The organism is Streptomyces sp. NPDC052042, assembly GCF_044548345.1.
Taxonomy (GTDB): domain Bacteria; phylum Actinomycetota; class Actinomycetes; order Streptomycetales; family Streptomycetaceae; genus Streptomyces.
On sequence record NZ_JBIUBU010000005.1, the window covers coordinates 1 to 57,671 of the forward strand.

Below are 57,671 nucleotides of genomic sequence, written 5' to 3' on the forward strand. Positions count from 1 at the left end.
TACTGCAGGGGGGACCCTGTGGGAGAGTAGGTCGCCGCCGAACAGTTTTTGTGGGAGGGCCCCGCACCCTTGGTGGTGCGGGGCCCTTCTGCGTTCACGGCCGGTTCGGGAGCCCGGCCGACTCGGTCAGCCCTGCTACAGGCCGGCCGTACCGCTCTCGGGGAACCAAAGCCGCAGCACGGCCGGAGTGCACGGCGGCAGTGGCGGGAAGGAAGGACGACGTCGGACCTGTGGTCTGCCCGTCCGTCCCGGTGCTCCGGATAGGAACCCGCTGGGTAAGAAAGCGTCAGAGTCTGCTGTGGCCCGTGGTTCTGAGCACCGCTGAGTTCAGGGTATGATTACATCGTTGCCACAGCGCAGCAGGCCCCAATAGCTCAGTCGGTAGAGCGTCTCCATGGTAAGGAGAAGGTCTGCGGTTCGATTCCGCATTGGGGCTCAGCAAGAGGAAAGGCCCTCACCCATCGGTGAGGGCCTTTCACGTATCTGCCGTCGTAGGGCGCGAACGCCCCCGGACCGGGGGCCACCCGCTCATGAGGCGTGGTCAGGTCATGGGTGGCTCGGGGACGCGCATGGCCAGGATGGCCATGTCATCGGAGGCCGGCTCGGCGGCGAAACGTTCGACCGCTCGCAGGATGCGTGCGGCCACGGCGCCGGCCGTCAGCCCCGTACACGTGGCCAGGACGTCGGCCAGACCGTCGTCGCCGAGCATGCGGGTGCCCTCACGGCGTTCCGTGACGCCGTCCGTCACGCACAGCAGGACATCGCCCGGAGCGAGCGTCACCGTCTGCTCGTACAGGTCGAGGTCCTCCAGGACACCCAGGAGCGGCTGCGGTTCGGCCGCGGGCTGGACCGAGCCGTCCTGGCGCAGGCGCAGCGGCAGGGGATGACCCGCGCAGACCACCTTCAGGAGAGCGCTGCCGTCCTTCTGGGGCCACAGCTCGCCGTACAGGAGCGTCAGAAAGCGGCTGCGGGCGCCCTCGTCCAGAATGGCCGCGTTGAGGCGTTCCAGGACCGCGGGGCCGCCGAAGCCCTCGCGCGCGAGGAGACGCAGGGCATGACGGGCGAGGCCCGTGACGGCCGCGGCCTCCGGGCCCGTACCGCAGACGTCGCCGATGGCGAAGCCGTACGCACCGTCGCGGATCGGGAAGACGTCGTAGAAGTCGCCGCCGACCTCGTTGCCCTCGCCCGCCGCACGGTAGATGACCTCGATCTCGACATTGGGGACCTCGGGCAGTTCCGGCGGCAGCAGACTCCGCTGAAGGGACTGACTGATCGCCATGCGCTCCGAGTACAGGCGGGCGTTGTCCAGAGCCAGCGCGGCACGCCGGGACAGGTCCTCGGCCAGCTCCAGGCTCTCCTGGCGGAAGTGGTCGTCCGCGGCCTTCCCGAGCGTGAGCATGCCGATGACACGATTGCGGGCGACGAGCGGCAGGACCACGGTCTCGCCGCCCACCGCCGCCGCGGTGGCGAGCGTCGTACCGACACCGGGACCCGGACCGCCTGGTTCGGACAGGCCGAGCGTGCGCATCGAGGACCGCAGCGCCGCCTGACGGACCGCCTCGGACGGGGCCGGCCAGACGCGGGCACCGGGAGTCGGCACGGGGTCCGGCGGGGCGATTCGGGAGAGCAGGGCCTTGAGCCCGTCGATGCGCTCCTCGTCCTCGTGCAGCACGTACGAGAGGTATGGCTCCGAGGACTGGTCGGCGATCGTGTACACGGCGCACCAGGTGGCCAGCGTGGGAACCGTCATCTGGGCCATCAGTGCCAGGGTCTGGTCCCGGTCCAGGGTGCCCGCGAGCAGGTCGGACGCCTCGACGAGGAAGGAGAGCGAACCGCGGCGCAGGCGTTCCAACTCGCCCAGCCGGGCCGACTCCACGGCCAGCGCGATGCGGTCCGCGGCGAACTGGAGGCGCAGTGCCTCCTCGTTGGTGTACCGGCCCGCCACCTCCGCGGCCACGCCCAGGGAGCCCGTCAGACGCCCCTCGACCTTGAGCGGCACGGTGACGACGGAGCGCAGTCCCGTGCCCGCGAGCAGCGGGACCGCACCGGGCACCGTGTCCAGGTCCTCGTGGACGGCGGGCATCCGGGCGGAGCCGTAACGTCCCGTCCCGGCCTCCACCGGGACACGGGCGAAGCGCTGGCGGGCGGAGGGCAGCCCTGTCGTCGCCCGCACCTCCAATTCCGTCTCGTCGTCCGTGGCGAGCAGCAGGAACGCCGAATCGGCGTCGAGCATGTCGCGTGCCCGCTCGACCGTCCGCTGGAGCAGACCGTCGAGGTCGTCCGGTGCGGGAGAGCCGATGAAGATCTCGAACGGGTCCGCCTTGCGGCCCTCGCCGTTGGCGTCGGAGACCGGGGCGCGGGGCGGGGACTGGAGGATGGCGCGCTCGTAGTCGCGCACCAGCAGACAGACCGTGGACGGTTCGCCGTGCGGATCGCGCACCCGCAGGTGGGAGGCGTAGACGGGGATGGTGCGGCCGTCGGCTCCCCGGATGCCGTAACTGCCCTCCCAGCGCGAGAGCCGCAAGGCCTCGGCGATGCCGGTGTTGGTGCCCGGCGTCTGCGGCCAGGCGGTGAAGTCGGTGAGCTGCTTGCCGACGACCTGGTCCGGGACGTGGCCGAACAGGAACGCGGCGTCCTCGTTCCAGGCGGTCACGGAACCGGTTCCGTCGGTCTGGACGACGGCCACCCGCACCCGGTCGTCGGCGACCGGGAGCAGGCCGACCGGGAGCTGAGGGCCGGCGGACCGGATGCCCACCGGGCGTTCCGGCAGGTCCAGCTGGAACCAGACGTGTTTGTGGGTGGGGGAGTACTCGACGCCCCACCGGGAGGCCAGCGCCGCGCAGAGCAGCAGTCCCCGGCCGTTCTCCCGGTCCGGGCCGGTGAGTCCAGGTTCCGGGCGCTGGAGTGGAACCTCACGCTCCGGATAGTGGTCGGAGACCTCGATCCGGACGCCGTCCTCCGTTCGTAGGCAGAGCACGTCGGCCGCGGTGCCGGCGTGCACCACGGCGTTCGTCACGAGCTCGCTGGTGAGGACGACGGCGTCGTCGACGACGTCCGTGTAGCCCCACCCCTGGAGGGTGTCCCGGACGAAGGCGCGGGCGGTCGCGACCGAGCGCCCGACCGGGTCGAAGGTGGCGGCCGCGCGCGCGGTGATCACAGCACTCCCCATGTGGTGTCTCGTCGCTTCCCCGAGTCCTGTGCCCGTTTCTCTCCGCATCGATTCGCCTGCCAGGCTAGACGCTCGGTCTCGGCGCCCGGTAGCGAGGTCCGACTTCGAGCAGGAACGGCCAGGAACAGACAAGTGAGCGGACAAGTCCGGACTTCTCGGCAGGAGCATCCGCGACAACCTCCGGAGGCCGCACTCCGAGCGGGTCGGGCCTGGTACGTTTCAACGATTTGACGTCCGCATGGTCACCCGTCGACGGTGGACAGTGGCGGTGAGCCAACAGGAACTGGGCAAGCTCCCAGTCAGGACCCGAACGAAACGGTCAACCCCTGCGGGAGGGACACGGTGGAGTCTGGCGTGGCGGCGCGGGGATCAGGTACGGGCACAAGAGGCGGACAGTCCGTGAAGAAGCAGCGCAATGGAACCATCGAGGTCGACGCGGCGGCGCTCAGCAGACTGCGGGCGGGCCTGGTGGCCATGCGCGACGGGAACTTCCGCCGGCGTCTGACCGTCTCGGGTGACGGTGTGATGGCGGAGATCGCGGCGCTGTTCAACGAGGTCGCCGACCGCAACCTCCACCTCACAGGGGAGCTGGCCCGGGTGCGGCGCGTGGTCGGACGCGAGGGGAAGCTCACCGAGCGGCTGGAGACGGGCGCCTGCGAGGGGTCCTGGGCGGCCGCCATCGACGCCTCCAACGAACTGGTCGACGACCTGGCCCGCCCGGTGTCGGAGGTCGGGCGGGTGCTGGCGGCGGTGGCCGACGGCGATCTCGAACAGCGCATGGAACTGCGGTCGTACACGACCGACGGGGCGGTCCGGCCGCTGCGCGGAGAGTTCCTGAAGGTCGCCCGTACGGTCAACAACCTGGTCGACCAGCTCTCGGCGTTCACCGAGCAGGTGACCAGGGTTGCGGTCGAGGTGGGGACCGAGGGCAAGCTGGGCGGGCAGGCCCAGGTGCGCGGGATGTCCGGGTCGTGGAAGGACCTCACCGACTCGGTGAACACCATGGCGTACCGGCTGACCGCCCAGGTGCGGGACATCGCCCTGGTCACGACGGCCGTCGCCAAGGGCGATCTCTCGCGGAAGGTCACCGTCCACGTGGCCGGCGAGATGCTCCAGCTGAAGAACACCGTCAACACGATGGTCGACCAGCTGTCGTCGTTCTCCTCCGAGGTGACGCGGGTCGCCCGCGAGGTGGGTACGGAGGGCATCCTCGGGGGTCAGGCGCAGGTGCCCGGTGTCGCCGGGGTGTGGAAGGACCTCACCGACTCCGTCAACACGATGGCCGGGAACCTCACCTCCCAGGTGCGCGGCATTGCTGAGGTGACCACGGCCGTCGCCAACGGAGACCTGTCGCAGAAGGTGACGGTGAGCGCGCGCGGCGAGATCGCGCAGCTGGCCGAGACCATCAACCAGATGACCGAGACGCTGCGGACCTTCGCCGACGAAGTGACCCGGGTGGCGAGCGAGATCGGCGGCGAGGGACTGCTCGGCGGGCAGGCGCAGGTGCCGGGCGCGGCGGGTACGTGGAAGGACCTCACCGATTCGGTGAACACGGTCTTCCGGAACCTGACGACGCAGGTGCGCGACATCGCGCAGGTGACCACGGCGGTGGCCAGCGGTGATCTGTCGCAGAAGGTCACGGTCGACGTGGCCGGCGAGATGCTGGAGCTGAAGAACACCGTCAACACGATGGTCGACCAGCTGCAGTCCTTCGGTTCGGAAGTGACGCGCGTGGCGCGGGAGGTCGGCGTCGAGGGCCGACTGGGCGGCCAGGCCGAGGTGCCGGGCGCGGCGGGTACGTGGAAGGACCTCACGGACTCGGTGAACACCGCGTTCCGGAACCTGACGGGCCAGGTGCGCGACATCGCGCAGGTGACAACCGCGGTGGCCAACGGGGACCTGTCGCAGAAGGTCACGGTCGATGTCGCGGGCGAGATGCTGGAGCTGAAGAACACCGTCAACACGATGGTGGCGCAGCTTTCGTCCTTCGCCGACCAGGTCACGGGCATGGCGCGGGACGTGGGTACGGAGGGCCGGCTCGGCGGTCAGGCGCGGGTCGACGGCGTCTCCGGCACCTGGAAGGAGCTCACGGACTCCGTCAACTTCATGGCCGGGAACCTGACCCTTCAGGTGCGCGAGATCGCGCAGGTCACGACGGCGGTGGCGCGCGGGGACCTGTCGCAGAAGATCGACGTGGACGCCCGGGGCGAGATCCTGGAGCTCAAGAACACGATCAACACCATGGTCGACCAGCTCTCCGCCTTCGCCGACCAGGTGACCAGGGTGGCCCGCGAGGTGGGTACGGACGGGAGGCTCGGCGGTCAGGCCCAGGTGCCCGGTGTGGCCGGGGTGTGGCGCGATCTGACCGACTCGGTGAACGGCATGGCCGGCAATCTCACCGACCAGGTCCGCAGCATCGCCCAGGTCGCCACGGCGGTGGCGCGCGGGGACCTCTCGCAGAAGATCGACGTGGACGCCCGGGGCGAGATCCTGGAGCTCAAGAACACCCTGAACACGATGGTGGACCAGCTCTCGAACTTCGCCGAGCAGGTGACGCGGGTCGCCCGCGAGGTGGGTACGGAGGGCATGCTCGGCGGCCAGGCCGAGGTGCAGGGCGTCTCCGGTACCTGGAAGGACCTCACCCAGTCCGTCAACGGCATGGCGAACAACCTGACCCTCCAGGTCCGCAGCATCGCCGAGGTCACCACCGCGGTCGCCAACGGCGACCTCTCCAAGAAGATCACGGTCGGCGCCAAGGGCGAGATCCTCGAACTGGTCACGACCGTCAACACCATGGTCGACCAACTGCTCAACTTCGCCGACGAGGTGACGCGGGTCGCCCGCGAGGTGGGTACGGAGGGCATCCTCGGCGGCCAGGCCCGGGTGCGCGGTGCGACCGGCATCTGGAAGGACCTCAGCGACAACGTCAACCTGATGGCCAACAACCTGACCAGCCAGGTGCGGAACATCTCCCGGGTGTCGTCCGCGGTCGCCAACGGGGACCTCACGAAGAAGGTCACCGTCGAGGCGCGCGGCGAGGTCGCCGAACTCGCCGACACCGTCAACACGATGGTGACGACGCTGTCCTCGTTCGCCGACGAGGTGACGCGCGTGGCCCGCGAGGTGGGTACGGAGGGCGAACTGGGCGGCCAGGCACGCGTACCGGGGGTGTCCGGTACGTGGAAGGACCTCACCGAGTCCGTGAACTCGATGGCGTCCAACCTGACCGGCCAGGTGCGGCAGATCGCCGCGGTCACCACCGCCATCGCCAAGGGCGACCTCACGAAGAAGATCGACATCGACGCCCGGGGCGAGATCCTGGAGCTGAAGGACACCATCAACACGATGGTGGACCAGCTGTCGTCGTTCGCCGAGCAGGTGACCCGGGTGGCCCGCGAGGTGGGTACGGAGGGGCAGCTCGGCGGTCAGGCACGGGTCCGGGACGTCGATGGCACCTGGCGCGATCTCACCGAGTCGGTGAACGAGATGGCCGGCAACCTCACCCGCCAGGTGCGGGCCATCGCGGCGGTCGCCACGGCCGTGACGCGGGGCGACCTCAATCTCAAGGTCGACGTCGACGCGGCCGGCGAGATCGAGGCACTGCAGGACAACATCAACACGATGATCACCAACCTGCGCGACACCACGGCCACCAACAAGGAGCAGGACTGGCTGAAGGGCAACCTCGCCCGGATCTCCGGACTGATGCAGGGCCGTCGCGACCTGGACGACGTGGCCTCGCTGATCATGAGCGAGCTGACGCCGGTCGTCTCCGCGCAGCACGGCGCGTTCTTCCTGTCCGTACCGATCGGTGACACCGACACGGTGGGGGTGGACAGCGACGAGGACGGTGCGTACGAGCTGCAGATGAGGGGCAGCTACGGGTACTCGGCCGGGTCGATGCCGACCTCCTTCCGCCCCGGTGAGACGCTGATCGGGACGGCGGCGGAGGAGAAGCGCACCATTCAGGTGGACAACGTTCCGCCGGGGTATCTGAAGATCTCCTCCGGGCTCGGTGAGGCGCCTCCCGCGCATGTGATCGTGCTGCCGGTGCTTTTCGAGGGCACGGTCCTCGGAGTGATCGAACTGGCCTCGTTCCAGCCGTTCACCCAGATCCAGCGCGACTTCCTCAACCAGCTCGCCGAAATGATCGCGACGAGCGTCAACACCATCAGCGTCAACACGAAGACCGAGAAGCTTCTCGAACAGTCGCAGGAGCTGGCCCAGCAATTGAGTGACCGCTCCAAGGAGTTGGAGAACAGGCAGATGGCGCTTGAGGCGTCCAATGCCGAACTGGAGGAAAAGGCCGAGCTGTTGGCCCGGCAGAACCGCGACATCGAAGTCAAGAACACCGAGATCGAGGAGGCCCGGCAGGTCCTGGAGGAGCGTGCCGAACAGCTCGCGGTCTCGATGCGCTACAAGTCCGAGTTCCTTGCGAACATGTCGCACGAGCTGCGGACTCCGCTCAACTCGCTGCTCATTCTGGCCAAGTTGCTCGCGGACAACGCGGAGGGCAATCTCTCGCCGAAGCAGGTGGAGTTCGCCGAGACGATCCACGGGGCCGGTTCCGATCTGCTCCAGCTGATCAACGACATCCTCGATCTCACCAAGGTCGAGGCGGGCAAGATGGACGTGAGTCCGACCCGGATCGCGCTGGTCCAGCTGGTCGACTACGTGGAGGCGACCTTCCGGCCGCTCACCGCGGAGAAGGGCCTCGATTTCTCCGTGCGGGTCTCGCCGGAACTGCCCGCGACGCTGCACACGGACGAACAACGGCTGCTCCAGGTGCTGCGCAACCTTCTCTCCAACGCGGTGAAGTTCACCGACGGCGGGGCGGTCGAGCTGGTGATCCGGCAGGCCGGCGAGGATGTGCCGCACGCCATCCGCGAGCAGCTCCTGGAGGCCGGTTCGCTGCGCGAGGCCGACGCCGATCTGATCGCCTTCTCGGTCACCGACACCGGTATCGGGATCGCGGCGAGCAAGATGCTGGTGATTTTCGAGGCGTTCAAACAGGCGGACGGCACGACCAGCCGCAAGTACGGCGGCACGGGCCTGGGGCTGTCCATCAGCCGGGAGATCGCCCGGCTGCTGGGCGGCGAGATCCATGCGGCGAGCGAGCCCGGTCGCGGCTCGACGTTCACGCTGTATCTGCCGCTGCACCCGAGCGAGTTGCCGCCGCAGGGCTTCCCGCAGACCGGTCCGGAGGAGGCCGAGGCGGCGGAGGCGGCCGAGGAGGCCCCCCGCGCCCTGACCGCGCCGGGCGCGGAATTGGTGCCCGGGGCACAGGGTGCGAGCGGTTTCGGTGGCACGGGCGGTGCCGGCCCGGAGCGGCGACGGGCTCTGGGCGGTTCCGGGCAGAGGGCCGCGCTGCCGTCCCGCCCCTCCGCCGCGGGCACCGGGGAGGAGGCGTGGGCCCCGGGTGTCCAGGAGGTGGCTGAGGTCCGCAGAGCGTTCCGCTTCCGCGGCGAGAAGGTGCTGATCGTCGACGACGACATCCGCAACGTCTTCGCGCTCACCAGCGTGCTGGAACAGCACGGACTGTCGGTGCTGTACGCCGAGAACGGCCGTGTCGGCATCGAAGTGCTGGAGCAGCACGACGATGTGGCGGTCGTCCTGATGGACATCATGATGCCGGAGATGGACGGCTACGCCACGACGGCGGCGATCCGCCGGATGCCGCAGTTCGCCGGGCTGCCGATCGTCGCGCTGACCGCGAAGGCCATGAAGGGCGACCGGGAAAAGGCGATCGATTCCGGTGCTTCCGACTATGTCACCAAGCCCGTTGATCCTGATCATCTCCTTTCCGTAATGGAGCAGTGGATGCGCGGAGACTGATCATCGGTCAGATGTATTCCAGCGATTTTGTGATCGACTGTGTTCGTGCGGCGGGGGAGGCGGGGGCCGGGAACCCTCTCGTCCCCCGCGACGTTTTCGCTGTGTGCACAGTGACATCGCGGTGACAGGGTGTGGCGACGGTCGGGGTGCGGCTACCATGACCGGCACAAGGACGGACGGCGTAGGGAGTCGTCCCCTGGGGCGGCGCCCGGTGTGATTCCGGGGCGAGGAGGACGGGCCATGGTGCAGAAGGCCAAGATCCTCCTGGTCGATGACCGGCCGGAGAATCTGCTGGCGCTGGAGGCGATCCTCTCCGCGCTCGATCAGACACTGGTACGGGCATCGTCAGGGGAGGAAGCGCTCAAAGCGCTGCTCACGGACGATTTCGCGGTCATTCTGCTGGACGTCCAGATGCCTGGCATGGACGGTTTCGAAACCGCTGCGCACATCAAGCGACGGGAACGGACCAGGGACATCCCGATCATCTTCCTCACCGCGATCAATCACGGACCGCACCACACCTTCAGGGGTTACGCGGCCGGCGCGGTGGACTACATCTCGAAGCCGTTCGACCCATGGGTGCTGCGGGCGAAGGTCTCGGTCTTCGTCGAGCTGTACACGAAGAACTGCAAGCTGCGCGAGCAGGCGGCGCTGCTGCGGCTTCAGCTGGACGGCGACGCCGAGGGAGGCGCGGGCCATGACGGGGAGCCGGCCGGGCTGCTGGCCGAGCTCTCGGCACGGCTCGCCGCCGTGGAGGAGCAGGCCGAAGCGCTCTCCAAGCAGCTCGACGACGAGTCGGCGGACGCCGCGGCCGTGGCCACCGCCGCCCACCTGGAGCGCAAACTGACCGGCCTGCGCCGGGCGCTCGACGCCCTGGAGCCCGGTACCGGGAGCGGAACGGCCGTGCTTCCCTCGTAGCGGTGCGGCCTCTGACAGCGACACGGTCTCTGACAGCGGCACGCCCCCGGTGGCCGTGCGAGGACTGAATCCACGTCACGCGGACGCGCGCCCGAGCAGTGGGCCGGGCCGTAGGGCCACCGCCTGGTTTGCCGGCGCAGCACGGCGTGCGACGTGCTGCGCCGACGAGCGGCACCGGGGCGCGTACGGGCCGGTGTGTGGGTGCGGGGAATCTGTTCCCCCGGCGCGGGGCGCGGAGCGAACGCGGTCCGGTGAACGGGAGAGGTTCTGAGGCGCTCGTCCAACTGCCGTACCTTTCCATCCGCTCGACGAGCCGTCATGAGAAGCCCCCGCCGTGCGACACGAGGCGCCTGCGCCATGCGATCGCGTGAGCCCGTGTCAGTTTCCGGCGTCCGCCCGGCGACACGGTCGGGTGAAGCGGCAGGCACACGTGTTCATGGCCGTCGGCACCGGTAACCTCGGCATCATGGCCTCACGTACGTCCGGCAAGGGTTCCCAGGGCACGGCGGGCACCGCGAAGCGCACCGGCCGTACCGCGGGGCCCGCCAAAAAGGCCGCGCCGGCCAAGAAAGCCGCGCCCGCCAGGAAGTCCGCCGCGAAGAAGACCGCACCCGCCAAGAAGGCACCGGCCAAGAAGGCGGCGGCGAGAAAGGCCGCGCCCCGGCCGGCACCGTCGCCCACCGGCGGCCTGTACCGCCTGGCGCGAGCCATGTGGCTCGGCACCGCGCACGCCGTCGGCGCGGTGTTCCGCGGCATAGGACGCGGCGCCAAGGGACTGGATCCCGCGCACCGCAAGGACGGCCTCGCGCTGCTGCTGCTCGGCCTGGCGCTGGTCGTCGCCGCCGGCACCTGGTCGAATCTGCGCGGCCCCGTCGGCGACCTCGTGGAGATGCTCGTCACCGGCGCCTTCGGCCGGCTCGACCTGCTCGTGCCGATACTGCTCGGCGCCATCGCCGTACGGCTGATCCGCCATCCGGAGCGGCCCGAGGCCAACGGCCGCATCGTCATCGGGCTCTCCGCCCTGGTCGTCGGCATCCTGGGGCAGGTCCACATCGCGTGCGGATCGCCCGGCCGGGAAGACGGCACGACGGCGATGCAGGACGCGGGCGGGCTCATCGGCTGGGCAGCGTCCAAACCGCTGGTCTACACGATGGGCGAGGTCCTCGCCGTACCGCTGCTGCTCCTCCTCACCGTCTTCGGGCTGCTCGTCGTGACCGCCACCCCGGTCAACGCCATTCCGCAGCGGCTGCGCCTGCTCGGCACCAAGCTGGGCGTCCTCGACCCGCCCTACGACCCGGAGGCGGACGAGGAGAACGACGACGAGCGCTATGAGGAGCAGTGGCGCGAGGCCCTGCCCGCCCGCTCCCGCCGCTCCTCCGCGCGCCGTTCCGAGGCCCCCGAGGAGTACGACCCCGAGCAGGGGGAGGACGAGGCGCTCTCCAAGCGCCGAGGCACCCGCAGGGCCTCAGCGCAGCCCGCGCTGAACCGCACCATGGACGCGGTGGACGTCGCGGCGGCGGCGGCCGCGGCGCTCGACGGGGCCGTGCTCAACGGCATGCCGCCCTCGCCGGTCGTCGCCGACCTCACCCAGGGCGTCTCGGCCGGGCGTTCGCGCCCGGCGGAGACGGTCCCGGGGGCCCGAGAGGGCGAACCCGCCACCGGGGGAGGAAGGCCGGCGAAGGCGGCGGAGCCATTGGGCAGCGTGCCCGACCTGACGAAGCCCGCCCCCGACCCGTCGCAGTCCGCGCCGCTGCCGGCCCGCGCCGAGCAGCTCCAGCTGTCCGGCGACATCACCTACTCCCTGCCCTCGCTCGACCTTCTGGAACGCGGCGGACCGGGCAAGACCCGCAGCGCCGCCAACGACACGATCGTCGCGGCCCTGACGAACGTGTTCACGGAGTTCAAGGTCGACGCCGCGGTCACCGGCTTCACCCGGGGCCCGACGGTCACCCGCTACGAGGTGGAGCTCGGCCCCGCGGTGAAGGTCGAACGGATCACCGCGCTCGCCAAGAACATCGCGTATGCCGTCGCCAGCCCCGACGTCCGGATCATCTCGCCGATCCCGGGGAAGTCGGCCGTGGGCATCGAGATCCCCAACAGCGACCGCGAGATGGTCAACCTCGGTGACGTGCTGCGCCTCGCCGATGCCGCCGAGGACGACCACCCGATGCTGGTCGCGCTCGGCAAGGACGTCGAGGGCGGCTATGTGATGGCCAACCTCGCGAAGATGCCGCACGTGCTGGTGGCCGGTGCGACCGGGTCCGGCAAGTCGTCCTGCATCAACTGCCTGATCACCTCGATCATGGTGCGGGCGACCCCGGAGGACGTCCGCATGGTGCTGGTCGACCCCAAGCGCGTCGAGCTGACCGCGTACGAGGGCATCCCGCACCTGATCACGCCGATCATCACCAACCCCAAGCGCGCCGCCGAGGCCCTCCAGTGGGTCGTACGGGAGATGGACCTCCGGTACGACGACCTCGCCGCCTTCGGGTACCGGCACATCGACGACTTCAACCAGGCCGTGCGCGACGGCAAGGTCAAGCCGCCGGAGGGCAGCGAGCGCGAGCTCTCGCCGTACCCGTATCTGCTGGTGATCGTCGACGAGCTCGCCGACCTGATGATGGTCGCCCCGCGCGACGTGGAGGACGCCATCGTCCGCATCACCCAGTTGGCCCGCGCGGCGGGGATCCATCTGGTGCTCGCCACCCAGCGGCCCTCGGTCGACGTCGTCACGGGCCTGATCAAGGCGAACGTGCCCTCCCGGCTCGCCTTCGCGACGTCGTCGCTGGCCGACAGCCGGGTGATCCTCGACCAGCCCGGTGCGGAGAAGCTCATCGGGAAGGGCGACGGGCTGTTCCTGCCGATGGGGGCCAACAAACCCGTTCGCATGCAGGGGGCCTTCGTCACCGAGGACGAGGTCGCGGCCATCGTCAAGCACTGCAAGGATCAGATGACGCCGGTCTTCCGCGACGACGTGGTGGTCGGCACCGGCAAGAAGAAGGAGATCGACGAGGACATCGGCGACGACCTGGACCTGCTCTGCCAGGCCGCCGAACTGGTCGTGTCCACGCAGTTCGGGTCCACCTCGATGCTCCAGCGCAAGCTGCGGGTCGGGTTCGCCAAGGCGGGCCGGCTCATGGACCTGATGGAGTCACGCAACATCGTCGGACCGAGCGAGGGCTCCAAGGCCCGCGACGTCCTGGTGAAGCCCGACGAACTGGACGGGGTGTTGGCATTGCTCCGCGGGGAACCCGCCTCGTAGGTGAAGTGCGGGCAACCGTTTCGTCGGGTCGTACGTCAAGTTGAAGGGAGGAGCGGCAGGATGGTCCTTCCCCGGGGCCGTCCGGCGCGCCGGACGGCGTTCGAGTCCGATGGCGTACAAAGCCCTTCCTCCCGGTTGCCCCACTCTTTCGTACCCCCCCTAGACTGAACATCCAGCAGGTGGCTCACGCTCGAAAGGCGCCCCCGTGTCCATCGGCAACTTCCCCGAAGACGACCGGCCTTCGATCGGTCGAGTGCTTCAGCAGGCTCGTATCGCCGCAGGTCTCACGGTCGAAGAAATCAGCACGTCCACGCGGGTGCGCATCCCCATCGTGCACGCGATCGAAGAGGACGACTTCTCCCGCTGCGGCGGCGACGTGTACGCGCGCGGCCACATCCGCGCGCTGGCGCGCGCCGTCCACATCGATCCGGAACCACTGGTCGCCCGGTACGACGACGAGCACGGCGGCCGTCCCGCACCCATGTCCGCGGCCCCGTTGTTCGAGGCCGAGCGCATCCGGTCCGAACCCCGCCGTCCCAACTGGACGGCCGCCATGGTCGCGGCGATCGTCGTCGTGATCGGATTCGTCGGCTTCACCGTCGTCAAGGGCGGCGGCAACGGCACGCCCGCCACCCAGGTCGCGGAGGGCGCGACCGCCCACACGCAGAGCCCCCGCCCCACGACCAGCAAGCGCGCGGACCCCAAGCCGGAGACCTCCGACAGCGCCATCGCCGCGGCCCCCCGGGACAAGGTGACGGTGAAGCTCAGCGCCAGCCAGGGCAAGAGCTGGATCTCCGCCAAGGACCACAGCGGGCGGCTGCTCTTCGACGGCCTGCTGCTGCAGGGCCAGTCCAAGACCTTCCAGGACCGGGAGCGGGTCGACCTCGTCCTCGGTGACGCCGGGTCCATCGAGCTCTTCGTGAACGGCAAGAAGGTCGAGGACAAGTTCCAGCCGGGCCAGGTCGAGCGCCTCTCGTACACGAAGGGCGACCCGGCGGTCGGCTGACGCGCGGCCCCGTACGGTTCCGGCCGAGGCGGCGGGGGTCCGGCACTCCTGCCAGGCCCCCGCCGCTTCGTCGTCGGAGCTGAGCGCTTTCGTCATCGGATGCGAGGAGGGAACCCTGCGCGGCAGGGCGCGTGCCCGGACAACGTAGTCTTGAGCCCATGCCCGAACGCCGTACCGTCGCCCTTGTCACTCTCGGCTGCGCCCGTAACGAGGTGGACTCGGAGGAGCTCGCAGGCCGCTTGGCAGCGGACGGCTGGAAGCTCGTCGAGGACGCCTCCGACGCGGACGTCGCCGTCGTCAACACCTGCGGATTCGTCGAGGCCGCCAAGAAGGACTCCGTCGACGCCCTGCTCGAAGCCAATGACCTGAAGGGCCATGGCAGGACCCAGGCCGTGGTCGCCGTCGGCTGCATGGCCGAGCGCTACGGGAAGGACCTCGCCGAGGCCCTGCCCGAGGCGGACGGAGTCCTCGGATTCGACGACTACGCCGACATCTCCGACCGCCTCCAGACCATCCTGAGCGGCGGCATCCATGCCTCGCATACCCCGCGCGACCGCCGCAAGCTCCTGCCGATCAGCCCGACCGAGCGCCAGGACGCCGGCGTGGCCCTGCCCGGACACGCGCAGCAGACCGCTCCGGCTCCGGCGCCCGAGGACCTGCCCGAGGGCGTCGCCCCGGTCTCGGGCCCCCGGGCCCCGCTGCGCCGGAGACTGGGCACCAGCCCCGTCGCCTCGGTGAAGCTCGCCTCCGGCTGTGACCGCCGCTGCTCCTTCTGCGCCATCCCGTCCTTCCGCGGCTCCTTCATCTCGCGGCGCCCGTCGGACGTGCTGGGGGAGACCCGTTGGCTGGCCGAACAGGGTGTGAAGGAGATCATGCTGGTCTCCGAGAACAACACCTCCTACGGCAAGGACCTCGGGGACATCCGCCTGCTGGAGACGCTGCTGCCGGAGCTCGCCGAGGTGGACGGGATCGAGCGGATCCGGGTCAGCTACCTCCAGCCCGCGGAGATGCGGCCGGGCCTCATCGACGTGCTGACCTCGACCCCGAAGGTCGCCCCGTACTTCGACCTGTCCTTCCAGCACTCGGCCCCCGGCGTGCTGCGGGCGATGCGCCGTTTCGGCGACACCGACCGCTTCCTGGGGCTCCTGGACACCATCCGGGGCAAGGCACCGCAGGCGGGCGCCCGCTCCAACTTCATCGTCGGCTTCCCCGGCGAGACCGAGGCCGACCTGGCGGAGCTGGAACGCTTCCTCACCGGTGCCCGGCTCGACGCCATCGGCGTGTTCGGCTACTCCGACGAGGAGGGCACCGAGGCGGCCGGCTACGAGGACAAGCTCGACGCCGACGTGATCGCCGAGCGGCTGGAGCACATCTCGCGGCTGGCCGAGGAGCTGACCTCGCAGCGGGCCGAGGAGCGCCTCGGGGAGACCCTCCAGGTGCTGGTCGAGTCCGTGGACGACGAGGACGGCGCGGTGGGGCGTGCGGCGCATCAGGCACCGGAGACGGACGGCCAGGTGCTCCTCACGACACGCGAGGGCCTCGTGCCCGGCCTTATGGTCGAGGCAAAGGTCGTGGGTACCGAAGGAGTGGACCTGGTGGCCGAGTGTTCCGAGCTCGTGGAGGCGGCCAGATGACGGGAGTCCCGGCATCCGCGGCAGGCGGTTCCGGCACGAAGCCGGTCCGCGGCGGCAAGCTGGGTTCCGCGGCCGTCAATCAGGCCAGTCTGTGGAACATCGCCAATCTGCTCACCATGCTCCGGCTGGCGCTGGTGCCCGGCTTCGTGCTGCTCCTGCTGCACAACGGCGGCTATGACCCGGCCTGGCGCTCGTTCGCATGGGCGGCGTTCGCCATCGCCATGATCACCGACCTGTTCGACGGCCACCTCGCACGCACGTACAACCTGGTCACCGATTTCGGGAAGATCGCCGACCCGATAGCGGACAAGGCGATCATGGGCGCGGCGCTGATCTGCCTGTCGTATCTGGGCGATCTCCCCTGGTGGGTCACGGGCGTGATCCTCTTCCGCGAGCTCGGCATCACTCTGCTTCGGTTCTGGGTGATCCGGCACGGGGTGATTCCGGCCAGTCGCGGCGGAAAGATGAAGACCCTGGCCCAGGGGACGGCGGTCGGGATGTACGTCCTGGCCCTGACGGGCCCGCTGGCCACCCTGCGCTTCTGGGTGATGGCGGTGGCCGTTCTGCTGACGGTCGCCACCGGCCTCGACTACGTACGTCAGGCCGTCGTGCTTCGGCGCAGGGGGCTGGCGGCCGAACGGGATGTCGCCGTCGCCGCTGCCGCCGCCACCGGTCCGACTGCCGCGATCGCTCCGGACGTGGAGAGCGCGCGGAGCGGTGGGCGTGGTCCGATCGGTGAGGGTGGGGAAGGAGCTGCGGCCGCTGGTGCGGCCGGGGCTGTCGAGGTGACTGGGACCGTTGATGAGGCGGGGGCTTTTGACGTGCCCGAGGCCGTCGACGCGAGGGGAACCGCGGACGCGGCTGAGCCCGCTGATGCCGCTGACATGACGAGGGCCGCTGACGCGGCCAGGATGGCCGAGGTCTCCCGGGGGTCCGAGACGTACGGTGCCCGGGGTTCCGGGGAGACGGAGCGGTGACGGGGGCCGCGACCCGGGTCCTGGCCCTGCTTGCGGAGCGGGGTGAGACGCTCGCCGTCGCCGAGTCGCTGACCGGCGGTCTGGTCGCGGCGGTGCTGACCTCGGTACCGGGCGCCTCGCGTTCCTTCCGAGGGTCCGTGACGGCCTACGCGACGCCCCTGAAGCGGGAACTGCTCGGTGTGGACGGCGCTCTCCTGGCGGAACGCGGCGCGGTCGACGCGGCCGTGGCACGCCAGATGGCGACAGGTGTACGGCGCGCTCTCGGTGCAGACTGGGGAGTGGCGACCACCGGCGTCGCGGGCCCCGACCCGCAGGACGGAATGCCCGTCGGCACGGTCTTCGTCGCGGTCTCCGGGCCGGACGGCGCGGAGAATGTCACCGCTCTGAGATTGAACGGTAGTCGTGCGGACATCCGTAAAGAGAGCGTACGGAACGTTCTCGCACTGCTTTCCGACAAACTCGGCAAGAATACGAGCGCACAGGATACGGAAGAGAACGGGGGGAATTGATGTTTGCAGCCCTGAGTGAACACGACATCGCTCCCCGCACGGCCGCGGCGCAAGGCGGTACGGTAGGGCGTGAAGGATGCGGCTACGCGGTCCGAGGAGGGAGCCACCGATGATTCTGCTCCGTCGCCTGCTTGGTGACGTGCTGCGTCGGCAGCGCCAGCGCCAAGGCCGTACTCTGCGCGAAGTCTCCTCGTCCGCCCGAGTCTCGCTCGGCTATCTCTCCGAGGTGGAGCGGGGGCAGAAGGAGGCGTCCTCCGAACTGCTCTCCGCCATTTGCGACGCGCTTGATGTACGGATGTCCGAGCTCATGCGTGAAGTGAGCGATGAGCTGTCGCTGGCCGAACTGGCCGAGTCGGCAGCAGCCAGCGATCCGGTGCCTGTGCCGGTGCGTCCGGTTCTCAATTCCGTCTCCGTGACGTCGGTGGCGGGTGTGCCGACGGGGCGTGTGACCATCAAGGCACCTGCGGAAGCGGTGGACGTCGTCGCCGCCTGACCACGCGGTCCGGTTGTGCTGCGGAAGCCCTGGTCCCTCCTGGGGGCCGGGGCTTTTGTGCGTCCGCAGGCGACCGGGGCACGGCACCGGTGCCATGGCATCCGGCCAGTGGGGTGATCCGGATGCCGGAGCGCCGAAGCCCGATGCCCGCCGAGCCCGGCCGCCCGGCTTCGTTCACTTCTGCGCGGGCGCGGCAGGGCCATGGGCCGCCGAGCATGTGGGCCCGTTGGGGTGTCGGGACGCCGAGAACGCCTGGCCGCAGGGGGCGTCGGAGCCGACCGGGGCAGCCCGCCTTCCGCTCCGCAGCGGAAGGCGCGGCCACGCTCCCGATGCGGTTTCGGTCGGCGCTCTGGATGCGGGCGGGTCGCGGTCGCGCCAGACTGCGGGAAGAGGGCGTCGGTCGGTGGCGGCGCCTCGGAGCGTGTCCGGTTCACCGCGTCGCACGCCGGGCGCGACCGGCCGGACACGGGCGTGGTCCGCGAAGCCGGAGGCAGCGCCGGAGCGCTCCTGCCGCATGGTTCACGATCCCGCACAGCACGCTCGGGGAAATCTTCAGGCGAGAGCGCACAACGCGCTACGGCAGCAAACCGCGCGCCGGTGGCGCACCGGTGCGCCCTCCCGCCGAGCAAGCGCGCCGGACTAGGTTCGGCCGGAGGAGGCAGCCATGGTACGGCGATGGGTGCCGGCGCTCGTTCTCGGCGGGGTGTGGTGGTGGGCCGTGCTGCGGCTCGCGCTGGAACCGGCCCAAGCGGGGCTCGTCGAGGGTGCGGTGGCGGCGGGCGGATGGGGGCTGAGCCTGCTGCCCGTACACGCGGCCGCGTGTACGGGCCGGGTGAGGGCGGGTACACGGGATGGGGACGCGGACACGGGGAGGGGCGCGGGTACGGCCTGGTCGTCCCGGATCCGGGCGTGGTGCGTGGACGGGGGGTGCGGGGCGGGGGTGCGGTGCCTGGACGGGTGGTTCCGGACGCGGGAGCGGTGCGTGGGCTGGTGGTCCGGGGGCGGGGTGCCATGCGCGGACCGGTGGCGGGCTGCCGCGGTGCGGTGCGCGAGCCGGTGGTCGCACTCCGGGGCGCGTCGTGTCGGACGGTGGTCGTCCGGCGGCGCAGGGCGAGCGGTCCGGGCCTGGCGGACTACCAGGGCATGGTCGCGCCGCCGTTCGGGCGGAGGATCCGGCCGGTCATGAAAGCCGACGCGTCCGATGCCGGGTGGAGCACGGTGCGGGCGACGTCCTGGGTTGCCGCGCCGAGGGGCGGTCGGATGCCCTCGCGGAGGCCCTGAAGCGCCGCTGTCCGTGCCATGCCGGGGAGGAGGCCGGCCGTAGCGTGGAGCAGAGGGTCACGGTGTGGGACCCGTCTGACAGCGCGGGCACCAGTAGGTGGGGCGGCCGTCCTGTTCAGCGGCGCGGACCGGTGTGCCGCAGAGCAGACACGGGCGGCCGGTCCGGCCGTACACCCAGAGCCGTTCGTACGTGCCGTACCGGCGGGGCAGGGCTCTCGTGCGGGTGTGCACGGCCCTGCCCACCGTGCCCGCCGTCGTCGTGGTCGTGCGTACGGGCCGGTCGCGGTTGGCTTCGAGGAGTTGCTTGGCCGTGGCGACGAGGCGGAGGGTGGTGGGGGCGGACAGTTCGCCGATGGGGAGCCAGGGGGCGGCGCGGACGAGGAAGCAGAGCTCGGCCTTGTAGACGTTGCCGATGCCAGCCAGATTGCGCTGGTCCAGCAGGGCCTCGCCCAGGGGGCGGGAGGGATCGGCGAGCAGATTGCGCAGGGCGGTGTCGGGATTCCAGTCGGGGCCGAGGAGATCGGGGCCGAGATGGCCGACGGCTCGCTCCTCTTCGCTGGTGCGGAGGAGTTCCAGAACCGGGAGACGATAGCCGACGGCCGTGCGGTCCGTGTTGGCGAGCACCACGCGGATCTGGTGTGCGGGCCCGCCGCGCCAGCGCTCGCCGGGGACGTAGATCCGCCAGGCACCGTCCATCCGCAGATGACTGTGGAGGGTGAGACCGCCCTCGATCCGGGTGAGGAGGTGCTTGCCGCGTGAGGTGACGCCCAGCACCGTCCGTCCGGTGAGATCGGCGGTGGCGAACCGAGGGACCCGCAGATCGGATCGGGTGAGGACCTGGTCGGCGAGTGCGGCGTGCAGACGTCCGGCGGTCTGCAGGACGGTGTCTCCTTCGGGCATGCCTCCATGATGCGGCTGGGTGGCGTGCTCGGGTCGGGTCGGGCCGGTGACCGAATGGGCGTACGGGGCACGGCGGCGCTGTGCGGCGGCCGGAGCACGAGGGCGGGCCGCACGGCGGCCGGGCGCGGGGAGGTGCGCAACGCCGCACACGACGGGAGGCCGATCCCGGGCAGGGGGTAGTGCCGGGGGACGCGGCGCGGTGTGCGCGGCCGTCAGGGGCGGAAGGAACCTCAGGCGCGGAGGCGGAGTCCCCGGGGGGTCGCCAGGAATCCGGCCGCCTCCAGGGCGCGTCCGAGCGGGGACGTCAGGGACGAGGCGCCGTTGGTGCGCTCCACCGTGACCGTGCCGAGCGACCCCGCGCGGGCGGCTGCCGCCAGCGCGCCCGCCGCCGCGGCCAGCGCGGGCTCCTCCGGATCGGTGGGCCAGACCAGCAGCGACTTGCCGCCGCGCTCCATGTACATCGCCAGCTCGCCGTCGACCAGCACCACCAGGGCGCCCGCCTTGCGGCCCGGCTTGTGCCCGGCGCCGTCCGGCGAATCCGGCCAGGGCAGCGCCGCGCCGTACGCGTTGGCCGGGTCCGCGGCGGCGAGCACCACGGCGTGGGGCGCGGCGCCCGGTTCCGCACGGTCGCGCGCGGTGGACACGGCGCGCAGTCGGTCGACCGCGCCGTCCATCGCGAACTGGGCCGCGCCCAGCCCTTCGACCACGTAGCCGCGCCGGGCCTGTCCGTTGTCCTCGAACGCGGAGAGCACGCGGTACGCGGCGGAGAACCCTCCCTCGACCCCCTCCGCCTGGACCGCGCCGCGGGTCACCACCCCGTGGCGGTCGAGGAGCGTGCGGGCCAGGGCGTGGGCGCGGTGCGTGGGGTCGGGCTCGGCGGCGGGCAGCAGCGACCAGCGGCCCGAGACCGTGGGCGGCCCGGTGCGGGAGACGGGGCGGGCGGCGGCTGTGAGCGAGCCGTACCGCCCGCGCGGGACGTTCCGTCGCGCGCGGTGGGCGGTCGACCCCGCCGTACGGCCGGAGCCGAGCAGCGAGCGCAGCGGGGCGAGCGTGTCGTTGGTGAGCCGGCCCGACCAGGCCAGGTCCCATACGGCGTCGGCCAGGTGCGGATCGGTGCAGTCCGGATGCGTGGTGGCACGGACCTGGTCGGCTATCTGCCGGAAGAACAGGCCGTACCCGCCGCTCAGCGCGGTCAGGACGGACTCGTGCAGCGCGGTGATTTCCAGGGGGTGCGGGGGCGGGAGGAGCAGGGGCGCGCTGTCGGCGAGATAGAGGGACACCCAGCCGTCCTTGCCCGGCAGCGCCCCCGCGCCGGCCCAGACGACCTCGCCGGTGGTCGTGAGTTCGTCCAGCAGCGCGGGGGTGTAGCCGGTCACCCGGCTCGGGAGGACCAGCTTCTCCAGGGCCGACGCCGGAACGGGCGCGCCCTGCAACTGCTCGATGGCGCGGGCCAGCCCGTCGATCCCGCGCAGGCTCTGGTCGCCCAGATGCTGCCAACGCGGGAGGAAACCGGCGAGCGCAGCCGGCGGGACCGGCTCCAGCTCTTGGCGCAGCGCGGCGAGCGAGCGCCGGCGCAACCGGCGCAGCACGGCGGCGTCGCACCATTCCTGACCGATGCCGGCGGGGTGGAACTCGCCCTGGACGATGCGGCCGGTCGCGGCCAGACGCTGTAGGGCGCCGTCCGTGACGGCGGTGCCGAGTCCGAAGCGGGCGGCGGCCACCGCGGAGGTGAACGGGCCGTGCGTACGGGCGAAACGGGCGAGGAGGTCGCCGAGGGGATCCTTCACCGGTTCGGTGAAAGCCTCGGGGACGCCGACGGGGAGAGCGGTGCCCAGGGCGTCGCGCAGGCGTCCGGCGTCCTCGATCGCCGCCCAGTGGTCCGCTCCGCCGACCCTGACCCGGATGGCCCGGCGAGCGCTCGACAGCTCCGCGGCCCACTCCGGCCGGGCGCCCCGCTCGGCCAACTCCGGCTCGGTGAGCGGCCCGAGCACCCGGAGGGCGTCGGCGACCCCTTCGGCGTCCTTGATCCGGCGGTCGTCGGTCAGCCACTGGAGCTCCCGCTCCAGTTCGGTCAGGACGTCGGCGTCGAGCAGTTCGCGCAGCTCCGCCTGCCCCAGGAGCTCCGCCAGCAGATGGGAATCGAGGGAGAGGGCGGCGGCCCGCCGTTCGGCGAGCGGCGAGTCGCCCTCGTACAGGAACTGGGCGACATAACCGAACAGGAGTGAGCGGGCGAAGGGCGAGGGCTCCGGGGTGGTCACCTCGACCAGCCGGACCCGGCGCGCTTCGAGGTCGCCCATCAGTTCCGTGAGCCCGGGAACGTCGAAGACGTCCTGGAGGCACTCGCGGACCGCTTCGAGGACGATCGGGAACGAGCCGAACTCCGAGGCGACCTGGAGCAGTTGAGCGGCCCGCTGGCGCTGCTGCCAGAGCGGGGCGCGCTTGCCCGGGCTGCGGCGCGGCAGCAGCAGCGCACGGGCCGCGCATTCGCGGAACCGGGAGGCGAAGAGGGCCGAGCCGCCGACCTGGTCGGTGACGATCTGGCCGATCTCGCCCTGATCGAATGTCACATCCGCCGCGCCGACGGGTGGTTGTGCGCCGTCGTACGAGAGGTCCGGCAACGGCGACGGCGAGCCGGACGGGTCCTCGGCCGGGTCGAGGGCCAGAAGATCCGGACCCATCAGATCGGCGTCGGGCAGCCGCAGCACGATGCCGTCGTCGGCGTGCATCACCTGGGCGTCCATGCCGTACCGCTCGGCGAGGCGGGCGCCCAGCGCCAGCGCCCACGGGGCGTGCACCTGCGCGCCGAACGGGGAGTGGACGACGACCCGCCAGTCGCCCAGTTCGTCGCGGAACCGCTCGACGAGGATGGTGCGGTCGTCCGGCACATGACCGCAGGCGCGACGCTGCTCGTCGAGGTACGAAAGGGTGTTGTCCGCGGCCCAGGCGTCGAGCCCGGCGTCGAGCAGGCGCAGGCGGGCTTCCTCCGGCCGCATCCCGCCGATCTCCCGGAGGAAGGCGCCCAGCGCCCGTCCCAGCTCCAGGGGGCGGCCCAGTTGGTCGCCCTTCCAGAACGGCAGCCTGCCGGGAACCCCGGGGGCGGGCGAGACCAGGACCCGGTCACGGGTGATGTCCTCGATCCGCCAGGACGTGGTGCCCAGCGTGAAGACATCGCCGACCCGGGATTCGTACACCATCTCCTCGTCCAGCTCACCGACCCGGCCGCCGCCCTTCTTGGGGTCGGCGCCCGCGAGGAAGACCCCGAAGAGCCCGCGGTCGGGAATGGTCCCCCCGGAGGTCACGGCGAGCCGCTGGGCACCCGGGCGGCCCGTGACCGTACCGCCGATCCGGTCCCAGACCACACGGGGGCGCAATTCGGCGAAGGCGTCGGACGGATAACGGCCCGCGAGCATGTCCAGCACGGACGTGAACGCGGACTCCGGCAGCGAGGCGAAGGGAGCGGCGCGGCGGATCACGGCCAGGAGGTCGTCCACCTGCCAGCCGTCCAGCGAGACCATCGCGACGAGCTGCTGGGCCAGCACGTCCAGGGGGTTGGACGGGATCCGGAGCGCCTCGATGGAGCCCTCGCGCATCCGCTCCGTGACCACGGCCGCCTGAACCAGGTCGCCCCGGTACTTCGGGAAGACCACGCCGGTGGAGACCGCGCCGACCTGGTGCCCGGCCCGGCCGACCCGTTGCAGTCCGGAGGCGACCGACGGCGGCGACTCCACCTGGATCACCAGATCGACCGCCCCCATGTCGATGCCCAGCTCCAGACTGGACGTGGCGACCACGGCCGGCAGCCGGCCCGCCTTGAGATCCTCCTCCACCTGGGCGCGCTGCTCCTTGGAGACCGAACCGTGGTGGGCGCGGGCCAGCAGCGCGGGGGCGCCCTTCGCCGCGCCGGACTGGGCCATGATCTCGGCCGGGGCGTGTGCCTCCGGCAGCGGCGGGGCGGAACCGTCCTGCCCGGGCGGGGCGTCGGCGTTCCCGAGCGCGGTGCCGGTGGCCCGTTCGTACGCGATCTCGTTGAGCCGGTTGCACAGCCGCTCCGCCAGACGGCGGGAGTTGGCGAAGACGATCGTGGAGCGGTGCTCCTGGATGAGATCGACGATGCGTTCCTCGACATGGGGCCAGATCGACGGCTTGTCCGCCCGGCCTGCCCCTTCGGCGTCGGAGACGGGGGAGCCGCCGAGCTCGCCCAGGTCCTCGACCGGAACGACCACCGACAGGTCGAACCGCTTGGTGGAGGGCGGCTGGACGATCTCCACCCTCCGCCGGGGCGAGAGGAATCGCGCCACCTCGTCGACCGGGCGGACCGTCGCCGACAGGCCGATCCGCCGTGCGGGTACGGGCAGCAGCTCGTCGAGCCGCTCCAGGGAGAGGGCGAGATGGGCGCCCCGCTTCGTGCCCGCCACGGCGTGCACCTCGTCGAGGATGACCGTCTCGACGCCGGAGAGCGTCTCGCGGGCCGATGACGTCAGCATCAGGAACAGCGATTCCGGCGTGGTGATCAGGATGTCCGGCGGGCGCGTCACCATCGAGCGGCGCTCGGCGGGCGGGGTGTCGCCCGAGCGGATGCCCACCCGGACCTCGGGCTCGGGCAGCCCGAGCCGCACCGATTCGTGACGGATACCGGTGAGTGGTGAGCGCAGATTCCGTTCGACGTCGACGGCGAGGGCCTTGAGAGGGGATACGTAGAGCACACGGCAGCGCTTCTTCGTCTCGGCCGGGGCCGGGACGGACACCAGCCGGTCCAGCGCGGCGAGGAACGCGGCCAGGGTCTTGCCGGATCCGGTCGGCGCGACGACCAGCACGTCCGAACCCTCGCCGATCGCGCGCCAGGCGCCTTCCTGCGCGGCGGTGGGCGCGCTGAAGGCCCCCGCGAACCAGCTGCGGGTCGCGGGGGAGAACGAGTCGAGCACGGAACCGGCCATGTCCCCCATCCTGCACCCCGCCACCGACAACGGCCGTGACGGCCATGGCCCACCGCGCCCGGCACCGGGCGGGCGACCGCCCGTGACCACTCCCGCCACCTGCGAGAATTCGTCCATGGGTGCGATATCGAAGCCGGGGGCGGGGGAGTGGGCGAGGCACTGGCAGTACGCGGAACTGCCCGACCTCGATCTGCTGCGCGCCCGGTATGTGCGCCACACCTTTCCGCGCCACAGCCACGAGGGCTACGTCTTCGGCACCATCACCCACGGAGTGGAGGACGTGGGGCTGCCGGGTGGCACCGTCCACGCGGGCCCCGGTGTGGTGGTCATGATCAATCCGGAGGTGCCGCACAGCGCCCGGGCGGGCGTCCCCGAGGGCTGGGTGTACGCCACGCTGTACCCGTCCGCCCAGGTGATCAACGACATCGCGGCCGAGACGACGAGCCTGCGCGGCACCGTCGGCTTCACCGAGACCGGTGTCATGGACCCGTACGCGGCCCGGCTGATCGGCGAGGTGCACCGTGCGGCCGAGGAGGGCAACGCGCTCGCCGCCGACAGTGTGCTGCGCGTCATGGTCGCGCGGCTGCTCGACCGGCACGGCGGTGCGCTGCCCACGCGGACGCCGCGCTCGGCCGGTGCGCGTGACGCGATGCGCGCCCGGGCCGTGCTGGTGGACAGGATGGCCGGCCCGCCCACGCTGGACGCGCTGGCCGGGGAACTCGGCACCGCCCCGTTCGCGCTGCTGAGGGCCTTCAAGAAGCAGTACGGCATGCCGCCGCATGCCTGGCTCACCGATGCCCGGGTGCGGGCCGCGCGCCGACTGCTGGACGCGGGGCGGCGGCCCGCGGAGGTGGCCGCCGAGGTCGGGTTCACCGATCAGCCGCACCTCAACCGCCATTTCACCCGGATCGTGGGCGTACCTCCGGGCGCGTACCAACGCGAACGTGCAGGAACGTACAAGACCGGTCCCAACTCGGACGCGTAGCGTTCCGGGCGTGGCAGAACAGACAGCACTCCCAGAAGGCCACGGTGAAGCGGCCGGGACGATGACGGACCCGACCGGGCCGAGGGCCGCCGAGGCCGGGTTGACGCAGGTGCCGGGGACGGGCGCGGCCGTGGCCGGGACAGACGAGAGCCCGGCCGCGACGAAGACGGACGCGGCCGTCGTACGTGACGCGCTCGGCGTCGGGACGGCGGTCGGGCTTTCCGGTTTCGCCTTCGGAGTGACCGCGGCCGGTTCCGGACTGAGCCTGTTGCAGACCTGCGTGCTCAGCCTCGCCGTCTTCACCGGGGCCTCGCAGTTCGCGCTCGTGGGAGCCCTGGCGGCGGGCGGCAATCCGTACACGGCGGCTGCCGGCGCCTTCTTCCTCGGCGTGCGCAACTCGTTCTACGGCCTGCGGCTGTCGCAGCTGCTCGCGCTTCCGCGCGCGCTGCGGCCCCTCGCCGCCCAGTGGGTCATCGACGAGACGACCGCCGTGACCCTGTCACAGCCCACCCGACGGGCCGCGCGGATCGGCTTCGCTGTCACCGGGCTCAGCCTCTATGTGCTGTGGAACCTCACGACCCTGCTGGGCGCCCTCGGTGCCGAGGCGCTGGGAGACACCGATGCGTGGGGTCTGGACGCGGCGTCACCGGCGGTCTTCCTCGCCCTGCTCGCGCCGATGCTGAAAAGCGCGACGGAGCGTGTCACCGCCGCGATGGCGGTCCTGCTGGTGCTCGGGCTGCTGCCCGTCCTGCCCGCGGGGGTGCCCGTGCTGCTGGCCGCGCTCGCCGCACCCCTGGTCCTCTTCCTGCGCGGGCGTGGCAGAGTCAGGCCGCTCCCCGAGAGGGAGGAAACGATCCTTCAGGAACGCGGGAAGGAAACGAGCCGGGGCACGACCGCGACGCGGGCGGGCCGACGGACGGGGGTGGACCGGTGAACGTCTGGATCGCCATCGCGTTGACCGCCGTCGGCTGCTACCTCGCCAAACTGATCGGCCTGCTGGTGCCCGCGGGAATGCTGGAACGCCCGCTCACCCGGCGGCTCGCCGCGCTCCTGCCCGTGGCGCTCCTGGCCGCCCTCACCGCGCAGCAGACCTTCGGCGACGGCCGACAGCTGACCCTGGACGCCAGGGGTGCGGGGCTTGCCGCCGCGGCGCTCGCCCTGGCACTGCGCGCACCTTTCCTCGTGGTGGTCGGGACCGCGGTGGCCGTCACGGCGCTGGTACGCGCCTTCGCCCCGTCGCTCTGGTGAGCCGGCCGGGTGCCGGCGAGGACCCGCCCCCGCAGGGCGTCGCCGCGGCGGGGCGCCCGAGCGACGGCCGGCGCGCCCGGCTGTACGGCCCCTGACGGGGGACAAGCGGCACGTCGGCCACAGCACTGGTCGTACGGCCCGTCGCGGCGCCCGACGCTGCCCCGGGCTCGCGGCTCCGCTCGGGCAGGGAAGCCCCCGTGGCTCTCCGCGTCGGCAAACCCACGTAGCCCTTCCCAGGGCTCTCGGCTTCGTTCGAGCGGGGGAGGGCCCGTCCGAGGGCCTCCGGCCGCCGTGCGGTCGCACGCACCGGACGACGCTCCTGCCGGGCGAACATGGCCGATCACGGCACTAGTCGAGGCCGCGCCCGTGTGCCCGCAGGGTCAGGAGCGCCTTGAGGGTCACGAGGGGGCGCCCCTCCAGAGCCGTGCCCGGCGCCCACTGGCGCCAGTTCACCGGCCAGCCGCCGTCCGGCTGCTGCTCGGCCGCGAGATGGTCGAGCGAGCGCTCCATCTCCTCGTCGGTGAACCAGCCTCGCGCCAGCGAAGCGGGCGTACGCGCGTAGTCGTACGGGAAGTGCTGCTCGCCCGGCGCGTACCCGGCCGCCACGGGGTACTCCGCGCGTCGTTCCGGATCCAGCACGACGAGCCGCTGCTCCCGTACCAGCCGACCCAGCCGGTCGGCCGCCGCCTCGGCACGGGACCGGTCCGGGACACCGTCCAGGAAGGCGAGCGCCGCCTCGATCTCGTACGGGTGCGACCGGTCCAGGGCCTCGACCGCCGACCAGCAGAAGTCGGTGGCCCGGAACAGCCAGGCATGCCACACCGCGTTGCGGTGCAGCAGCCCGACCACGGGGCCGGTGGCCAGCAGTTCCGCGGGCGGATCGTCGACGACCGGGATGAACGGCGCGGCCGGATAGCCGCGCTGCGTCGGCAGCAGTGCGGGCAGCGCGCCCTCCTTGGTCGACGCATCGGTCAGAAAACGGCAGATCCGTTCCACTCGGGGCCCCTCGCAGCGGCCGATCGAGTCGAGGACACTGAGGGCGTGCGCGGTGTGCAGCGGCTGACTGACGGGGCCGCGCAGATCGGGTTCGAGGGCGTGCCCATATCCGCCGTCCTCGTTTCGATAGGCGGCGAGCGCGGTCTCCACGGCGTCCGCGCTCCCGTTCAGGAAGCGATGGGCGAACCGCCGCTGCTCCAGGACACGGGCCGTGAGCCAGATGAACTGCTCGGCACGATTGAGGGGACTTGTTCCGGTTCCAGCCATGGACCGACCGTAGGGCGGTAAGCGCTCTCGGCAAGCCGTAGCGAACGGGCTGCACTCTCAGGGGCGGGATACTGAGGTCATGCGGTTGACGGTTTTCTGGGAACGAATGACGGACCACTTCGGCGCGGGGTACGTCGATTCCTTCGCACGCGATCACGTGATGGCGGAACTCGGCGGGCGGACGGTGCACCAGGCGCTGGCCGCCGGATGGGAGGCCAGGGACGTCTGGCGCGGTGTCTGCGCGGCGGTGGGCATCCCCGCCGACAAGCGCTGACCCCGTTCCGTCAACGGCCGGACCAGTGTCCTTGTGCGAGGCGGGCCGTTGTTTCCCACCGCGGTGGGTGAGACTGGACCGGTGCCACCTGCAGACGAGACAGCCCAGACAGTTCCCACAGCCCACATAGCCCGTACCGGGGCGCCGCAGCCCGACCCGGCCGACCTCCCGGTCGCGCCGGCCGGAACCAGGCCGACCCGCATGCCCGTGTGGCTGCCGCGCGCCATGGTGCTCGCCCTGGCGCTCTACGCCTGCTTCCAACTCGGCAGCTGGGCGTTCCACCAGCTCGTCGGGCTGCTGATCAACGTACTGATCTCGTTCTTCCTGGCGCTCGCCATCGAACCCGCCGTGGGCCGGATGGCGGCCCGAGGGATGCGCCGCGGCCTCGCCACCTTCCTGGTCTTCGTCGTCGTGCTGATCGCCTCTACCGGCTTCGTCTTCCTGCTCGGCTCGATGCTCGCCGGACAGATCGTCGACATGGTCGAGGACTTCCCGAAGTACCTGGACTCGGTGATCAACTGGATCAACCAGACCTTCCACACCGAGCTCTCGCGGGTCGAGGTACAGGACAGCCTGCTGCACTCCGACTGGCTGCAGAAGTACGTCCAGAACAGCGCGAGCGGCGTGCTCGACATCTCCACCACCGTGCTCGGCGGGCTGTTCCGGCTCCTGACGATATTCCTGTTCTCGTTCTACTTCGCCGCCGACGGTCCCCGGCTGCGGCGTGCCCTGTGCTCGGTGCTGCCGCCCGCCAGGCAGGCGGAGGTCCTGCGGGCCTGGGAGATCGCCGTCGACAAGACCGGCGGCTACCTCTACTCGCGCGGCCTGATGGCGCTCATCTCCGGGATCGCCCACTACATCGTGTTCATGATCCTCGGTGTTCCGTACGCGCCGGCGCTCGCCATCTGGGTCGGACTGGTCTCCCAGTTCATCCCCACGATCGGGACCTACCTGGCGGGGGCCCTGCCGATGCTGATCGCGTTCACCGTCGACCCCTGGTACGCGGTGTGGGTGCTCGGCTTCGTCGTGGTCTACCAGCAGTTCGAGAACTACGGCCTGCAGCCCAAGCTCACCGCCAAGACCGTCGACATCCATCCGGCCGTCGCCTTCGGCTCGGTCATCGCGGGTACGGCGCTCATGGGGGCGGTGGGTGCGCTGATCGCGATCCCGGCCGTCGCCACCCTCCAGGCATTCCTCGGCGCCTATGTGAAGCGGTACGCCGTGACGGACGACCCGCGGGTGCACGGCTCTCGTCGGCAACGCGGTGAGACGCCGCTCACACGGCTGCGCCGTTCCCTGCGGACGCGCGGGAACGACGGTGACCACGGCAGCCGGGCCGGGGACGGAGCCGAGGCCGAGGCCGGGGAGGCGGCGCGTCCGGAGAACCGGGAGAACCCGGAGCGCGCCTGAGCCGGGCGGCGCCTCGGAGCCCGGGGCGCCCCGGGGCGTGTGACACCGCGGGCGCGGGAGCGGCGGTGGTCACGGTTTCGGCGGCGGTCCCGGTCCCGGGGTGCGGCAGCGGGACCGCGGCGACGTCCGGGCCTGGCACCGGCGAGGCCTGCGCCGGTGCACAACGTGGGGAAGCTCGATCGGCGCGGAGTGCCGGCGGTCAGGGGCGGCGGTGAGGCGGCTCGCGGGCGCGTACCCGGATCCGGCTCCTGGGACCTGCCCGGCCGCGGCACCGGCGTGCTCGGCCGGACTCCGACGGCAGGCGCTCAAGGCTCGCTGTCACAGCACAGGCGTGAACGGACGTGTGTCGGCCCGGCGCGTGCGCTTGACACCAAAATCGAACATCTATTCTTATGGGATTCCGGCCGGGATCCCCGGGCCCGGCTGCGGAGTTGTCCACAGGCCGAGAGGACGTCGAGGCCCATTGTCAGTGGCAGGGGTTAGCGTCTTTGACGTGAAGCGATCGACACAAGCAAATCGGGTGGAACCCATGGCAGGAACCGACCGCGAGAAGGCGCTGGACGCCGCGCTCGCACAGATTGAACGGCAATTCGGCAAGGGCGCGGTGATGCGTCTCGGCGAGCGGCCGAACGAACCCGTCGAGGTGATCCCCACCGGGTCGACCGCTCTCGACGTCGCCCTCGGCGTCGGTGGCCTGCCGCGCGGCCGTGTGGTGGAGGTGTACGGGCCGGAGTCCTCCGGTAAGACGACGCTGACCCTGCACGCCGTGGCGAACGCGCAGAAGCAGGGCGGCTCGGTGGCCTTCATCGACGCGGAGCACGCCCTCGATCCCGAGTACGCGAAGAAGCTCGGCGTCGACATCGACAACCTGATCCTGTCCCAGCCGGACAACGGCGAGCAGGCCCTTGAGATCGTGGACATGCTGGTCCGCTCCGGGGCCCTCGACCTGATCGTCATCGACTCGGTCGCCGCGCTCGTGCCGCGTGCCGAGATCGAGGGCGAGATGGGCGACTCGCACGTGGGTCTGCAGGCGCGTCTGATGAGCCAGGCACTCCGCAAGATCACCAGCGCGCTCAACCAGTCCAAGACCACGGCGATCTTCATCAACCAGCTGCGCGAGAAGATCGGTGTGATGTTCGGCTCGCCCGAGACCACGACCGGTGGCCGGGCGCTGAAGTTCTACGCCTCGGTGCGCCTCGACATCCGCAGGATCGAGACGCTGAAGGACGGCACCGAAGCCGTCGGCAACCGCACCCGGGTCAAGGTCGTGAAGAACAAGGTCTCGCCGCCCTTCAAGCAGGCCGAGTTCGACATCCTCTACGGCCAGGGCATCAGCCGCGAGGGCGGCCTGATCGACATGGGCGTGGAACACGGTTTCGTCCGCAAGGCCGGTGCCTGGTACACCTACGAGGGCGATCAGCTCGGCCAGGGCAAGGAGAACGCTCGAAACTTCCTCAAGGACAACCCCGATCTGGCCAACGAGATCGAGAAGAAGATTCTCGAGAAGCTGGGCGTCGGTGTCAGGGCGGAGGACAAGGCCGCCGAGGCTGGTGGAGGAGGCGCTGCCGCTTCTGCGGCCGACAACGCGAAGTCGGTTCCCGCTCCCACAGGCAAGTCCAAGCCCACCAAGGCCGCGGCGGCCAAGAGCTAGGCCGTGACGCGTCGTACGGAATGGCCGGTCGACGCCCCGGACCCGGGTGCCGGTCCAAGTTCGGTGTTCGCCACCGGGCACGCCGCCGAGCCCGTGGGCGAGGGTGAGTACGGGCCGGAGGCCGGGACCGGTCATGATCCGGGTCCTGGTTCCGGGGCGTTCCCCGGTTTCGGCGAGGGGGCGGGGCATCGGGCCCGCTCCCGTTCCAGAGGCAGCGGTTCCCCCTCCTCGTCGAGGGCCGAGAAGGGGGAACCGCGAGATCCGGTCGAGCAGGCGCGCAACATCTGCCTGCGCTTGCTCACCGGCACCCCGCGCACACGGAAGCAGCTCGCGGACGCCCTGCGTAAGCGGGAGATCCCGGACGAGGCGGCCGAGGAGGTGCTGTCGCGCTTCGAGGACGTGGGTCTGATCGACGACGCCGCCTTCGCGGATTCCTGGGTGGAGTCCCGGCACCACGGCCGGGGACTCGCCCGCCGAGCGCTTGCCCGTGAGCTGCGCACCAAGGGGGTGGACTCGGCGGTGATCGACGAGGCGGTCGGACAGCTCGACGCGGAGCAGGAGGAGGCGACCGCCCGTGAGCTGGTGGCCCGCAAGCTCCGGTCCACCCGAGGGCTGGATCGCGACAGACGAGTGCGCCGCCTCGCGGGCATGCTCGCGCGCAAGGGGTACGGGGAGGGCATGGCCCTGCGCGTGGTGCGGCAGGCGCTGGAGGAAGAAGGCGAGGACACGGAGGGGCTGGACGAGCCGTTCTGAGCGATGGCCGACAGCGATGCAGGTGGTTGGCGGCGATCGGCGGTGGTCGACCGTGGCGGTTCGATTCCGCAACGGCTCGGATGCGGCGGTCGGCGTACGGGGCACGCAGAAAGCCGGCGGTGATCGGGTGGGGCCACGCAGTTGTACGGAGGCGGCGGGCGCCGTCGCCGGACCCTGGCCCCGGCCGCCCGGGGCCGCCGGGCCGGGTGCGACCGGGCTTCGAGTGGTTGCCGGGGGCGGTTCGGTACGCGGTCGGCGTGCCAGGAGGACAACGCGTCCGCCGTGGCACACCGGCCATGAGTACCTGGACCACGGAAGCGGTCGCGCACCCGGATCACGGCGCTGATCGCCGAGCGGGGAAGTGCCGTCAGACCTCGGCTGCGGTCTGTTCGGCTTCCGCCCGCGCGGCCTTCACGCGCTGCGGGTCCGTGGTCTGGGCGGGTGCGGGGGCGGGGGTCTCGCCCTTCGCGCCGGGGGCGACGCGGGCGGCCGGGATGACGCCGGCGATGAGCGCGGCCACGAGCGCGATGCCGCCACCGATGATCAGTCCGGTGCGAAAGCCGTTCTCGGAGGTGAAGGTGTGACCGGCCACGGTGACGGTCATCTGAGAGAGGACCACGCCCATCACGGCGGCGCCGACCGAGGTGCCCAGTGAACGCATGAGGGTGTTGAAGCCATTGGCGGCGGCGGTCTCGGCGAGCGGCACCGAGCTCATGATCAGCGCGGGCATCGAACCGTAGGCGAGGCCCACTCCGCTGTTGATGACCATGAGGGCGAGCATGAGGCCCCACGCGGTACCCATGAGCACGAGCGACAAGCCGTAGCCGACGGCCAGCACCAGGACACCGCAGATCAGGGTGAATCTCGGGCCGCGGGCATCAGTGAGCTTCCCGCCGAACGGCGAGACGATCATCATCATGACGCCTCCGGGGGCCATCCACAGACCCGCGGCGAGCATGGACTGCCCCAGCCCGTAGCCGGTGGCCTGCGGGAACTGAAGCAGTTGCGGCACGACGAGCATGCTCGCGTACATGCCGAAGCCGACGAAGACGGAGGCGACGTTGGTGAGCAGCACACGCGGACGGGCCGTGGTGCGCAGGTCGACCAGCGGATCCCGGGTGCGCATCTCCCAGGCGCCCCAGGCCGGCAGGATCACGATGGTCGCGGCGAACAGCCCGAGGATGGTCGCGGAGGTCCACCCCCAGTCGGCGCCCTTCGACACGGCGAGCAGCAGGCAGATCAGTCCGGCACCGAGCCCGACCGCTCCGGGAATGTCGAAGCGCTGGCCCCTGGCCCCGGCCGGAACCTCGGGGATGAGGAACCAGATCGCCACGGCGATCAACGCGGCCAGGACGGTGGAGCCCCAGAACAGCACGCGCCAGTCGGCGTACTGGGCGACCGCCGCCGCGATCGGCAGACCGAGTCCACCGCCGATGCCCATGGAGGCGCTCACCAGAGCGATGGACGAGCTGAGCTTCTCCGGCGGGACCACGTCGCGCAGCAGGGCGATGCCCAGCGGCACCATGCCCATGCCCATCCCCTGCAGCCCGCGCCCGACGATCATCGGCAGGACCGAGGTGGCGAGGGCGCACACCAACGAGCCGGCCACCAGCGGAACGGAGCACGCGAGGAGCATGCGGCGCTTGCCGATCAGATCGCCGAGACGTCCGGAGATCGGCACGCAGATCGCTCCCGCCAGCAGGGTGACGGTGATCACCCATGCCGCGTTCGACGACGTGGTGTGCAGGATCTCGGGCAGCTCCGCGATGAGCGGCGTGACCAGTGTCTGCATGATCGCGGCGGTGATGCCGGCGAGGGCCAGCGTAGCGACCACAGCACCGGTGCGGGCCATGGGCTGGGGGGCGTCCATCCGGGACTCCAGGAAGTGAGGGGCCGCCGAGCTCGAATCGCTCGCCCGGAGCCGTAAGTAAACATTTGCTTACATGGACGCTAGAGCAGCCCTGCGCGCGTGGTCAACAGTTGTTTACATGACGTCCGGCGCGCACGTACTGTTCGGGCGGAGAGAGGAAAGCCATGAAAGCCAGCAGTCCCCAGGACGGTCCCGCGCCTCTGGCGCCGTCGGCCGGCAACCCTCCGGCGGCTCGGCGGGGCACCGCCGCCAGGACCCGTGCGCTCCTGCTCGACTCGGCCCGCCGCCGCTTCGCGCACGACGGATACGCGGCCACCACCGTGCGCGACATCGCCGACGACGCCGGAGTCAACGTCGCGCTCATCAACCGCTACTTCCAGTCCAAGGAAGGCCTTTTCGAAGCCTGTCTGAAGACGGTCATCGACGAACTGGTCCACGAGGCGGGCGAGGTCGCCGACCTGGAACAGATCCCGGAGATCATCAGCGGCCACACCGCGGGCGTGCTGGCCTCGGACGGCCCCAAGGACGCTCTTCTCCTGTTGCTGCGCTCCTCCGGTGACGAACGCACCGAGAAGCTGCGCACCGGACTGCTGCGTACGTTCAGCGAGCGGCTCGCCTCGGCGGCCGGGTGGCGGCCCGATGCCCCCGACAGCGAGCAGCTGCTCCTGCGCGCCCAGCTCGTGCTGTCCGTGGCCTTCGGCATCACGGTGCTGCGTGCCTCCCGCAGCCTGGAGCCGCTCGCGTCGGCCACCGAGCAGGACCTCGGCGGACCGCTGACCGACGTGGTCGACGCTCTGCTCAGCGGGCGGCGGCCCTGAGACGCGGTTCCCCGGTCGGCGCCCATCACGGTTCATCCGTCGGCGTCGGTCGGGGCACGGCTCGGGCAACCGGAATCCGGTCGAACCCAGATCGGCCGAACGGGCGACCGGTTGCGCCGGAAGGCGGCCGAACCGGCGATCGGCCCTGCCAGGACGCGGCGCCGCATCCCGGCGCCACCGCCCGTGGTGAGGAGTGCCGCTCACTGGCCCGCGCGGGCGGCCCGGCAGATGGTGGCGTCGACCAGGGCGAGTGCCTCCTCGGCGGTACGGCCGGGGTACCGGTTCCACGGCCCGATGAGACCGGTCCAGCCCCGGGAGCGGAGTTCGGTGACGAGCCAGGCTCCCGCCCGGTCCACGGTGTTCAGCGAGCCGAAGCCCAGACGGTGTGCGGTGAGGAGGGCCCCGCAGATGCACCGGGCGCCGCGGGCGTTGCGAAGCCGGTAGGGGGTGTTCTGCCAGCCCCACTCGGCCAGAATCCGCCGTGCGTGGGCGAGGTGCGTCGAGGGCCGCACATCGGGTTGGCCGATGCGGCGCCAGGAATGCAGCCGGTCCGGGAGGATCGCACCCATCCGGCCGGGAAGGGGCCGCTCACGCGGTGCGGCAGCCGGCAGGGCGCGGGCGGATTCGGCGATGAGCTGGGCGACCGGTACGGACAGCAGATCGCGCCAGTCCGTCGGCCTGTGACCGGTCGTCCGTTCCAAGTCCCTGGCGGACGGCAGGGACTCGGGCTCGGCGGATGGCGGCGCCCCGGTGGAGAGCACGGGCTCGGGCTCGGCGGCGGTCAGGTCCCAGCCGGAGACGATCTGCTGCCATGCCTCGGTGTCGTGCAGGCGAACGACCTGGGCATCGAGCTGATCGGCGGTCAGGACGGGGATACGGGCGGGAGTGGGGGTCGGCATGGGCACGGGTGCCTCCGTCAGGTGGTCCTCGGCATCCAGCCGAATGTCCGCCGTGAACGGCGGCCGCTCCACCGGAGCGCGCCGTTCAGGTGTGTCGCCGCGGATTCGGGGGACGGGGGAGGGCGTACGGGGCTTGTCGCCCGCGGTGCGCAGCCCATGGTTCCCGGGCCGACGGGGCGGCGTACGTACGTCGGCCCGTCGGCGGTCCCCGCCGCGTCCCGCCCCGCCACGTCTCGCCTCGTTCCGCCCCGAGCCGAGCCGAGCCGAGCCGAGCCGAGCCGGGACGGGCCCGCCCAACGGAGCGGGCTCGGCGCCACCGTTCCGCGCACCGCGCCGTGCCCCGGGTCGGTCTCCGAGCCCGTCACATCTCGACGGGAAGTCCCGCCGCTCGCCATGCCTGGAAGCCACCGATCAGGTCCGTCGCCCGGCACAGACCCAACTGCCGCAGGGACGCGACGGCGAGACTCGACGCGTAGCCCTCGTCGCAGACCACCACGATCCGGAGATCATGGCCGACCGCCTCCGGGACCCGGTGGCTTCCCCGGGGATCGAGTCGCCACTCCAGCTCGTTGCGTTCGACGACCAGCGTTCCGGGGATCAGCCCGTCCCGCTCGCGAAGCTCCGCGTAGCGGATGTCGACGAGCAGCGCCCCGTCCTCGGCCTCGGCGGCGGCCTCCTGCGGACCGACCCTGACGAACCCCGCCCGGACCCGCTCCAGCAGCTCATCGATCCCGGCCGGTTCCGGTCGGCTGCCGTGGCCCACGTGCTCAGATGCGACGGCGCGGTGGTCACTCACTGCCAGTCCTCCGGCCGCTCCACCTGTTCGAGCCGGAGCACGGCACCCGTGCGGCTGTAACGCCTGATCCGAGGCAGCGGGGGGAAGTACGCGTGGACGGAGACGGCGTGCTGCGTGGTGGACTCGTTCAGCACCTCGTGGACATGGTGGCGGTCGAACGATCTGCCCTGACCTGCGGCAAGCTCGCGGGAGCGGTCGATGCCCCCGGCGAGTTCCAGGGTCTTCCAGCCGTCGGTGGGCAGCCGGGCGGCGAGCGAGTGCTCCTTGAGGGCACCGGACGCGGTGGTGAAGGCCCCGAACGAGTCGGCGTGGTCGTGCCAGCCGGTTCCGCTGCCCGGCGGCCAGCCGATCAGCCACGCCTCACTGCCGCCGGGTCCTCCGAGCGGGAGCCAGGTGCGCCCTTCGGGATCGAGGGGCAGCGAGCGGACGATCCGCGGGTCGGCGGCCACCCGGCGGACGAAGTCGAGCAGCTCGGCTGCCGACGGGCCGGAACCGGAACCACTGACCGACGGACCGGAAACTGAGCCGACGGCCAATGGACCGGGAGTGGAACCGACGACCGGCGGACCCGAAGCGGAGGCGGCGGCCGACGGATGGGAAGCGGAACCGATGCCCGGCGGACCGGAAACCGAATCCGTATCGGTGGAGGCGGGCAGGGGTGCGAAAGGCGAGGAAGAGGAAAGGGCAGACAAAGCGGGCCGTCCTGAAGGTTCGCGCGGACGCGCGCCGTGAGGAAGGGCGCACGGCGCGGCGGAGGAAGGGCGAGTCAGCAGGACGGGCGACACACGCAGCCCGCGTAGCGGACGAGGTCCATATGGACCCTCCGCCACAGGCGCACATCGGTGCCGGTCATGTTCCGGAGTACACCACGCGGACCGACAGCGGTCAATTGATGTCCGCCGTGCGATCGGAGTGCGCGGCGGTTGGGACCGCGCCGCCCCGCACCGCGTCCGCCGCCGCGTAGAGCTCCTGGGGCCGCACTCCGCCGAACGTCGCCACGAGATGACCGTCCGGCCTGATCAGCAGGACGGTGTGGGCCGAAGCCCCCGGATAGCACTCCGTCACCAGCAGTTCGCTCTTCACCGGCAGTGCGTCGACCGCCGTGGCGAGACGCGGCATGACACCCGCGGTCTTCCAGTGCCGCCGGTCCCACACCCCGGTGCCGGGGGCCACCAGCACCACGAGCAGGTTCCCCAGGCCCAGCCGCTCGCGCAGCCGTACGGTCGTGCCGTCGGGCGCCGTCACCCGCACATCGATGACCGGTGCGCCGGGGGGCGTGCCCACGGATGTGTGCGCCTCGGCATGCGCGGGCGCAAGGGGCGAGTGCGAGTACGAAGGGGGTGCGCCGAGGCGGCCGCGGCCCAGATGCGCGTCCGCGAGCAGCGAGTCGTACCCCCGCGCGCTCCCCGGGACGAGGGTTCGCAGGCCCCCGCCGCCGCGCAGTATCGGCAGCCACTGGTCAGCGGCCCGCAACCGCGAGGCGACCGCGGCCCGCCGTTCCGCCTGGTAGCTGTCGAGCAGCACGTCCGAGGCGCCGTGGTGCCAGGCCAGGGCGAGTTTCCAGGCGAGGTTCTCGGCGTCCCGCAGTCCCTCGTCGAGCCCCTGGGTGCCCAGCGCCCCCAGCAGATGGGCGGCGTCCCCGGCGAGGAAGGCCCGATCGGCCCGCCAGCGCAGGGCGAGCCGGTGGTGCAGCGTGTACACGCCGGTGTCCAGCAGTTCGTACGGCGGCGTCTCGCCGCACCATCCCGCCAGAGTGTCCCGGATCCGGGTGATCAGGGCGTCCGGGGTGACGAGTTCGCCGCGCGGCGGCAGCAGCCAGTCCAGCCGCCAGACGCCGTCCGGCAGCGGACGCGCGGCCACCTCGGCGCCGCCGGAGCGCCACGGCGGCAGTCGGTGCAGCACGGCCTGCCGCGGCCACGGCAGTTCGGTGCGCAGCGCGGCGACGGCATGCCGCTCCACCGCAGTGCGCCCCGGGAAGCGGATGTCGAGCAGCTTGCGCACGGTGGACCTGGCGCCGTCGCAGCCCACCAGGTAACTCCCGCGCCACCATGTGGCGTTCGGCTCCCTGGTGCGCGCCGTGATGCCCGTGGTGTCCTGCTCCAGCGTGTCGATCCGGCTGCACGGAACCACCCGCACGAGTTCTTGCGCGGTCACTGCCTTCCGCAGGCCCCGGGTGAGGGCGTGCTGCGGCAGGTGGACGGGGGAGCACAGTGGCGGATCGCCGTCGGAGACGTCCTCGCCCAGGTGTTCGCCTCCGTCGAGAGCCAGTTCACGCACCACCTGCTTGCGCCGCACGGAGCGCCATCCGGACCACCGCGCCCCCTCGTGCCGCAGCGCCGTGCAGCCCAGCCGTTCCACCAGGTCCGCGGTGTCCTCGCGCAGCACCACGGTCCGGGCGGGGCGCGTCTCGTCCCCGTCCGGGTCCTCGTCGAGGAGGACGGACGGGACCTCCTGCGCGGCGAGGGCGAGCGACAACGCCAGGCCGACGGGCCCCGCGCCGACGACGATCACCGGGTCCACGGGGCGGCTCCTCGAATGCGTACGGGCGGCGTCGTCGCCGTCGCTCGCACCGTCACCGACGACGCGGGTGAAAGGAGCGAACGGCCCGCAGACGGTCCGGAGGACGGAGGAGGCGTGGCGGCGGGAGAAGGGGGCGCGATCACAGAACGTATGCAACATACTGCCGGTGCCCGCGTCAAGCGACACCGGACGGCGGCGAGGGGGTGGTGGCCGATCGGCCACCACCCCCTCGGGCAGTGAGGCGATGCGCCGTCGGACGGCGCAACCGCCTTCGATGACGAGCGCCGGCTCACCGACGGTCTCCGATGCGCCCCCCCGGGCGTCACGGTCGGCGATGGCCTCTTTGCAAAGGAAGTTGATTCAGCTTCCCGCGTTCTGCGGCGTCAACCCGGCGTCGTGTACGGCGTTGTCGCTTCGACCCGGCGTCTCCACGGCCCCGGTGCTTCCTCGCGGTTCCCGGGGGCAGGGACGCCATGCTCGACCGGGCGGCCGGTGGCACGAACCTCGCGGACGGCCTGCTCGCGGAGACCGTCCAGGTGTTCGCATGGTGCCGGCGACCGGTCCGGGTTCTCCTTCGAGCCGGGAGCACGAGCCCGGCTTCGGGAGCTCCTGGAATCCGGGAGCGGCTCAGTCCCCGGTCCTGCCCTCCGCGGGCGACTTCACCGGACCGGAATCACCGGGAACGGCCGGGTCGTTGCCCGGTGCGGCGGCCGCGGCAACTGCGGCGCCGGTCCTGCTGTTCCGTCCCCGCCGTTCGATCCATGTGGCGAGCGCCGAGAGCAGAAGACACATGCCGACATAGATGGAGCCGATGACGATGATGGTCGAGACATAGGGGTACTGGCCGTTGACCTGGGTGTTGGAGGCGATCAGACGGGCGGTCTGAAGCAGCTCCGGATACAGGATGATGAATCCCAGCGAGGTGTCCTTGAGGGTGACCACGAGCTGGCTGATGATCGTGGGCAGCATCGCCCGAACGGCCTGCGGCATGAGCACGCTGACCATCACTTGGGTCTTGCTCATGCCCAGGGCGTACGCGGCTTCGCTCTGCCCCCTGGGCACTGAGTTGATGCCGGCGCGCAACACCTCTGCCTGGACGCAGCCGTTGTAGACCGACAGGCCGACTGCCAACGCCCACATCGAGTAGTCGGTGAGGAAGCCGACCCAGATGGCGTAGATGGTGATCAGCAGCGGGATCGAGCGGAACACTTCGATGAAGGTGGTGGCCAGCCACCGGACCGGCTTGTGGTCCGAGAGGCGGCCGACGGCGAGGAGCACGCCGAGGATCAGCGAGCCGAGTGCGGCCAGGCCGAAGGCCTTCAGAGTGGCGAGTGTGGCGTCGGCGATGTTCTGCCGGATACCCGCGTAGTTGAAGATGTCCCACATCTCGGGGGCCAGATGCCCCTTCTCGGACAACCGGAAGAAGCTGAGCGCGAGCAGGGCCAGGATGGCGAAGGAACCGACGACCGCGTAGATCCGGTTGCGTACGACAGCCTTCGGACCTGGGGTGTCGTAGAGCACGCTGGCGCTCATCGGGCGACCTCCATGCGACGTTCGATCAGCCAGAACAGGCCGCTGATGGCAAAGGTGACGACCAGATAACCAAGAGCCACCCAGATGAAGACGGGGGTGATGGCGTACCCCCGGTCACTCATGAGCTTCTGCCAGCCGAACAACTCCGTGACACTGAAGGCCCCAGCGATTGCGGAGTTCTTGGTGAGCGCGATGAAAATGCTGCTCAGCGGTGGGATGACAGTCCGCGTGGCCTGCGGAAGCACCACGATCCGCAGCGTCTGGGAGAACGTCATCCCGATGGAGCGAGCGGCCTCGGCCTGCCCCAGCGGAACGGTGCTGATGCCCGAGCGGACTGCTTCGCACACGAACGACGAGGTGTAGAAGCCGAGCGCCAGCGAGCCGAGCACGAACGGGCTCATACCGGGGAAGAAGATCTCCGGTACGACGAAGAAGGAGACCAGGAAGAGGAGGGTCAGGGGGGTGTTGCGCAGGAGCGTCACCCACGCGGTGCCGAAGTACCGCAGTGGTGGCACCGGCGAAACCCTGAATCCGGCGATGATGACGCCGAGCACCAGCGCGATGACCAGGCTGACTGCGGTGATCGATACGGTTCCTATGAAGCCGTCGCGGAACTCTGGGTAGTTATCGAATAGTACGTTCATGGAATCTCCGCGTCGGCAGGCGGCGGCATGGGGACAGGGAGGAAGGGGCGTCCCGTACGCGCTCCGGGAGAGCGCGTACGAGACACATCAGTCGACTGGTCGGTCAGTAACGTTCGATGGTCGGCGGGGCGACGTACGCCGAGCCGGACAGCCCCAGGGTGGCGTCGTAGATCTTCTGGTAGATGCCGTCCTTGACGTGGTTCTCCAGCGAGTTGTTGATGGCGTCGCGCAGCGCCTTGTCGTCCTTGTCCAGACCCACGCCGTACGGCTCCTCCGTGAACGGCTTGCCGACGACCTTGAGCTTGTCGGGGTTCTGCGCGGCGTAGCCCTTGAGGATCGAGTCGTCGGTGGTGACCGCGTCGACCTGCTTGGTCAGCAACTGCTGCACGCAGTCGGAGTACTTGGCCAGCTCGACGACCTTCGCGCCGTACTCGGGCTTCTTGATCTCCTGGAGCGGTGTGGAACCGACGATGGAGCAGACCTTCTTGTCCTTCACGGCGTCCTTGCCGGTGATGGAGGTGTCGTCCTTGCGCACGAGCAGGTCGGCGCCCGCCTTGTAGTACGGGCCGGCGAAACCGACCTGCTTCTTGCGCTCGTCGTTGATCGTGTACGTGCCGACGAAGTAGTCGACCTGCCCCTTGGAGATCGCGGTCTCACGGATGCCCGAGTCCACGGTCTTCCACTCGATCTGGTCCTTCGAGAAGCCCAGGTCGGCGGCGATCATCGTGGCGATCTCGATGTCGAATCCGGAGCGTTCCTTCGTCGCCTGGTCCTCGAACCCGAGGTAGGGCTGGTCGGCCTTGGCACCGATGATCAGCTTGCCGCGCTTCTTCGCCTCCTTGAAGGTCGGCGAGTCCAGGTCGACCCCCGTCGCGACCGTGTACTTCGGCAGCTCGGGGGCGCCCGAGGCGCCGGGCTTGGTCCCGGACGGCTTGTCGCCGGCCGAGCCCTCCTTGCCACCACAGGCGGTCGCGGTCAGGGCGAGCACGGCGATGGCCGCGACGGCGGCCGTCTTGCGGAGCTTCATGTGAACTTTCCTTATGCCGTAGGTCGTTGTCATCAGTGGTGAAGGATCTTCGAGAGGAAGTCCTTGGCCCGGTCGCTGCGCGGGTTGCTGAAGAACTGCTCGGGCGTGGCCTGTTCGATGATCTTCCCGTCCGCCATGAAGACGACCCGGTTCGCCGCCGAACGCGCGAAGCCCATCTCATGGGTGACGACGACCATCGTCATGCCGTCCCGGGCGAGCTGCTGCATGACCTCCAGCACCTCGTTGATCATCTCCGGGTCGAGCGCGGAGGTCGGCTCGTCGAAGAGGATCACCTTCGGGTCCATCGCCAACGCCCGTGCGATGGCGACGCGTTGCTGCTGGCCACCGGAGAGCTGGGCGGGGTACTTCTCGGCCTGCGTCGCCACGCCCACCCGCTCCAGCAGCGAACGGGCCTTGTCCTCGGCGGTCTTCTTGTCCGTCTTGCGGACCTTGAGCTGGCCGAGCATCACGTTCTCGAGCACCGTCTTGTGCGCGAAGAGGTTGAACGACTGGAAGACCATTCCGACATCGGCGCGCAGCCTGGCCAGCTCCCTGCCCTCCTGGGGCAGCGGCTTGCCGTCGATCGCGATGGCACCCGAGTCGATCGTCTCCAAGCGGTTGATCGTGCGGCACAGTGTGGACTTCCCGGACCCGGAAGGCCCGATGACGACCACGACCTCGCCGCGAGCGATGGTCAGGTCGATGTCCTGGAGCACATGCAGCGCGCCGAAGTGCTTGTTGACGTTGCTCAGTACGACAAGGTCGTTCGACGCGGGTCCGGCGTCCTCGGCGCCCTTGGTCACTGAAACTCCGCTCATCGGCTTCTTGCTCCGTCCTCCTCGATTGGGAAGGACCCTAGGGTGCGGTGCGACCAGCGTCATCACATCTGAGCGAGAATTGAGCATAACGATCCGGCGGCGTCCGGACACGCCCTGTGACCAGGGGTGCGGGTGGGGCGCCCCGGGCGTACCGGGTGGATAACAGATGGCCCGATGCGACGGGCGGGCTCTTGACTGGCACACCGCTCATCGGAGTGGATGCCCTGGTACGCCATGATGTGAAACACCTCCGTGCGAAGAAGTCACGAACGGGGAGTGACGAGGGGCGTACGGAACACAACACCGGGAGCACACCGGCACCGCACGCGCGTCGCGCGCCCGCGGCCATTCCGCGGCACGGCACCGCACTCACGGAAGGAGGGCGCATGAGACTGCTGCTCGTCGAGGACGACAACCACGTCGCCGCCGCGCTCTCCGCGATCCTCGCCCGGCACGGCTTCCAGGTCGTGCACGCGCGCACCGGAGAGGACGCGCTCCAGGCGCTGCTGCCCGCGGACACGGAGCCCTTCGGCGTCGTCCTCCTCGACCTCGGCCTGCCCGACCAGGACGGGTACGAGGTGTGCGGCAAGATCCGCAAACGCACGTCCACCCCGGTCATCATGGTGACGGCCCGCTCCGACGTCCGGTCGCGGATCCACGGCCTCAACCTCGGGGCCGACGACTACGTCGTCAAGCCGTACGACACCGGTGAACTCCTCGCCCGCATCCATGCCGTCAGCCGGCGCACGTCCGCGGGGGAGGACACCGTGCCCACACCGGTCGCGGCGCTGTGTCTCGGAGACGTCCGGATCGAACTGCCGACCCGGCGGGTCAGCATCGACGGTTCGGAGATCCAGCTCACCCGCAAGGAGTTCGACCTGCTCGCCCTGCTGGCCCAGCGGCCGGGCGTGGTCTTCCGCAGGGAGCAGATCATCAGCGAGGTGTGGCGCACGAGTTGGGAGGGCACGGGCCGCACGCTCGAAGTGCACGTCGCCTCCCTGCGCTCCAAGCTCGGGCTGCCCGCGCTGATCGAGACGGTGCGCGGGGTGGGCTACCGCCTCGTCGCCCCGTCCGCGTAGCGCGAGCGGTGCCGGACCGAGGCGAGTAGAGGCGGACGTCCCAGGTGCGCACACGGCTGCTTCCCCTGCTCATCGTGCTGATGGCGAGCGTGTTGCTCGCCCTCGGCTTCCCGCTGGCCGTGAGCGTGGCCAACGCCGAGCAGCAGCGCGTCGTCATCGACCGCATCGACGACGCGGCGCGGTTCGCCGCGCTCGCCCAGTTCGTCGCCGAACGCACCCCCGGCTACGAGGAGCGGCGGAACACCCTGAGGGGTGAACTCGACACATATGCCTCGGTGTACGGCATCCACGCCGGTGTCCTCTACCGCGACGACAGTGTCATGGCCAAGGCTCCGGCGGACTGGCAGCTCCCGCTGGACGGAGAGGGGCGCGAGGCGTTCAAGGAGGCGCTCCTCGGGCGTCGTAGCCATGACCCACCGCAGGTCTGGCCCTGGCAGCGCGGCAGGATCGTCATCGCCTCGCCCGTCGTCCGGGACGGCGACGTCGTCGCCGTCGTGGTCATCGACTCGCCCACGTCGGAGCTGCGTTCGCGCACTCTGCGCGGCTGGTTGATCATCGTGGCGGGCGAGTCGGTCGCCATGCTGGTGGCGGTCGGCGCCGCGATCAGGCTCACCGGCTGGGTGCTGCTGCCGGTGCGGACCCTGGACGCGGCCACGCACGACATCGCCAGCGGCCGGATGAGATCGAGGGTCGCGGCCTCCGGCGGTCCGCCCGAACTCAGGCGCCTGGCCCGCTCGTTCAACGAGATGGCCGACAACGTCGAGAGCGTGCTGGAGCAGCAGCGTGCCTTCGTCGCGGACGCCTCGCACCAACTGCGCAACCCGCTCTCCGCGCTGCTGCTGCGGATCGAACTCCTCGCGCTCGAACTCCCCGAGGGCAACGAGGAGATCGCCTCCGTGCGCACGGAGGGCAAGCGCCTCGCGCAGGTCCTGGACGACCTGCTCGACCTGGCGTTGGCCGAGCATGCCGCGGCCGACCTGCACCTCACGGACATCGGCGCGCTCACGGAGGAACGCGTCGCCTCCTGGCGGCCGGTCGCCGACGAGAGGGGGGTGCGGCTGCGGGTGGACGGTACGGCGGCCGTGACGGCCTGGGCGGATCCCATCGCACTGTCCAGCGTGCTCGACGCCGTCATCGACAACGCGCTGAAATTCACGCCCGTCGACGAGGAGGTCCTCGTCACGGTCGGATCGGAACGCGACGACGTCACGGTCGTCGTCGCCGACCGCGGCCCCGGTCTCACCCCGCAGGAGCTGGAGCGCGTCGGGGACCGGTTCTGGCGCAGCACACAGCACCAGAACGTGCAGGGATCGGGGCTCGGACTCTCCATCTCCAAGGCGCTGCTGGCCGCCGGCGGAGGCTCGCTCGCCTACGCGGCCAACGAACCGCACGGGCTGCGCGTGACGGTGACGGTGCCGCGCAACGGCCCGCAGGGCTGAGCCGCGGGGCGCCCGCGTCGTACGCGGCCCACGGGGGCCGGGGCGGCGCGGCACCGACCCGCACCGCCCCCGACGCTGCCGCGGATCGCCGGTCACCTCGGAGAGCGCCGGTCACCACCGGGACCACGGGCCACCGTGGAGATCGTCGATCGCCTCGGCAACCGCCCATCACGTGGCGGAGCACCGACGGCGCCGCGGAGCATGCATCACACCGTGGAGCAGGGATCACGTCGTGGTCCGCAGGGCCGCGTCCGCGGCACCCGGCCTGCGCCGCGGACTGCGGATCACGGCTTGACCGAGCGGTAGTAGCGCTTGGCCCCCTCGTGCAGGGGCAGCGGATCGGTGTAGATCGCGGTACGCAGATCCACCAGCTGGGCCGCGTGCACCTCGCGCCCGATCCGGTCCCGGCTGTCGATCACGGTCCGGGTGAACGCCTCGGTCGTCGACGGGTCCGTACGGTCGGCGGTCACCAGCACGTTGGCGATCGCCACCGTCGGCACCGCCTGCCCCTGCTGTGCGTAGCGGTAGGCGTCGGCGGGCATCACGGCCGACCGGTAGTGGCGGGCGGAGCCGCCCGCGGCCTGAAGCTCCTTGACCAGCGGCGCCTCCAGGGGCACCAGCCGGATCGGGAAGCGGTCCGACAGTTCCTGCACGGCCGAGGTGGGCAGTCCGCCCGACCAGAAGAAGGCGTCGAGCCGGCCGTTCTCCAATTCCTTCGGCATGGTGTCGATGCCGTTGGGCACCGGTGTCACGTCGTCGACCGGATCCAGCCCGGCGGCCGCCATCACGCGGTCGGCGACCAGCCGTACACCCGACCCCTGCTGCCCCACCCCGACGCGCCTGCCGCGCAGGTCCGAGACCCGGCGCACCGCCGAGTCCCGGGGCACCACCAGCTGGATGTAGTCGTCGTACAACCGCACACAGCCCCGCAGCCGGTCGGCGCCCGGACCGCGGTCGCGCAGATAGGTGGCGAGGGCGTCGGCGGTGGCGATGGTGAAGTCGGCCCGGCCGGTCGCCACCCGCGCGATGTTCTGCTGGGAGCCCTCGCTGGTCTGCAGCCGTATCGACACCCGCGGCAGATCCCTGGCGAGATCACCCATCAGCCGCTCGCCGTAGCGCTGGTACACCCCGCTGGGCACGCCGGTGCTGAACGTCAGAGTCCCGCTCGGCACCGGTTTCCCGAGCGACAGCAACCACCACAGCAGCAGCCCGAGCACGACGACGAGAACGACGCCCGCCCGAAGGGCGCGCCGGCGGCCGATACGGGACAGTGCCTGGAGCATGGCGGCGATCCTGCCAGCCCGTCCCGGCGTTGACCAGGGGATCCGCGGTCCGGCCCGGCTTCGGCCACGGGTGTGCCGCCGGCCGGCTCCGGCGCCCCTCCAGGGGGCGCCGTCGGCCCGTCCCCGCGGCGACCGGGGCCGGGGCCTCCGGAGCGGGAGCCGCTTCCGGGAGCGCCTACCCTTGAGGGATGACCAGCAGCAGCGACCGGAGCCCCGCAGTGGACGTCCAAGCACCCAAGAGCTACGAAATCCGCACCTACGGGTGCCAGATGAACGTCCACGACTCCGAGCGGTTGTCCGGTCTGCTGGAGGAGGCGGGCTACGTACGCGCCGCGGAGGATTCCGACGGGGACGCCGACGTCGTCGTCTTCAACACGTGTGCGGTGCGGGAGAACGCCGACAACAAGCTCTACGGCAACCTCGGCCATCTCGCCCCGATGAAGACGAAGCGCCCCGGCATGCAGATCGCCGTCGGCGGCTGTCTGGCCCAGAAGGACCGGTCGACCATCCTGGAGCGGGCCCCCTGGGTGGACGTCGTCTTCGGTACGCACAACATCGGCAAGCTGCCGGTGCTGCTGGAGCGCTCCCGGGTCCAGCGGGAGGCGCAGATCGAGATCGCCGAGTCTCTGGAGGCGTTCCCCTCCACGCTCCCCACCCGCCGTGAGTCCGCCTACGCGGCCTGGGTCTCCATCTCCGTCGGCTGCAACAACACCTGCACCTTCTGCATCGTCCCGGCGCTGCGCGGCAAGGAGAAGGACCGTCGCACCGGCGACATCCTCGCCGAGATCGAGGCACTGGTCACCGAGGGCGTCTCGGAGATCACCCTGCTCGGTCAGAACGTGAACGCGTACGGCTCCGACATCGGCGACCAGGAGGCGTTCTCCAAGCTGCTGCGCGCCTGCGGGAGGATCGAGGGCCTGGAGCGGGTCCGCTTCACCTCGCCGCACCCGCGTGACTTCACGGACGACGTGATCGCGGCCATGGCGGAGACGCCCAATGTGATGCCCCAGCTGCACATGCCGCTGCAGTCCGGCTCGGACACCGTGCTCAGGGCGATGCGCCGCTCGTACCGTCAGGAGCGCTTCCTCGGCATCATCGAGAAGGTGCGCGCCGCGATGCCGGACGCCGCCATCTCCACCGACATCATCGTGGGCTTCCCCGGCGAGACCGAGGAGGACTTCGAACAGACCCTGCACGTGGTCCGTGAGGCGCGCTTCGCCAACGCCTTCACCTTCCAGTACTCCAAGCGCCCCGGGACCCCCGCCGCCGAGATGGAGGGGCAGATCCCCAAGGAAGTCGTGCAGGAGCGTTACATGCGTCTGGCCGCCCTCCAGGAGGAGATCTCCTGGGAGGAGAACAAGAAGCAGGTCGGACGGACGCTGGAGATCATGGTCGCGGAGGGCGAGGGCCGCAAGGACGGCGCCACGCACCGCCTCTCCGGCCGTGCCCCCGACAACCGCCTGGTCCACTTCACCAAGCCCGACGAGGAGGTGCGCCCGGGCGACGTGGTGACCGTGGAGGTCACGTACGCGGCCCCGCACCACCTGCTCGCCGAGGGAGCCGCGGTGGCCGTGCGGCGGACCCGGGCCGGGGACGCCTGGGAGAAGCGCAACACCGCCGAGGCCGCCAAGCCGACCGGGGTGATGCTGGGACTGCCCGGCATCGGCGCCCCGGCCCCGCTGCCCGCACCGGCGGCTCCCGGCTGCGGCTGCGACTGAGCGACCGCGGCGGCCGACCGGTCGGGTCGCAGCGGCCAAGCAGTACGCTGCCGACCATGCTTGTCGCCGCCGCTGTCTGCCCCTGTCCGCCTCTGCTGGTACCCGAGATCGCCGCCGGTGCCGCGCCCGAACTCGACGCGGTGCGGGAAGCCTGCGCCGACGCCCTGGACGTGCTCGCCACCGCACGGCCCGATCTGCTGATCGTGGTCGGGCCCGCGGCCCACGCGGGCCGCGGCCCGCACTCCGAAGGGGCCACCGCCACCTTCCGGGGGTTCGGCGTCGACCTCGGCGTACGGCTGGGGCGCGGCCCGGGACCGGTGGCGGCGGCGGACCGTTCGCTTCCGCCATCCCTGGCCGTCGGGGCCTGGCTGCTCGCCCAGGCGCGTTGGAAGGCCGCCCCGGTCGAGGGCCTGGGCGTGGGCGAGCCCTTGGAGACGGAGCGGTGCGTGGCCACCGGGCGGGACCTCGCCGCCAGGGCCGACCGGGTGGCCCTGCTGGTGATGGGCGACGGCAGCGCCTGCCGCACGCTCAAGGCCCCCGGCTATCTGGACGAACGCGCCGAGGCCTTCGACGCCGCCGCCGCACGGGCCCTCGGCGCGGCCGACCCGGCCGCGCTGATCGCCCTGGACGAGTCGCTGGCGCACGAACTGATGGCGGCGGGCCGGGCCCCCTGGCAGGTCCTCGCGGGCGCGGCCGAAGGTGCGGACCTGAGCGGTCGGCTGCTGTACGAGGACGCCCCCTACGGCGTGGGCTACATGGTCGCCGCCTGGTCCTGACCGTCGCGCGCCCGGCCCATGCTCCCGGCCGGAGAGCCGGAGCACACCCGCGCCCGGACACGACAACGGCCCGGAGAGCCGCGATGCGGCCGCGTACCAACGACCCGGCCCGCCTGACGAGGATCCGGTGCGCCGCGTACACGCGGCGGACGGCCGCGCGCCCCCGTCACCGCACGGCCGTCCGCCTGCTCGATCCGCCCGGCTCTCCCGACCGGCCGGAGGTCACCGACCGCCGCGTGTCACGACGTGGGCGGTGTGTTCGGGGGTGGGCTCGGCGGCGTGCGGTCGTCGTGTTTGTGGGACAGGCGCTCGACCGCTTCCTTGGCCTTCTTCGCGCCGGACTCGATCTTGTCGCTGTACTTGCCCTTGGTCTTTTCGTCGACCGTCCGTGCCGCCTTGTCGAGCCCCTGGTCGATCTTGCCCTCGTGCTGATGCGCGAGTTCGCCGACCTTGTCCCTGGCGGGGCTGAGCTTCGCCTTCAATGTGTCCAGGAAACCCATCGGGCACCGTCCCTGCTGGAAGAAACCACCTGTCCGGGGCCCTGTCCCGACTCGCGGCCGGCCACTTCACCCGCAGGCGCCGCGACCGAACCGCAAACCATGGGAAACGCCCCTATTCACATATAAATTCTACTTGTGCGGCCAAGATTTCGCGCCGTTTGTCACGGCAGGGCCGGTGCGCGCTCCGTCGTGCGGACCGGGGCCTCCCGCTCGTTCGGGAACACGGCGGGAGGTTTGCGAGACTGGGGCGGTGACAAGCTCTGCTCCCGCCCCGCGGGTCATCACCGTCGTCGGCCCCACCGCTGCCGGAAAGTCCGATCTGGGGGTGTTCCTCGCTCAGCGGCTCGGCGGCGAGGTGGTCAACGCCGACTCCATGCAGCTCTACCGGGGGATGGACATCGGTACCGCGAAGCTGACGCTCCGCGAGCGCGGTGACGTTCCGCACCACCTGCTGGACATCTGGGACGTCACCGAGACCGCGAGCGTCGCCGAGTACCAGCGGCTGGCCCGCGCGGAGATCGACCGGCTGCTCGCCGCGGGCCGCACCCCCGTCCTGGTCGGCGGCTCCGGCCTCTACGTGAAGGGCGCCGTCGACGCCCTGGAGTTCCCCGGCACGGATCCGGGTGTACGGGCCAGGCTGGAGGAGGAGCTGGCCGAGCTCGGCTCCGGGGTCCTGCACGCCAGGCTCGCCGTCGCCGACCCCGACGCGGGGCGCGCCATCCTGCCGAGCAACGGCCGCCGGATCGTCCGGGCCCTTGAGGTCATCGAGATCACCGGCAAGCCCTTCACGGCCAACCTGCCGGGTAACGATGCGGTGTACGACACCGTCCAGATCGGCGTCGACGTGGCACGCCCGGAGCTCGACGAACGCATCGCCCTGAGGGTCGACCGGATGTGGGAGGCCGGACTCGTCGACGAGGTGCGTGCGCTGGAGGCGCGGGGGCTGCGCGACGGGCTGACCGCCGCCAGGGCCCTCGGCTATCAGCAGGTGCTGGCCGCCCTGGCCGGGGACTGTACGGAGGAGGAGGCCCGTGCCGAGACGATCCGCGCGACCAAGCGGTTCGCACGCCGTCAGGACTCGTGGTTCCGCCGCGACCCCCGGGTCCACTGGCTGAGCGGCGGCACGGAAGACCGCGGGGAACTCCCGCACCGGGCTCTGGCGTTGGTCGAACGAGCGGTTACAGCCTGATCACGTGATGGCATCGGGAAGCACCGCCCGTCATTCCGGCCCCTCGGGGCGTGCCATCATCGAGCGACGATCGATCAGCGGAGTCCGAGTTGGGAGGGCGCGTGGCGATGGAGGCCGGCCCTCGCGACATGGAAGAAGACGCACCGGACACACGGCGCGACTCCGGACACGGGGCCGTGCACGAGACGGGACGTCTGAGTTCGGACGGACCCGACGAACTCGACGTGCCCGCCGAGGTCGAGGTCGAGCTGCGGCCCGCCCGGCGGCTGCGCATCTGGCAGCTGGCGCCGATCGTGGTGCTCGCCGCCCTGGGCTCGCTGATGTTCGCCTTCCCGCTGGCCTTCGAGTTCGGCGACGGCGGTGCGGTCGTCGCCATGCTGGGCCTGCTGATCAGCGGCTGCGCCGCGGGCTGGGGCATGATGGCCGCCCGTCGCGTCGGGTACACCTGGCCCGGTCTGCCGCAGCGCGGCGAGGGGGAGCGGGCGGACTGGCGGGTGATCGCCCTGTACGTCGCCGTGTGCCTCGTACTGGTCGCGCTGGCCTTCGCGCGCGTGGCCCGGCTGCGCTGACCGCCCTTTGGCGGACGCGCCGGGCGCGGTGCGGAGACGACCCCGAGACCCCTCCCTCCCGGTCCCGGTGGCGACCCGCTCCGCGCTTCCCCGTACCGCCGTCGGATGCGCCCGGCTGCGGCCCGATGGCGGCGCTCACCGGTACCGCCTCGTACAGTTGCCCTGTGAGCACCTCGCAGATCACCTTCTTCAAGGGCCATGGCACCGAGAACGACTTCGTGATCGTTCCCGACCCGGACGGCGCCCTGGACCTGTCTCCCGCCGCCGTCGCCCGGCTGTGCGACCGCCGGGCCGGTATCGGCGGGGACGGGCTGCTGCGCGTCGTACGGTCCGCCGCACACCCCGAGGCGCGCGCCATGGCGGACGAGGCGGAGTGGTTCATGGACTACCGCAACGCCGACGGCTCGATCGCCGAGATGTGCGGCAACGGCGTACGGGTCTTCGCCCGCTATCTGGAGCGCGCCGGGCATGCCGAGGCGGGCGACCTCGCCGTCGCCACCCGGGGCGGTGTGAAGAGGGTGCACATCGCCGAGGACGGCGGGATCACCGTCTCCATGGGCCGCGCGGCTCTGCCCGAGGAAGGCGTCACGGTCACCCTGGGCGGCCGCAGTTGGCACGCCCGCAACGTGAACATGGGCAATCCGCACGCCGTCGCCTTCGTCGACGACCTGGAGCACGCCGGCGATCTGCTGTCCACCCCGCCGTACAGCCCCGCGGCCGTCTACCCCGACGGCGTCAACATCGAATTCGTCGTCGACCGGGGGCCCGGCCATGTGGCCATGCGGGTCCACGAGCGCGGCTCGGGGGAGACCCGCTCCTGCGGTACGGGCGCCTGCGCCGTGGCCGTCGCCGCGGCCCGCAGGGACGGCGCCGACCCCGCGGAGACCGGCAGCCCGGTCACGTACACCGTCGATGTGCCCGGCGGTACGCTCGTCATCACCGAGCGTCCGGACGGCGAGATCGAGATGACCGGCCCCGCCGTGATCGTCGCCGAGGGCTCCGTCGACCCGGCCTGGCTCGCGGCGGTGCGGTCCGCGTAGGCGGGCGTCGGCCGTGCCGGACGTGGCGTCCGCGGGGCACAGTGCCGGGCGCTGCCCGATATGGCCGAAACGGTAGGTCCCGCAACTTCGCTCGAATGGGTGATCCGTTTCACGCTGGGCGAGAGCGGGACTCCGCCACGTGGTGGGCTCGGTAGCATCAAGCACCGGCCCGGAGGTGCGACCGCACCCACCCTTGCCGGTCGACGTCGCCGGAGGTGCCCCCATGAGCGCAGAGGCCGCCAATCCCGATGGTTCCGTACGCAGACGGAGCCGCCCCCGGATCGACCTCCGCAGGCTCGGCCGCGTCGCACTGCTCGGTTCCGTACCCCGCGACCGGCTGTCCGACGCGATCGGACACGTCGCCGACGCGCACCGGACCCACCACCCCGACGCCGACCTGTCGATCCTTCACCGCGCCTACCTGCTCGCGGAGTCCTCGCACCGCGGGCAGATGCGCAAGAGCGGCGAGCCGTACATCACGCACCCCCTCGCCGTCACCCTGATCCTCGCCCAACTCGGCGCCGAGACCACGACGCTGACCGCCTCACTGCTCCACGACACCGTGGAGGACACGGAGGTGACGCTCGATCAGGTGCGGGAACAGTTCGGTCAGGAGGTCTGCTACCTCGTCGACGGCGTCACCAAACTGGAGAAGGTCGACTACGGCGCGGCGGCCGAGCCCGAGACCTTCCGCAAGATGCTGGTGGCCACCGGGAACGACGTCCGAGTGATGTCGATCAAGCTCGCCGACCGGCTCCACAACATGCGGACCCTCGGTGTGATGCGCCCGGAGAAGCAGGCCAGGATCGCGAAGGTCACCCGCGACGTGCTGATCCCGCTCGCCGAACGGCTCGGTGTGCAGGTGCTCAAGACCGAACTGGAAGACCTCGTCTTCGCGATCCTCCACCCCGAGGAGTACGAACGGACCCGGGCACTGATCGCCGACGCGGGGCCCGACCCGCTCGCTCCGGTTGCCGAGGACGTCGCGACGGTGCTGCGGGAGGCGGGCATCCCGGCCGAAGTCCTCATCAGACCGCGCCACCACCTCTCCGTGCACCGCATCAGGATCAAGCGCGGCGCACTGCGCGGCACCGACTTCGGGCGGCTGCTGGTCCTCGTCGGCGAGGACGCCGACTGCTACGCCGTGCTCGGCGAACTGCACACCTGCCTCACCCCGGTGATCTCCGAGTTCAAGGACTTCATCGCGGCGCCCAAGTTCAACCTCTACCAGTCGCTGCACACGGCGGTCGTCGGCCCCGAGGGTGCCGTCGTCGAAGTCCTCATCCGCACGCACCGGATGCACAAGGTCGCCGAGGCCGGCGTCATCGCCCTCGGCAACCCGTACACCGCGGACAGCGGCCCCGGACCCCAGCCCGCCGAACCCGCGGACGGGGAACGCGCCGACCCGACCCGGCCCGGCTGGCTCTCCAGGCTCCTGCAATGGCAGCGGTCGGCCCCGGACCCCGACACGTTCTGGACCACCCTCCGCGCCGACCTCGCCCAGGACCGCGAGATCACGGTCTTCCGCACCGACGGCGGCACGCTCGGACTGCCCGCCGGGGCCAGTTGCGTGGACGCCGCCTACGCGCAGTACGGGGACCGGGCGCACAACTGCATCGGCGCCCGGGTCAACGGGCGGCTGGCCGCCCTCGGCACTGTCCTGAGCGACGGGGACACGGTCCAGCCGCTGCTAGCCGAGGACGCCGGCTCCGGCCCCTCGCGCGACTGGCTCGATCACGCGCGGACCCCCGCCGCCCGGATCGCGATCACCGGCTGGCTGGAGGCGCACCCCGAGCCGCCGAAGGGGCCGCACGGCGGCCGGCCGGTCCGGCCCAGGCCCGGGGCGAGGCTCCAGGAGACCGCCGGCACGGAGGACGACCGGTCCGGGAGCCGCGCGAGCGCCGTGGTGGACCGGCCGGATGCCACCGTGCGCCTGGCGGGCTGCTGCACCCCCGTCCCCCCCGACGACGTCACCGGATTCGTCGTCCGCGGCGGCACGGTCACCGTGCACCGGCGCGAGTGTCCCGCGGCGGTCCGGATGCGGTCCCTCGGCCGGACACCGGTCTCCGCCCACTGGGGCGGGTCGGCCGCCTGCCGGGTCACCCTGGTCGCCGAGTCGTTCGGACGCCCCGGGCTGCTCGCCGATCTCACCGAGGCGATCGCGACGGCGGGCGCGGCGGTCGTGTCCGCCACCGTCGAACCCCCCAGCGAACAGCGCGTCCGCCACACCTACACGCTCGAACTCCCCGACGCCGCCGGGCTTTCGGCGCTGATGCGCGCGATGCGCGACGTGCCCGGGGTCTACGACGTGAACCGCGCCCGTCACCCCGCGGGAGCCATCTGATCCTGCGCGCGCCGCCGTCCGCCGCGAAGACCTCGTTCGGGTGGTGCGGCGCGTGCCGCGCCTGTCCGGCCTGGCGTCGCTGGTAGCGGTAGTCCATGCCGTTCTTCTCCCGCCGCGCCCGGACCGCCCTGCTGGCCGTCGCGTCGGCCGCCCTCGTGGCCGCCGCCCTCCCGTCGCCCGTACCGCTGGGCATCGGCGACCCGCTCTTCCCGCATCTCGGCAACCCCGGATACGACGTCCTCTCGTACGACATCGACCTGACCTACCACGGCAACAACAGCCGGCCGCTCGACGCTGTCACCACGATCGACGTCCGGACCACCGCACCACTGGACCGGATCAACCTGGACTTCACCCACGGCACCGTGCGCGCGGTCGAGGTCAACCGACTGCGCAGCGAATTCGCCACGGTCGGCGAGGACTTGGTCATCCGCCCGCCCGGCCACCTCCCGCCCGGGACACCGCTGCGCATCACCGTCCACCACACCAGCGACCCGAACGGGCACCAGGACACCGGAGGGTGGGTACGCACCACCGACGGCCTCGTCATGGCCAACCAGGCCGACGCCGCCCACCGGGTCTTCCCGAGCAACGACCACCCCGCCGACAAGGCGTACTTCACCTTCCGGATCACAGCGCCGCGGAACCTCACGGTGGTGGCCAACGGCCTGCTCGCCGGAGCCGTCCGGCACGGGAACGAGACCACCTGGACCTACCGGACCGAGCACCCCATGGCCACCGAACTGACCCAGGTCGGCATCGGCCGGTCCGCCGTGCTGCGCCGCACCGGACCGAACGGACTGCCGGTGCGCGACGTGGTCCCGGTCGCCGACCGGGAGCGGCTGGAGCACCGGCTCGGCAAGACCCCCGCCCAGATCGCGTGGATGGAGCGGCAGGTCGGGCGCTACCCCTTCGAGACGTACGGGCTGCTGGTCGCCGACACCGAGACCGGCTTCGAGCTGGAGACCCAGACGCTCTCGCTCTTCGAGCGGTCCCTGCTCGCGGGGGACGACCGGCCCGACTGGTACGTCGAATCGATCATGGTGCACGAGCTGGCCCACCAGTGGTTCGGCAACAGCGTCTCCCCGCGGACCTGGTCCGACCTGTGGCTCAGCGAGGGACACGCCACCTGGTACGAGGCACGCTACGCGCAGGAGCACGCCGGCAAGTCGCTGGAGAGCCGGATGCACGACGCCTACATCAGGTCCGATGCCTGGCGCGCCGCGGGCGGCCCGCCCGCCCGCCCCGACAGGCCCGAGCAGGGCCGGAAGCTCAGCCTGTTCCGGCCCGTGGTGTACGACGGCAGCGCACTGATCCTGTACGCGCTCCGTCAGGAGATCGGCGAGCACGCGTTCGACCGGCTGGAGCGGAGCTGGGTGCGCACGCACCGGGACTCCACCGCGGGCACGGCGGACTTCGTCCGTCTGGCCTCGCGGATCGCGGGCCGCGACCTGGGCTCGTTCTTCGACGGCTGGCTGTACGGCGAGAAGACCCCGCCGATGCCGGGCCACCCGGACTGGCGCAGCACCGAACCGGTCGTGCGGTGACGAGAGCGGGCGGGCCGTGACGGTGAGTGGTGAGTGCCGGTCGACGGCGGGGCGCCCGGTCGTCGAGGTGTCGCCCGGCCCGTCCGGGCTCGGCCCAGGGCTTCCCGTCGGCCCGGGCCAAACCCGGATGACGGACCGGGTGCGCTGTGTCACTATCAACAGGTCGCCGCGGGTGGCCGGAGCGGTGATTCTCCGCATGGGGAATCAACGCCGGATGCCACACGTTGTGACCGATGAACGGACTTCCACCGACGTTAAGGATCCAATGACCTCCTCTTCTTCCCTTCCCCAGGACGCGTGGAACGCGCGGAGTGCTACGGAGAACACCATCGAGAGCCTCACGGAGGGCCTCCGGGCCGACGCCCTGATGGAAGCGGACGTCGCCTGGAGCCACGAGATCGACGGAGAGCGGGACGGAGACCAGTTCGACCGCTCGGAGCGCGCCGCCCTGCGACGGGTGGCCGGTCTCTCCACCGAGCTGGAGGACATCACCGAGGTCGAGTACCGGCAGCTCCGCCTGGAGCGCGTGGTGCTGGTGGGCGTCTGGACCTCCGGGACCGTCCGCGACGCGGAGAACTCCCTGGCGGAGCTCGCCGCACTGTCGGAGACGGCGGGCGCCCTGGTGCTCGAAGCGGTCTACCAGCGCCGTGACAAGCCCGACCCGGCCACGTACATCGGTTCCGGGAAGGCGTTGGAGCTGCGCGACATCGTTCTCGAAACGGGGGCCGACACCGTCGTCTGCGACGGTGAGCTCAGCCCC

Annotated in this window: 43 protein-coding genes, 1 tRNA gene and 1 pseudogene (1 of these 45 running past the window's edge); 28 read left to right on the forward strand and 17 right to left on the reverse strand. The window is 71.1% G+C overall.

What is annotated here, in order from left to right; all coding sequences use genetic code 11:
• The first annotated feature begins 363 nt into the window (after positions 1-363).
• Positions 364-436: transfer RNA gene (locus tag ACIHCL_RS11295), tRNA-Thr, on the forward strand.
• Positions 437-541: 105 nt separating this feature from the next.
• On the opposite strand, the gene ACIHCL_RS11300 is transcribed toward ACIHCL_RS11295, so the two are convergent.
• Positions 542-3,169, reverse strand: coding sequence for a SpoIIE family protein phosphatase (locus ACIHCL_RS11300; RefSeq protein ID WP_399859846.1), 2,628 nt, complete (start codon positions 3,167-3,169; stop codon positions 542-544).
• A 399-nt stretch (positions 3,170-3,568) separates the two neighbouring features.
• On the opposite strand from ACIHCL_RS11300, the gene ACIHCL_RS11305 reads away from it, so the two are divergent.
• From ACIHCL_RS11305 to ACIHCL_RS11345, 9 genes and pseudogenes are all read left to right on the forward strand, one after another.
• Entirely contained in the window at positions 3,569-9,004 is a 5,436-nt protein-coding gene (locus tag ACIHCL_RS11305) for a HAMP domain-containing protein (protein WP_399859849.1), read from the forward strand.
• 240 nt (positions 9,005-9,244) lie between these two features.
• Positions 9,245-9,922 carry a two-component system response regulator gene (locus tag ACIHCL_RS11310; protein ID WP_399859851.1) on the forward strand — a complete coding sequence of 226 codons (678 nt, stop codon included), beginning with the start codon at positions 9,245-9,247 and terminating at the stop codon, positions 9,920-9,922.
• 466 nt (positions 9,923-10,388) lie between these two features.
• Positions 10,389-13,184 carry a DNA translocase FtsK gene (locus tag ACIHCL_RS11315; protein ID WP_399859853.1) on the forward strand — a complete coding sequence of 932 codons (2,796 nt, stop codon included), beginning with the start codon at positions 10,389-10,391 and terminating at the stop codon, positions 13,182-13,184.
• A 205-nt stretch (positions 13,185-13,389) separates the two neighbouring features.
• Entirely contained in the window at positions 13,390-14,190 is an 801-nt protein-coding gene (locus ACIHCL_RS11320; protein WP_399859856.1) for a helix-turn-helix domain-containing protein, read from the forward strand.
• Between the two features lie 158 nt (positions 14,191-14,348).
• Entirely contained in the window at positions 14,349-15,824 is a 1,476-nt protein-coding gene (rimO, locus tag ACIHCL_RS11325; RefSeq protein ID WP_399859859.1) for a 30S ribosomal protein S12 methylthiotransferase RimO, read from the forward strand.
• A complete protein-coding gene (gene pgsA / locus ACIHCL_RS11330; protein WP_399859862.1) occupies positions 15,821-16,801 on the forward strand; it encodes a CDP-diacylglycerol--glycerol-3-phosphate 3-phosphatidyltransferase in 981 nt (326 codons plus the stop codon). Before rimO ends, pgsA begins: the two co-directional genes overlap by 4 nt.
• On the forward strand, positions 16,798-17,310 hold the full coding sequence (locus tag ACIHCL_RS11335) for a CinA family protein (protein ID WP_399859864.1): 513 nt from the start codon (positions 16,798-16,800) through the stop codon (positions 17,308-17,310). Before pgsA ends, ACIHCL_RS11335 begins: the two co-directional genes overlap by 4 nt.
• A 109-nt stretch (positions 17,311-17,419) precedes the next feature.
• Complete coding sequence (locus ACIHCL_RS11340; protein WP_399859867.1) at positions 17,420-17,803, forward strand: helix-turn-helix domain-containing protein; 384 nt, start codon at positions 17,420-17,422, stop codon at positions 17,801-17,803.
• 664 nt (positions 17,804-18,467) lie between these two features.
• Positions 18,468-18,716: pseudogene (locus tag ACIHCL_RS11345) on the forward strand (hypothetical protein); the annotation flags it as partial.
• Between the two features lie 220 nt (positions 18,717-18,936).
• Here ACIHCL_RS11345 and ACIHCL_RS11350 read toward each other — a convergent pair.
• From ACIHCL_RS11350 to ACIHCL_RS11360, 3 genes are all read right to left on the reverse strand, one after another.
• Positions 18,937-19,104 (reverse strand): hypothetical protein, encoded by a 168-nt coding sequence (locus ACIHCL_RS11350; protein WP_399860575.1) that lies wholly within the window; start codon positions 19,102-19,104, stop codon positions 18,937-18,939.
• A gap of 37 nt (positions 19,105-19,141) precedes the next feature.
• Positions 19,142-19,984, reverse strand: coding sequence for a DNA-formamidopyrimidine glycosylase family protein (locus tag ACIHCL_RS11355; RefSeq protein WP_399859869.1), 843 nt, complete (start codon positions 19,982-19,984; stop codon positions 19,142-19,144).
• A 230-nt stretch (positions 19,985-20,214) separates the two neighbouring features.
• Complete coding sequence (locus tag ACIHCL_RS11360; protein WP_399859872.1) at positions 20,215-24,918, reverse strand: DEAD/DEAH box helicase; 4,704 nt, start codon at positions 24,916-24,918, stop codon at positions 20,215-20,217.
• A gap of 115 nt (positions 24,919-25,033) precedes the next feature.
• On the opposite strand from ACIHCL_RS11360, the gene ACIHCL_RS11365 reads away from it, so the two are divergent.
• From ACIHCL_RS11365 to ACIHCL_RS11375, 3 genes are all read left to right on the forward strand, one after another.
• Complete coding sequence (locus ACIHCL_RS11365) at positions 25,034-25,903, forward strand: helix-turn-helix domain-containing protein (protein ID WP_399859874.1); 870 nt, start codon at positions 25,034-25,036, stop codon at positions 25,901-25,903.
• Between the two features lie 61 nt (positions 25,904-25,964).
• On the forward strand, positions 25,965-26,837 hold the full coding sequence (locus tag ACIHCL_RS11370) for an AzlC family ABC transporter permease (RefSeq protein ID WP_399860540.1): 873 nt from the start codon (positions 25,965-25,967) through the stop codon (positions 26,835-26,837).
• Complete coding sequence (locus ACIHCL_RS11375) at positions 26,834-27,151, forward strand: AzlD domain-containing protein (RefSeq protein WP_399859877.1); 318 nt, start codon at positions 26,834-26,836, stop codon at positions 27,149-27,151. Before ACIHCL_RS11370 ends, ACIHCL_RS11375 begins: the two co-directional genes overlap by 4 nt.
• Before the next feature lie 348 nt (positions 27,152-27,499).
• Here ACIHCL_RS11375 and ACIHCL_RS11380 read toward each other — a convergent pair whose 3' ends face one another.
• The gene (locus ACIHCL_RS11380; protein ID WP_399859879.1) at positions 27,500-28,414 is read right to left on the reverse strand and encodes a hypothetical protein; all 915 of its coding nucleotides are present in this window, start codon (positions 28,412-28,414) and stop codon (positions 27,500-27,502) included.
• Positions 28,415-28,493: 79 nt separating this feature from the next.
• Here ACIHCL_RS11380 and ACIHCL_RS11385 point away from each other — a divergent pair, with 79 nt between their 5' ends.
• The 4 genes from ACIHCL_RS11385 to recX all read left to right on the forward strand — a co-directional run bounded on the left by ACIHCL_RS11385 (position 28,494) and on the right by recX (position 32,502).
• Positions 28,494-28,688, forward strand: a complete 195-nt coding sequence (locus ACIHCL_RS11385) for a DUF3046 domain-containing protein (protein ID WP_399859882.1) — start codon at positions 28,494-28,496, stop codon at positions 28,686-28,688.
• A gap of 201 nt (positions 28,689-28,889) precedes the next feature.
• Positions 28,890-30,098 carry an AI-2E family transporter gene (locus ACIHCL_RS11390; protein WP_399859885.1) on the forward strand — a complete coding sequence of 403 codons (1,209 nt, stop codon included), beginning with the start codon at positions 28,890-28,892 and terminating at the stop codon, positions 30,096-30,098.
• 529 nt (positions 30,099-30,627) lie between these two features.
• A complete protein-coding gene (recA, locus tag ACIHCL_RS11395; protein WP_399859887.1) occupies positions 30,628-31,749 on the forward strand; it encodes a recombinase RecA in 1,122 nt (373 codons plus the stop codon).
• Positions 31,750-31,752: 3 nt separating this feature from the next.
• Positions 31,753-32,502 (forward strand): recombination regulator RecX, encoded by a 750-nt coding sequence (gene recX, locus ACIHCL_RS11400; protein WP_399859890.1) that lies wholly within the window; start codon positions 31,753-31,755, stop codon positions 32,500-32,502.
• Between the two features lie 367 nt (positions 32,503-32,869).
• Here the strand turns inward: recX and ACIHCL_RS11405 are convergent, their stop codons facing one another.
• A complete protein-coding gene (locus tag ACIHCL_RS11405; RefSeq protein ID WP_399859892.1) occupies positions 32,870-34,372 on the reverse strand; it encodes an MFS transporter in 1,503 nt (500 codons plus the stop codon).
• A gap of 164 nt (positions 34,373-34,536) precedes the next feature.
• On the opposite strand from ACIHCL_RS11405, the gene ACIHCL_RS11410 reads away from it, so the two are divergent.
• Positions 34,537-35,190, forward strand: a complete 654-nt coding sequence (locus ACIHCL_RS11410) for a TetR/AcrR family transcriptional regulator (protein ID WP_399859894.1) — start codon at positions 34,537-34,539, stop codon at positions 35,188-35,190.
• A gap of 200 nt (positions 35,191-35,390) precedes the next feature.
• Here the strand turns inward: ACIHCL_RS11410 and ACIHCL_RS11415 are convergent, their stop codons facing one another.
• From ACIHCL_RS11415 to ACIHCL_RS11455, 9 genes are all read right to left on the reverse strand, one after another.
• Complete coding sequence (locus ACIHCL_RS11415; RefSeq protein ID WP_399859896.1) at positions 35,391-36,089, reverse strand: hypothetical protein; 699 nt, start codon at positions 36,087-36,089, stop codon at positions 35,391-35,393.
• Between the two features lie 361 nt (positions 36,090-36,450).
• Complete coding sequence (locus ACIHCL_RS11420; protein WP_399859899.1) at positions 36,451-36,885, reverse strand: rhodanese-like domain-containing protein; 435 nt, start codon at positions 36,883-36,885, stop codon at positions 36,451-36,453.
• On the reverse strand, positions 36,882-37,421 hold the full coding sequence (locus ACIHCL_RS11425) for a cysteine dioxygenase (protein ID WP_399859902.1): 540 nt from the start codon (positions 37,419-37,421) through the stop codon (positions 36,882-36,884). Before ACIHCL_RS11425 ends, ACIHCL_RS11420 begins: the two co-directional genes overlap by 4 nt.
• A 230-nt stretch (positions 37,422-37,651) precedes the next feature.
• Positions 37,652-37,738 carry a putative leader peptide gene (locus ACIHCL_RS11430; protein ID WP_360027292.1) on the reverse strand — a complete coding sequence of 29 codons (87 nt, stop codon included), beginning with the start codon at positions 37,736-37,738 and terminating at the stop codon, positions 37,652-37,654.
• A 32-nt stretch (positions 37,739-37,770) separates the two neighbouring features.
• Complete coding sequence (locus ACIHCL_RS11435) at positions 37,771-39,405, reverse strand: FAD-dependent monooxygenase (protein ID WP_399859905.1); 1,635 nt, start codon at positions 39,403-39,405, stop codon at positions 37,771-37,773.
• A 627-nt stretch (positions 39,406-40,032) separates the two neighbouring features.
• A complete protein-coding gene (locus tag ACIHCL_RS11440) occupies positions 40,033-40,938 on the reverse strand; it encodes an amino acid ABC transporter permease (RefSeq protein ID WP_399859907.1) in 906 nt (301 codons plus the stop codon).
• A complete protein-coding gene (locus ACIHCL_RS11445; RefSeq protein WP_399859910.1) occupies positions 40,935-41,582 on the reverse strand; it encodes an amino acid ABC transporter permease in 648 nt (215 codons plus the stop codon). Before ACIHCL_RS11445 ends, ACIHCL_RS11440 begins: the two co-directional genes overlap by 4 nt.
• A 103-nt stretch (positions 41,583-41,685) precedes the next feature.
• Positions 41,686-42,609, reverse strand: coding sequence for a glutamate ABC transporter substrate-binding protein (locus ACIHCL_RS11450; protein ID WP_399859913.1), 924 nt, complete (start codon positions 42,607-42,609; stop codon positions 41,686-41,688).
• 32 nt (positions 42,610-42,641) lie between these two features.
• Complete coding sequence (locus ACIHCL_RS11455; protein ID WP_399859917.1) at positions 42,642-43,427, reverse strand: amino acid ABC transporter ATP-binding protein; 786 nt, start codon at positions 43,425-43,427, stop codon at positions 42,642-42,644.
• Positions 43,428-43,813: 386 nt separating this feature from the next.
• Between ACIHCL_RS11455 and ACIHCL_RS11460 the strand changes: the two genes are divergently transcribed.
• Entirely contained in the window at positions 43,814-44,506 is a 693-nt protein-coding gene (locus ACIHCL_RS11460; protein ID WP_399859920.1) for a response regulator transcription factor, read from the forward strand.
• A gap of 44 nt (positions 44,507-44,550) precedes the next feature.
• On the forward strand, positions 44,551-45,945 hold the full coding sequence (locus ACIHCL_RS11465; protein WP_399859923.1) for a sensor histidine kinase: 1,395 nt from the start codon (positions 44,551-44,553) through the stop codon (positions 45,943-45,945).
• A gap of 284 nt (positions 45,946-46,229) precedes the next feature.
• Here the strand turns inward: ACIHCL_RS11465 and ACIHCL_RS11470 are convergent, their stop codons facing one another.
• Positions 46,230-47,228 (reverse strand): TAXI family TRAP transporter solute-binding subunit, encoded by a 999-nt coding sequence (locus tag ACIHCL_RS11470; RefSeq protein WP_399859926.1) that lies wholly within the window; start codon positions 47,226-47,228, stop codon positions 46,230-46,232.
• Positions 47,229-47,416: 188 nt separating this feature from the next.
• On the opposite strand from ACIHCL_RS11470, the gene miaB reads away from it, so the two are divergent.
• Positions 47,417-48,946 (forward strand): tRNA (N6-isopentenyl adenosine(37)-C2)-methylthiotransferase MiaB, encoded by a 1,530-nt coding sequence (miaB, locus tag ACIHCL_RS11475; RefSeq protein WP_399859929.1) that lies wholly within the window; start codon positions 47,417-47,419, stop codon positions 48,944-48,946.
• A gap of 56 nt (positions 48,947-49,002) precedes the next feature.
• Positions 49,003-49,722, forward strand: coding sequence for a class III extradiol dioxygenase subunit B-like domain-containing protein (locus tag ACIHCL_RS11480; RefSeq protein WP_399859932.1), 720 nt, complete (start codon positions 49,003-49,005; stop codon positions 49,720-49,722).
• Between the two features lie 239 nt (positions 49,723-49,961).
• Here ACIHCL_RS11480 and ACIHCL_RS11485 read toward each other — a convergent pair whose 3' ends face one another.
• On the reverse strand, positions 49,962-50,222 hold the full coding sequence (locus tag ACIHCL_RS11485) for an antitoxin (RefSeq protein ID WP_399859935.1): 261 nt from the start codon (positions 50,220-50,222) through the stop codon (positions 49,962-49,964).
• 250 nt (positions 50,223-50,472) lie between these two features.
• On the opposite strand from ACIHCL_RS11485, the gene miaA reads away from it, so the two are divergent.
• From miaA to hflX, 6 genes are all read left to right on the forward strand, one after another.
• A complete protein-coding gene (gene miaA / locus ACIHCL_RS11490; RefSeq protein ID WP_399859937.1) occupies positions 50,473-51,411 on the forward strand; it encodes a tRNA (adenosine(37)-N6)-dimethylallyltransferase MiaA in 939 nt (312 codons plus the stop codon).
• Between the two features lie 107 nt (positions 51,412-51,518).
• Positions 51,519-51,980, forward strand: coding sequence for a hypothetical protein (locus tag ACIHCL_RS11495; RefSeq protein ID WP_399860543.1), 462 nt, complete (start codon positions 51,519-51,521; stop codon positions 51,978-51,980).
• Positions 51,981-52,144: 164 nt separating this feature from the next.
• On the forward strand, positions 52,145-53,020 hold the full coding sequence (dapF, locus tag ACIHCL_RS11500; RefSeq protein ID WP_399859940.1) for a diaminopimelate epimerase: 876 nt from the start codon (positions 52,145-52,147) through the stop codon (positions 53,018-53,020).
• A 223-nt stretch (positions 53,021-53,243) separates the two neighbouring features.
• Positions 53,244-55,364, forward strand: coding sequence for a RelA/SpoT family protein (locus tag ACIHCL_RS11505; RefSeq protein ID WP_399859943.1), 2,121 nt, complete (start codon positions 53,244-53,246; stop codon positions 55,362-55,364).
• 95 nt (positions 55,365-55,459) lie between these two features.
• On the forward strand, positions 55,460-56,911 hold the full coding sequence (locus ACIHCL_RS11510) for a M1 family metallopeptidase (RefSeq protein WP_399859946.1): 1,452 nt from the start codon (positions 55,460-55,462) through the stop codon (positions 56,909-56,911).
• 265 nt (positions 56,912-57,176) lie between these two features.
• Positions 57,177-57,671, forward strand: partial view of a GTPase HflX gene (gene hflX / locus ACIHCL_RS11515; protein WP_399859948.1) — the beginning only. 1,026 nt of this gene lie beyond the right edge of the window; 495 of the gene's 1,521 nt are visible here — the first part of the coding sequence; the start codon lies at positions 57,177-57,179; the stop codon falls past the right edge of the window.

What these genes read in the sequence shown, in the direction of transcription:
- ACIHCL_RS11300 (WP_399859846.1), bottom strand. Translation starts at nt 3,169, where the DNA reads ATGGGGAGTGCTGTGATCACCGCGCGCGCGGCCGCCACCTTCGACCCG.
- ACIHCL_RS11310 (WP_399859851.1), top strand. Translation starts at nt 9,245, where the DNA reads ATGGTGCAGAAGGCCAAGATCCTCCTGGTCGATGACCGGCCGGAGAAT.
- ACIHCL_RS11315 (WP_399859853.1), top strand. Translation starts at nt 10,389, where the DNA reads ATGGCCTCACGTACGTCCGGCAAGGGTTCCCAGGGCACGGCGGGCACC.
- rimO (WP_399859859.1), top strand. Translation starts at nt 14,349, where the DNA reads ATGCCCGAACGCCGTACCGTCGCCCTTGTCACTCTCGGCTGCGCCCGT.
- pgsA (WP_399859862.1), top strand. Translation starts at nt 15,821, where the DNA reads ATGACGGGAGTCCCGGCATCCGCGGCAGGCGGTTCCGGCACGAAGCCG.
- ACIHCL_RS11340 (WP_399859867.1), top strand. Translation starts at nt 17,420, where the DNA reads ATGATTCTGCTCCGTCGCCTGCTTGGTGACGTGCTGCGTCGGCAGCGC.
- ACIHCL_RS11350 (WP_399860575.1), bottom strand. Translation starts at nt 19,104, where the DNA reads ATGGCACGGACAGCGGCGCTTCAGGGCCTCCGCGAGGGCATCCGACCG.
- ACIHCL_RS11355 (WP_399859869.1), bottom strand. Translation starts at nt 19,984, where the DNA reads ATGCCCGAAGGAGACACCGTCCTGCAGACCGCCGGACGTCTGCACGCC.
- ACIHCL_RS11360 (WP_399859872.1), bottom strand. Translation starts at nt 24,918, where the DNA reads ATGGCCGGTTCCGTGCTCGACTCGTTCTCCCCCGCGACCCGCAGCTGG.
- ACIHCL_RS11365 (WP_399859874.1), top strand. Translation starts at nt 25,034, where the DNA reads ATGGGTGCGATATCGAAGCCGGGGGCGGGGGAGTGGGCGAGGCACTGG.
- ACIHCL_RS11370 (WP_399860540.1), top strand. Translation starts at nt 25,965, where the DNA reads ATGACGGACCCGACCGGGCCGAGGGCCGCCGAGGCCGGGTTGACGCAG.
- ACIHCL_RS11380 (WP_399859879.1), bottom strand. Translation starts at nt 28,414, where the DNA reads ATGGCTGGAACCGGAACAAGTCCCCTCAATCGTGCCGAGCAGTTCATC.
- ACIHCL_RS11385 (WP_399859882.1), top strand. Translation starts at nt 28,494, where the DNA reads ATGCGGTTGACGGTTTTCTGGGAACGAATGACGGACCACTTCGGCGCG.
- ACIHCL_RS11390 (WP_399859885.1), top strand. Translation starts at nt 28,890, where the DNA reads ATGCCCGTGTGGCTGCCGCGCGCCATGGTGCTCGCCCTGGCGCTCTAC.
- recA (WP_399859887.1), top strand. Translation starts at nt 30,628, where the DNA reads ATGGCAGGAACCGACCGCGAGAAGGCGCTGGACGCCGCGCTCGCACAG.
- ACIHCL_RS11405 (WP_399859892.1), bottom strand. Translation starts at nt 34,372, where the DNA reads ATGGACGCCCCCCAGCCCATGGCCCGCACCGGTGCTGTGGTCGCTACG.
- ACIHCL_RS11410 (WP_399859894.1), top strand. Translation starts at nt 34,537, where the DNA reads ATGAAAGCCAGCAGTCCCCAGGACGGTCCCGCGCCTCTGGCGCCGTCG.
- ACIHCL_RS11415 (WP_399859896.1), bottom strand. Translation starts at nt 36,089, where the DNA reads ATGCCGACCCCCACTCCCGCCCGTATCCCCGTCCTGACCGCCGATCAG.
- ACIHCL_RS11430 (WP_360027292.1), bottom strand. Translation starts at nt 37,738, where the DNA reads ATGACCGGCACCGATGTGCGCCTGTGGCGGAGGGTCCATATGGACCTC.
- ACIHCL_RS11440 (WP_399859907.1), bottom strand. Translation starts at nt 40,938, where the DNA reads ATGAGCGCCAGCGTGCTCTACGACACCCCAGGTCCGAAGGCTGTCGTA.
- ACIHCL_RS11445 (WP_399859910.1), bottom strand. Translation starts at nt 41,582, where the DNA reads ATGAACGTACTATTCGATAACTACCCAGAGTTCCGCGACGGCTTCATA.
- ACIHCL_RS11450 (WP_399859913.1), bottom strand. Translation starts at nt 42,609, where the DNA reads ATGAAGCTCCGCAAGACGGCCGCCGTCGCGGCCATCGCCGTGCTCGCC.
- ACIHCL_RS11455 (WP_399859917.1), bottom strand. Translation starts at nt 43,427, where the DNA reads ATGAGCGGAGTTTCAGTGACCAAGGGCGCCGAGGACGCCGGACCCGCG.
- ACIHCL_RS11460 (WP_399859920.1), top strand. Translation starts at nt 43,814, where the DNA reads ATGAGACTGCTGCTCGTCGAGGACGACAACCACGTCGCCGCCGCGCTC.
- ACIHCL_RS11470 (WP_399859926.1), bottom strand. Translation starts at nt 47,228, where the DNA reads ATGCTCCAGGCACTGTCCCGTATCGGCCGCCGGCGCGCCCTTCGGGCG.
- miaB (WP_399859929.1), top strand. Translation starts at nt 47,417, where the DNA reads ATGACCAGCAGCAGCGACCGGAGCCCCGCAGTGGACGTCCAAGCACCC.
- ACIHCL_RS11480 (WP_399859932.1), top strand. Translation starts at nt 49,003, where the DNA reads ATGCTTGTCGCCGCCGCTGTCTGCCCCTGTCCGCCTCTGCTGGTACCC.
- ACIHCL_RS11485 (WP_399859935.1), bottom strand. Translation starts at nt 50,222, where the DNA reads ATGGGTTTCCTGGACACATTGAAGGCGAAGCTCAGCCCCGCCAGGGAC.
- ACIHCL_RS11495 (WP_399860543.1), top strand. Translation starts at nt 51,519, where the DNA reads ATGGAGGCCGGCCCTCGCGACATGGAAGAAGACGCACCGGACACACGG.
- ACIHCL_RS11505 (WP_399859943.1), top strand. Translation starts at nt 53,244, where the DNA reads ATGAGCGCAGAGGCCGCCAATCCCGATGGTTCCGTACGCAGACGGAGC.
- ACIHCL_RS11510 (WP_399859946.1), top strand. Translation starts at nt 55,460, where the DNA reads ATGCCGTTCTTCTCCCGCCGCGCCCGGACCGCCCTGCTGGCCGTCGCG.